General features: G+C 70.4%; 55 protein-coding genes, 4 tRNA genes and 2 pseudogenes (2 of these 61 running past the window's edge). 45 read left to right on the top strand and 16 right to left on the bottom strand.

The window, feature by feature from the left end:
• Positions 1-217 carry the end of an MDR family MFS transporter gene (locus tag ACGFIS_RS16385; protein ID WP_392905644.1) on the top strand. 1,532 nt of this gene lie to the left of the window's left edge, so the window shows 217 of its 1,749 coding nt (coding positions 1,533-1,749); its start codon lies off the left edge, out of view; its stop codon occupies positions 215-217.
• Between the two features lie 4 nt (positions 218-221).
• Here the strand turns inward: ACGFIS_RS16385 and ACGFIS_RS16380 are convergent, their stop codons facing one another.
• The 5 genes from ACGFIS_RS16380 to ACGFIS_RS16360 all read right to left on the bottom strand — a co-directional run bounded on the left by ACGFIS_RS16380 (position 222) and on the right by ACGFIS_RS16360 (position 7,764).
• Positions 222-1,202 (bottom strand): hypothetical protein, encoded by a 981-nt coding sequence (locus tag ACGFIS_RS16380; protein WP_392905642.1) that lies wholly within the window; start codon positions 1,200-1,202, stop codon positions 222-224.
• A 215-nt stretch (positions 1,203-1,417) separates the two neighbouring features.
• Positions 1,418-2,491: a 2-oxoacid:ferredoxin oxidoreductase subunit beta gene (locus tag ACGFIS_RS16375; protein WP_392905980.1), complete on the bottom strand. Its 1,074-nt coding sequence runs from the start codon at positions 2,489-2,491 to the stop codon at positions 1,418-1,420.
• 40 nt (positions 2,492-2,531) lie between these two features.
• Positions 2,532-4,373: a 2-oxoacid:acceptor oxidoreductase subunit alpha gene (locus ACGFIS_RS16370; RefSeq protein WP_392905640.1), complete on the bottom strand. Its 1,842-nt coding sequence runs from the start codon at positions 4,371-4,373 to the stop codon at positions 2,532-2,534.
• Positions 4,374-4,894: 521 nt separating this feature from the next.
• The gene (locus ACGFIS_RS16365; RefSeq protein ID WP_392971463.1) at positions 4,895-6,145 is read right to left on the bottom strand and encodes a hypothetical protein; all 1,251 of its coding nucleotides are present in this window, start codon (positions 6,143-6,145) and stop codon (positions 4,895-4,897) included.
• 560 nt (positions 6,146-6,705) lie between these two features.
• Positions 6,706-7,764: a hypothetical protein gene (locus ACGFIS_RS16360; RefSeq protein ID WP_392971460.1), complete on the bottom strand. Its 1,059-nt coding sequence runs from the start codon at positions 7,762-7,764 to the stop codon at positions 6,706-6,708.
• Between the two features lie 363 nt (positions 7,765-8,127).
• Between ACGFIS_RS16360 and ACGFIS_RS16355 the strand changes: the two genes are divergently transcribed.
• From ACGFIS_RS16355 to ACGFIS_RS16340, 4 genes and pseudogenes are all read left to right on the top strand, one after another.
• A complete protein-coding gene (locus tag ACGFIS_RS16355) occupies positions 8,128-8,499 on the top strand; it encodes an NADH-quinone oxidoreductase subunit A (RefSeq protein WP_392905632.1) in 372 nt (123 codons plus the stop codon).
• 123 nt (positions 8,500-8,622) lie between these two features.
• Positions 8,623-9,054 (top strand): annotated as a pseudogene (locus tag ACGFIS_RS16350) (NADH-quinone oxidoreductase subunit B); the annotation flags it as partial.
• 515 nt (positions 9,055-9,569) lie between these two features.
• Positions 9,570-10,229, top strand: a complete 660-nt coding sequence (locus ACGFIS_RS16345) for an NADH-quinone oxidoreductase subunit C (RefSeq protein ID WP_392905630.1) — start codon at positions 9,570-9,572, stop codon at positions 10,227-10,229.
• Positions 10,222-11,175, top strand: a complete 954-nt coding sequence (locus ACGFIS_RS16340) for an NADH-quinone oxidoreductase subunit H (protein WP_392905628.1) — start codon at positions 10,222-10,224, stop codon at positions 11,173-11,175. Before ACGFIS_RS16345 ends, ACGFIS_RS16340 begins: the two co-directional genes overlap by 8 nt.
• 7 nt (positions 11,176-11,182) lie before the next feature.
• On the opposite strand, the gene ACGFIS_RS16335 is transcribed toward ACGFIS_RS16340, so the two are convergent.
• Complete coding sequence (locus tag ACGFIS_RS16335) at positions 11,183-12,070, bottom strand: ComEA family DNA-binding protein (protein ID WP_392905626.1); 888 nt, start codon at positions 12,068-12,070, stop codon at positions 11,183-11,185.
• Positions 12,071-12,286: 216 nt separating this feature from the next.
• Between ACGFIS_RS16335 and ACGFIS_RS16330 the strand changes: the two genes are divergently transcribed.
• The 7 genes and pseudogenes from ACGFIS_RS16330 (at position 12,287) to htpX (ending at position 19,540) form a co-directional block, all read left to right on the top strand.
• The gene (locus tag ACGFIS_RS16330; protein WP_392905624.1) at positions 12,287-12,742 is read left to right on the top strand and encodes a 4Fe-4S binding protein; all 456 of its coding nucleotides are present in this window, start codon (positions 12,287-12,289) and stop codon (positions 12,740-12,742) included.
• Positions 12,739-13,308 carry an NADH-quinone oxidoreductase subunit J gene (locus tag ACGFIS_RS16325; protein WP_392905621.1) on the top strand — a complete coding sequence of 190 codons (570 nt, stop codon included), beginning with the start codon at positions 12,739-12,741 and terminating at the stop codon, positions 13,306-13,308. Before ACGFIS_RS16330 ends, ACGFIS_RS16325 begins: the two co-directional genes overlap by 4 nt.
• Positions 13,308-13,604 (top strand): annotated as a pseudogene (gene nuoK, locus ACGFIS_RS16320) (NADH-quinone oxidoreductase subunit NuoK); the annotation flags it as partial. The gene ACGFIS_RS16325 and the pseudogene nuoK, both read left to right, overlap by 1 nt.
• Positions 13,605-13,702: 98 nt before the next feature.
• Positions 13,703-15,625 (top strand): NADH-quinone oxidoreductase subunit L, encoded by a 1,923-nt coding sequence (locus tag ACGFIS_RS16315; RefSeq protein ID WP_392971457.1) that lies wholly within the window; start codon positions 13,703-13,705, stop codon positions 15,623-15,625.
• Positions 15,626-15,630: 5 nt separating this feature from the next.
• Positions 15,631-17,130 carry a NuoM family protein gene (locus ACGFIS_RS16310; RefSeq protein ID WP_392971583.1) on the top strand — a complete coding sequence of 500 codons (1,500 nt, stop codon included), beginning with the start codon at positions 15,631-15,633 and terminating at the stop codon, positions 17,128-17,130.
• Positions 17,130-18,620, top strand: coding sequence for an NADH-quinone oxidoreductase subunit N (locus ACGFIS_RS16305; RefSeq protein ID WP_392905616.1), 1,491 nt, complete (start codon positions 17,130-17,132; stop codon positions 18,618-18,620). The genes ACGFIS_RS16310 and ACGFIS_RS16305 overlap by 1 nt, the downstream gene beginning before the upstream one ends.
• A gap of 65 nt (positions 18,621-18,685) precedes the next feature.
• Positions 18,686-19,540, top strand: a complete 855-nt coding sequence (htpX, locus tag ACGFIS_RS16300; RefSeq protein WP_392905613.1) for a zinc metalloprotease HtpX — start codon at positions 18,686-18,688, stop codon at positions 19,538-19,540.
• A 131-nt stretch (positions 19,541-19,671) separates the two neighbouring features.
• On the opposite strand, the gene ACGFIS_RS16295 is transcribed toward htpX, so the two are convergent.
• Positions 19,672-20,160 carry a YajQ family cyclic di-GMP-binding protein gene (locus tag ACGFIS_RS16295; RefSeq protein WP_392905610.1) on the bottom strand — a complete coding sequence of 163 codons (489 nt, stop codon included), beginning with the start codon at positions 20,158-20,160 and terminating at the stop codon, positions 19,672-19,674.
• Between the two features lie 137 nt (positions 20,161-20,297).
• On the opposite strand from ACGFIS_RS16295, the gene ACGFIS_RS16290 reads away from it, so the two are divergent.
• Positions 20,298-20,379: transfer RNA gene (locus tag ACGFIS_RS16290), tRNA-Tyr, on the top strand.
• A 586-nt stretch (positions 20,380-20,965) separates the two neighbouring features.
• Here ACGFIS_RS16290 and ACGFIS_RS16285 read toward each other — a convergent pair.
• The gene (locus tag ACGFIS_RS16285) at positions 20,966-21,832 is read right to left on the bottom strand and encodes a hypothetical protein (protein ID WP_392971454.1); all 867 of its coding nucleotides are present in this window, start codon (positions 21,830-21,832) and stop codon (positions 20,966-20,968) included.
• A 477-nt stretch (positions 21,833-22,309) separates the two neighbouring features.
• On the opposite strand from ACGFIS_RS16285, the gene ACGFIS_RS16280 reads away from it, so the two are divergent.
• Together ACGFIS_RS16280 and ACGFIS_RS16275 are read left to right on the top strand one after the other, a co-directional pair.
• Entirely contained in the window at positions 22,310-22,780 is a 471-nt protein-coding gene (locus ACGFIS_RS16280; protein WP_392905602.1) for a hypothetical protein, read from the top strand.
• Positions 22,781-22,905: 125 nt separating this feature from the next.
• The gene (locus ACGFIS_RS16275) at positions 22,906-23,535 is read left to right on the top strand and encodes a hypothetical protein (RefSeq protein WP_392971451.1); all 630 of its coding nucleotides are present in this window, start codon (positions 22,906-22,908) and stop codon (positions 23,533-23,535) included.
• 486 nt (positions 23,536-24,021) lie between these two features.
• Here ACGFIS_RS16275 and ACGFIS_RS16270 read toward each other — a convergent pair whose 3' ends face one another.
• The 6 genes from ACGFIS_RS16270 to ACGFIS_RS16245 are packed head-to-tail and all read right to left on the bottom strand — an operon-like array spanning position 24,022 to position 29,719.
• Complete coding sequence (locus tag ACGFIS_RS16270; protein ID WP_392971448.1) at positions 24,022-25,599, bottom strand: SpoIIE family protein phosphatase; 1,578 nt, start codon at positions 25,597-25,599, stop codon at positions 24,022-24,024.
• Positions 25,596-27,059 carry a sensor histidine kinase gene (locus tag ACGFIS_RS16265; protein ID WP_392905595.1) on the bottom strand — a complete coding sequence of 488 codons (1,464 nt, stop codon included), beginning with the start codon at positions 27,057-27,059 and terminating at the stop codon, positions 25,596-25,598. The genes ACGFIS_RS16270 and ACGFIS_RS16265 overlap by 4 nt, the downstream gene beginning before the upstream one ends.
• A gap of 5 nt (positions 27,060-27,064) precedes the next feature.
• A complete protein-coding gene (locus ACGFIS_RS16260) occupies positions 27,065-28,126 on the bottom strand; it encodes an ATP-binding protein (RefSeq protein WP_392905593.1) in 1,062 nt (353 codons plus the stop codon).
• Positions 28,114-28,524, bottom strand: coding sequence for an ATP-binding protein (locus ACGFIS_RS16255; protein WP_392905591.1), 411 nt, complete (start codon positions 28,522-28,524; stop codon positions 28,114-28,116). The genes ACGFIS_RS16260 and ACGFIS_RS16255 overlap by 13 nt, the downstream gene beginning before the upstream one ends.
• Entirely contained in the window at positions 28,521-28,883 is a 363-nt protein-coding gene (locus ACGFIS_RS16250; RefSeq protein ID WP_392905588.1) for an STAS domain-containing protein, read from the bottom strand. Before ACGFIS_RS16250 ends, ACGFIS_RS16255 begins: the two co-directional genes overlap by 4 nt.
• A complete protein-coding gene (locus ACGFIS_RS16245; RefSeq protein WP_392905586.1) occupies positions 28,883-29,719 on the bottom strand; it encodes an STAS domain-containing protein in 837 nt (278 codons plus the stop codon). The genes ACGFIS_RS16250 and ACGFIS_RS16245 overlap by 1 nt, the downstream gene beginning before the upstream one ends.
• Positions 29,720-30,009: 290 nt before the next feature.
• Between ACGFIS_RS16245 and ACGFIS_RS16240 the strand changes: the two genes are divergently transcribed.
• The 10 genes from ACGFIS_RS16240 to ACGFIS_RS16195 all read left to right on the top strand — a co-directional run bounded on the left by ACGFIS_RS16240 (position 30,010) and on the right by ACGFIS_RS16195 (position 36,857).
• Positions 30,010-30,738, top strand: a complete 729-nt coding sequence (locus ACGFIS_RS16240; protein ID WP_392905584.1) for a hypothetical protein — start codon at positions 30,010-30,012, stop codon at positions 30,736-30,738.
• A 43-nt stretch (positions 30,739-30,781) separates the two neighbouring features.
• Positions 30,782-31,909, top strand: a complete 1,128-nt coding sequence (locus ACGFIS_RS16235) for an acyl-CoA dehydrogenase family protein (RefSeq protein WP_392971445.1) — start codon at positions 30,782-30,784, stop codon at positions 31,907-31,909.
• A gap of 135 nt (positions 31,910-32,044) precedes the next feature.
• Positions 32,045-32,117, top strand: a tRNA-Thr gene (locus tag ACGFIS_RS16230).
• Positions 32,118-32,442: 325 nt separating this feature from the next.
• Positions 32,443-32,519: transfer RNA gene (locus tag ACGFIS_RS16225), tRNA-Met, on the top strand.
• A gap of 116 nt (positions 32,520-32,635) precedes the next feature.
• Entirely contained in the window at positions 32,636-32,800 is a 165-nt protein-coding gene (gene rpmG / locus ACGFIS_RS16220) for a 50S ribosomal protein L33 (RefSeq protein ID WP_026404241.1), read from the top strand.
• Between the two features lie 278 nt (positions 32,801-33,078).
• A complete protein-coding gene (locus ACGFIS_RS16215) occupies positions 33,079-33,516 on the top strand; it encodes a MaoC family dehydratase N-terminal domain-containing protein (protein WP_392905580.1) in 438 nt (145 codons plus the stop codon).
• Positions 33,516-33,941 (top strand): MaoC/PaaZ C-terminal domain-containing protein, encoded by a 426-nt coding sequence (locus ACGFIS_RS16210; protein ID WP_392971442.1) that lies wholly within the window; start codon positions 33,516-33,518, stop codon positions 33,939-33,941. The genes ACGFIS_RS16215 and ACGFIS_RS16210 overlap by 1 nt, the downstream gene beginning before the upstream one ends.
• A 104-nt stretch (positions 33,942-34,045) precedes the next feature.
• A complete protein-coding gene (locus tag ACGFIS_RS16205; protein WP_392905576.1) occupies positions 34,046-35,113 on the top strand; it encodes a UDP-N-acetylmuramate dehydrogenase in 1,068 nt (355 codons plus the stop codon).
• Between the two features lie 319 nt (positions 35,114-35,432).
• Entirely contained in the window at positions 35,433-36,014 is a 582-nt protein-coding gene (locus ACGFIS_RS16200) for a TMEM165/GDT1 family protein (RefSeq protein ID WP_392905574.1), read from the top strand.
• Between the two features lie 102 nt (positions 36,015-36,116).
• Complete coding sequence (locus tag ACGFIS_RS16195) at positions 36,117-36,857, top strand: GntR family transcriptional regulator (RefSeq protein ID WP_392905571.1); 741 nt, start codon at positions 36,117-36,119, stop codon at positions 36,855-36,857.
• 6 nt (positions 36,858-36,863) lie between these two features.
• On the opposite strand, the gene ACGFIS_RS16190 is transcribed toward ACGFIS_RS16195, so the two are convergent.
• On the bottom strand, positions 36,864-37,949 hold the full coding sequence (locus ACGFIS_RS16190; protein WP_392905568.1) for an adenosine deaminase: 1,086 nt from the start codon (positions 37,947-37,949) through the stop codon (positions 36,864-36,866).
• Between the two features lie 238 nt (positions 37,950-38,187).
• On the opposite strand from ACGFIS_RS16190, the gene ACGFIS_RS16185 reads away from it, so the two are divergent.
• From ACGFIS_RS16185 to ACGFIS_RS16175, 3 genes are all read left to right on the top strand, one after another.
• Complete coding sequence (locus ACGFIS_RS16185; RefSeq protein WP_392905566.1) at positions 38,188-39,135, top strand: hypothetical protein; 948 nt, start codon at positions 38,188-38,190, stop codon at positions 39,133-39,135.
• A gap of 113 nt (positions 39,136-39,248) precedes the next feature.
• Positions 39,249-39,758, top strand: a complete 510-nt coding sequence (locus ACGFIS_RS16180; RefSeq protein WP_392905564.1) for a SigE family RNA polymerase sigma factor — start codon at positions 39,249-39,251, stop codon at positions 39,756-39,758.
• Positions 39,759-39,761: 3 nt separating this feature from the next.
• Positions 39,762-40,517, top strand: a complete 756-nt coding sequence (locus ACGFIS_RS16175; RefSeq protein WP_392971439.1) for a hypothetical protein — start codon at positions 39,762-39,764, stop codon at positions 40,515-40,517.
• A gap of 94 nt (positions 40,518-40,611) precedes the next feature.
• Here ACGFIS_RS16175 and ACGFIS_RS16170 read toward each other — a convergent pair whose 3' ends face one another.
• Positions 40,612-41,823 carry a pyridoxal phosphate-dependent aminotransferase gene (locus ACGFIS_RS16170; protein ID WP_392971436.1) on the bottom strand — a complete coding sequence of 404 codons (1,212 nt, stop codon included), beginning with the start codon at positions 41,821-41,823 and terminating at the stop codon, positions 40,612-40,614.
• Positions 41,824-42,034: 211 nt separating this feature from the next.
• Between ACGFIS_RS16170 and ACGFIS_RS16165 the strand changes: the two genes are divergently transcribed.
• From ACGFIS_RS16165 to ACGFIS_RS16085, 17 genes are all read left to right on the top strand, one after another.
• Positions 42,035-42,107: transfer RNA gene (locus ACGFIS_RS16165), tRNA-Trp, on the top strand.
• Between the two features lie 122 nt (positions 42,108-42,229).
• Positions 42,230-42,496, top strand: a complete 267-nt coding sequence (secE, locus tag ACGFIS_RS16160) for a preprotein translocase subunit SecE (RefSeq protein ID WP_392971433.1) — start codon at positions 42,230-42,232, stop codon at positions 42,494-42,496.
• Positions 42,497-42,575: 79 nt separating this feature from the next.
• On the top strand, positions 42,576-43,451 hold the full coding sequence (gene nusG / locus ACGFIS_RS16155; protein ID WP_392971430.1) for a transcription termination/antitermination protein NusG: 876 nt from the start codon (positions 42,576-42,578) through the stop codon (positions 43,449-43,451).
• A 125-nt stretch (positions 43,452-43,576) separates the two neighbouring features.
• Positions 43,577-44,005, top strand: coding sequence for a 50S ribosomal protein L11 (rplK, locus tag ACGFIS_RS16150; RefSeq protein WP_392905553.1), 429 nt, complete (start codon positions 43,577-43,579; stop codon positions 44,003-44,005).
• Between the two features lie 61 nt (positions 44,006-44,066).
• Positions 44,067-44,783: a 50S ribosomal protein L1 gene (gene rplA, locus ACGFIS_RS16145; RefSeq protein WP_392905551.1), complete on the top strand. Its 717-nt coding sequence runs from the start codon at positions 44,067-44,069 to the stop codon at positions 44,781-44,783.
• 177 nt (positions 44,784-44,960) lie between these two features.
• Positions 44,961-45,839 carry a hypothetical protein gene (locus ACGFIS_RS16140; protein WP_392971427.1) on the top strand — a complete coding sequence of 293 codons (879 nt, stop codon included), beginning with the start codon at positions 44,961-44,963 and terminating at the stop codon, positions 45,837-45,839.
• 259 nt (positions 45,840-46,098) lie between these two features.
• Entirely contained in the window at positions 46,099-46,854 is a 756-nt protein-coding gene (locus tag ACGFIS_RS16135; RefSeq protein ID WP_392971424.1) for a hypothetical protein, read from the top strand.
• A 143-nt stretch (positions 46,855-46,997) separates the two neighbouring features.
• Complete coding sequence (locus ACGFIS_RS16130; RefSeq protein WP_392971421.1) at positions 46,998-47,294, top strand: hypothetical protein; 297 nt, start codon at positions 46,998-47,000, stop codon at positions 47,292-47,294.
• Between the two features lie 327 nt (positions 47,295-47,621).
• Complete coding sequence (rplJ, locus tag ACGFIS_RS16125; RefSeq protein WP_392905540.1) at positions 47,622-48,194, top strand: 50S ribosomal protein L10; 573 nt, start codon at positions 47,622-47,624, stop codon at positions 48,192-48,194.
• Positions 48,195-48,247: 53 nt separating this feature from the next.
• A complete protein-coding gene (gene rplL / locus ACGFIS_RS16120) occupies positions 48,248-48,637 on the top strand; it encodes a 50S ribosomal protein L7/L12 (RefSeq protein WP_392905537.1) in 390 nt (129 codons plus the stop codon).
• 612 nt (positions 48,638-49,249) lie between these two features.
• Complete coding sequence (locus ACGFIS_RS16115; protein WP_392905535.1) at positions 49,250-50,350, top strand: ABC transporter ATP-binding protein; 1,101 nt, start codon at positions 49,250-49,252, stop codon at positions 50,348-50,350.
• 152 nt (positions 50,351-50,502) lie between these two features.
• A complete protein-coding gene (locus ACGFIS_RS16110; RefSeq protein ID WP_392905977.1) occupies positions 50,503-51,201 on the top strand; it encodes an MlaE family ABC transporter permease in 699 nt (232 codons plus the stop codon).
• Complete coding sequence (locus tag ACGFIS_RS16105; protein WP_392905534.1) at positions 51,201-52,049, top strand: MlaE family ABC transporter permease; 849 nt, start codon at positions 51,201-51,203, stop codon at positions 52,047-52,049. The genes ACGFIS_RS16110 and ACGFIS_RS16105 overlap by 1 nt, the downstream gene beginning before the upstream one ends.
• A 7-nt stretch (positions 52,050-52,056) precedes the next feature.
• The gene (locus ACGFIS_RS16100) at positions 52,057-53,361 is read left to right on the top strand and encodes an MCE family protein (protein WP_392971418.1); all 1,305 of its coding nucleotides are present in this window, start codon (positions 52,057-52,059) and stop codon (positions 53,359-53,361) included.
• Positions 53,358-54,389, top strand: a complete 1,032-nt coding sequence (locus ACGFIS_RS16095; protein WP_392905529.1) for an MCE family protein — start codon at positions 53,358-53,360, stop codon at positions 54,387-54,389. Before ACGFIS_RS16100 ends, ACGFIS_RS16095 begins: the two co-directional genes overlap by 4 nt.
• Positions 54,390-55,454 carry an MCE family protein gene (locus tag ACGFIS_RS16090; protein WP_392905527.1) on the top strand — a complete coding sequence of 355 codons (1,065 nt, stop codon included), beginning with the start codon at positions 54,390-54,392 and terminating at the stop codon, positions 55,452-55,454. It abuts the gene before it with no gap.
• A protein-coding gene (locus ACGFIS_RS16085) for an MCE family protein (protein ID WP_392971415.1) crosses the window boundary here: on the top strand, positions 55,451-56,663 show its 5' portion. It continues 95 nt past the right edge of the window; only the first 1,213 of its 1,308 coding nucleotides appear in the window; it begins with the start codon at positions 55,451-55,453; its stop codon lies off the right edge, out of view. The genes ACGFIS_RS16090 and ACGFIS_RS16085 overlap by 4 nt, the downstream gene beginning before the upstream one ends.

The following is a 56,663-nucleotide window of genomic DNA, read 5'->3' as shown; positions in this document are numbered from 1 at the left end:
CATCCCGGTGGCGCTGCTCGGATTCGCCGCGGTCCTCGCGCTGAAGGAACTGCCGCTGCGCGGATCGGCGAACCGCGGCAAGGCGGCACGCGCCGGCACCGGCGGCCACGGAAACGCCGGCGGCACCGACACCCGCGGCACCGACACCCGCGGTACCGGAAACACCGGCGGCCCGGGGGAGAACCCGGTGAAGGACGTCGCCGTCGGGCCGCTGTGAGCGGTCAGCGGCCCTTCAGTTCCCGGACGAGCCTGGTCGCCGAGGTGCGGTCGGGCGGGCCGGTCACGACGACCTTCCCATCCAGGATCGCCATGTCGACGCGGGGAAGCGTGACGATGCGGTTCTTCACGACGAAGGCCAGGTCGCGGCCGACCGTCGCCCGCGTCAGTTCGGCGAACGCGTCCCGGTCGACCGGCCGCAGTGTGACCGCCACGTCATAGCCGCCCGGCTTCACCCGCGACTTCTGGACGCGCAGGTCGGCGACCTTGTGGATGGCGATCCCCTGGGCCATCCGGTAGCAGGCCGGGCCCGACCCGGTCTGTCCCGTGATGCCCTGCGTTCCCGTCGGGCACTGCCCGGGCGTCGTCTGCGTGACGGGATAGATGTGCAGGGGCGAGGCGAGCGTCACCGGCTGCGTCCGCATGGACGACGCGATCATCGCGCCGGTCACCGCCACCGCGGCGATCAGCAGCCCCAGTGTGAGCACCATGACCAGCATCGACGAACGGTGCTGGTCGGCGGCCCTGCCCGCGGGACTCACGTCCCGGTACGGCACGCCCCGCCGCCGCGCGGCGCGGCTCCGCTTCACCTCCGCCGCCATGCGCTGCCGCTCGGCCGCCCGCGCCCGCCGGCGTTGCGCGGCCTCCGAGCCCGCGACCGCCGGCAGCACCGCCGTGGTCGCCTCGGGCCCGCGCGACGTCCCGTCCCGGAAGCCCTCCTGCCCGAGCGCCTTCGCCGGATCGGCGCCGCGTTCCCCGTCCGGGTCCGGCTCCCCCTCCTCGGCGGCCGGAGGCGGCTGTTCGGAGAGGGGCGGTTCGAGGGTGGGCGGGGGCCGTTTCAGCCCGGTATCGGGGGTGGACGGGGACGCCGGGGGCTCTGGGGTCTGCGGGGCCTCGGAGGCGCCGGACGGGTCGCGGGGTGAGTCGGTGCGCGCGGGGTCCTCATCCTGCCGACGACTCTTGCTGCGGCGCGAAATGACCCGCATCGTCACCCTCCCGGCTCCATGATCTACTCAGCAGTCTTTCAGCATGAGACGCGGTACCGCACCGTGTCCCGGCCGAATTCGGCCTAGGGATCTCCCCGGGTGCTCACCATGTGATGAACCGTGCCCCGTTCCCCGGGTTTCAAAGTTCGCCGGGTTTCGATGCGCGAAAAAGCCCGGCCCCGGACGAACCGGGACCGGGCCTGCGGGGACGTGCGTCAGTCGATGCGCCAGGTGTCGCCGCTGCCGAGCAGCGCCGCCAGATCCCCCTTGCCCTGGGATTCGACGGCCTCGTCGAGCTGGGCCCGCATCAGCTCGTCGTAGGACGGCCGGTCGACGTCGCGGAAGATGCCGATCGGGGTGTGCTCGAACGCCGGCTGGTCCAGCCGCGACAGCGCGAACGCCTGTGACGGGTCCGGGTGGTGCGCGTCGTGCACGGCGATCTCCGAAACGCCCACGTCCGCGACGTTCACGACCTCGAACGACCCGGCCGCGTTGCGGCGCAGACCCTTGGAGCGGTCCGCGCCGAACACGATCGGCTCTCCGTGCTCCAGCCGGACGGTGACGTCGTCGCGGACCGACGCGTCCTTCAGCGGCTCGAACGCGTTGTCGTTGAAGATGTTGCAGTTCTGGTAGATCTCGACGAGCGCGGTGCCGCGGTGCTGCGCCGCCGCCCGCAGCACCGACTGCAGGTGCTTGCGGTCGGAGTCGATCGTCCGGGCGACGAACGTCCCCTCCGCGCCGATCGCCAGCGACAGCGGGTTGAACGGCGCGTCCAGCGACCCCATCGGCGTCGACTTGGTGATCTTGCCGAGTTCGGACGTCGGCGAGTACTGGCCCTTGGTCAGCCCGTAGATCCGGTTGTTGAACAGCAGGATCTTCAGGTTGACGTTGCGGCGCAGCGCGTGGATCAGGTGGTTGCCGCCGATGGACAGCGCGTCGCCGTCCCCGGTCACCACCCACACCGACAGGTCCGGGCGGGACGTGGCGAGGCCCGTCGCGATCGCCGGCGCACGACCGTGGATCGAGTGGAACCCGTAGGTGTTCAAGTAGTACGGGAACCGCGACGAGCACCCGATGCCGGAGATGAACGTGATGTTCTCCCGGCGCAGCCCGAGCTCCGGCAGGAAGGACTGGACGGCCGCGAGGATCGCGTAGTCACCGCACCCGGGGCACCAGCGCACCTCCTGGTCGGTCTTGAAGTCCTTCATCGTCTGCTTCTCGTCCGTCTTCGGGACGAGGGAGAGCAGCGACCGGCCGTTCCCGTTGGACGCGCCGCCGTTGCCGTTCACGGCGCCGTTCCCGTTGGCGCCGTTCCCGACGGCTCCGTTGTCACTCACTGTCGATCACATCCTGGATGACGCCCTGGAGCTCCTCGGCCTTGAAGGGCAGACCGCGGACCTGGTTGTAGCCGATCACGTCGATGAGCAGCCGGCCGCGCAGCAGCAGCGCGAGCTGGCCGAGGTTGATCTCCGGGACGATGACCTTGTCGTAGGAGCGCAGGACCTCCGGCAGGTTCGCCGGGAACGGGTTGAGATGCCGCAGATGCGCCTGCGCGATCTGCTTGCCCTCCGCGCGGACGAGGCGGACGGCGGCGGAGATCGCGCCGTAGGTGCCGCCCCAGCCCAGCACGAGCACCCGGGCGCTGCCGGACGGGTCGTCCACCGCCAGCGGCTCGATGTCGTTCGCGATCCCGTCGACCTTGGCCTGCCGGAGCCGGGTCATCTTGTCGTGGTTGGCCGGGTCGTAGGAGATGTTGCCGGAGCCGTCGGCCTTCTCCAGACCGCCGATCCGGTGCTCCAGACCCGGCGTCCCCGGGACCGCCCACGGGCGGGCGAGGGTGTCCGCGTCACGTGCGAACGGCTGGAAGTCGTCCTGCGACGGGGCCGCGAAGTTCGGTTCGATCACCGGCAGCGCCGACACGTCCGGCAGCCGCCACGGTTCGGAGCCGTTGGCGAGGTAGCCGTCCGACAGCAGGATCACCGGCGTGCGGTACTTCACCGCGATCCGGGCCGCCTCGATCGCCGCGTCGAAGCAGTCCGACGGGGACTGCGGCGCGACGATCGGGACGGGCGCCTCGCCGTTGCGGCCGTGCATGGCCTGCAGCAGGTCGGCCTGCTCGGTCTTGGTCGGCAGGCCGGTCGAGGGACCGGCCCGCTGCACGTCGATGACCAGCAGCGGAAGCTCGGTCGCGACACCCAGCCCGATCGTCTCGCTCTTCAGCGCGATGCCCGGACCGGACGTCGTGGTGACGCCGAGGGATCCGCCGAACGAGGCGCCGAGCGCCGCGCCGACCGCGGCGATCTCGTCCTCGGCCTGGAACGTGCGGACGCCGAACTTCTTGTGCTTGGAGATCTCGTGCAGGATGTCGGACGCCGGGGTGATCGGGTACGAGCCGAGGAAGATCGGCAGCCCGCTCTGCACGCCCGCGGCGACCAGCCCGTAGGCCAGCGCGAGGTTCCCGGTGATGTTGCGGTAGAGGCCCGGCTCGTGCTCGGCCGGCTTGATCTCGTACTGCGTCGAGAACGCCTCGGTCGTCTCGCCGTAGCTCCAGCCCGCCTGGAACGCCGCGATGTTCGCCTTCATGATCTCGGGCTTGGAGGCGAACTTGCGTTCCAGGAAGGAGACCGTCCCCTCGGTGGGACGGTGGTACAGCCACGACAGGAGCCCGAGCGCGAACATGTTCTTCGCGCGTTCGGCGTCCTTCTTGGAGATGTCGAAGTCGGCGAGCGCCGTCACCGTCATCGAGGTGAGCTGCAGCGCGTGCACCCGGAACTCGGCGAGCGAGTCGTCCTCGACGGGGTTCGTCTCGTAGCCGACCTTGGCGAGGTTGCGCTTGGAGAACTCGTCGGTGTTGACGATGAGGTCCGCCCCGCGGGGGAGATCCCCGAGGTTGGCCTTGAGGGCGGCGGGATTCATCGCGACCAGGACGTTGGGCGCGTCGCCCGGGGTGAGGATGTCGTGGTCGGCGAAGTGCAACTGGAAACTGGACACGCCGGGGAGGGTCCCGGCGGGGGCGCGGATTTCGGCCGGGAAGTTCGGCAGCGTCGACAAGTCGTTGCCGAACGCCGCCGTCTCCTGGGTGAAGCGGTCGCCGGTCAACTGCATGCCGTCGCCGGAGTCGCCGGCGAAACGGATGATGACGCGGTCGAGCTGCTGGACCTGTTTGGTCACAGAGGAAGACCTCCTCGACGCGCAGCACCCGTCCTGGGGGAGGCACCCAGGATCGTGATGCTACTTAGGCTTACCTTCATGGTATGTCCGGGGTGGGATGGTGTTCTCGGGGACGGGTCGAGACCGACCGGAACGCGGACAGGGAACACCCGGCGCCGTCCGGTCTTCGGTGGCCGCAGGTCATGGGAGGCATGGACCGCGGCCGCCACTCCGCCCGTCATGTGACGTCCCGCTTCCAGGGAGGTCGCGAACCCCGTAACACAAGACGTATCACCTCGGTGCGGAGTTCACGCGGCTCTCCCAAATTCGGGCAGGTCCTATCCGGGGGTACGACCTGGACGGGTTCCCGAGTTCATCCCGAACACAGGCTGCTGCGCTGCCGGCACAGGTCGACGTGCAACCGCCTGACCAGCCGCGCGGGATTCGTCGAGGAGCCGCGGCTCCCCACCGGCGTGGAGTTCACAGCTCGAAGTGTAGACATCCCGAATAGCGTTCGGGGCCACCGCCCCTCGTCATGCGTGTCAGGGCCGCTCCGGCGACTGCGAAGTGGCGACCTCCGGCTGTCCCGACCGGTGAACCGACGGTTCCCCCGATTCGGACGGCCCCGGTGTGGACGGCCCCGGCGTCGACGGTGCTCGTTTCACCACGGCCTTGCGCTCCCGGTCGACCCGGGCGAGCAGCTTGCCGATGTCGTCGGCGTCCACCGCCTCCCCGACCACGTGCGCCGTCGCCTCGTACGGATAGGAGCCGGGGTTGTCGAGGGCGTTGCGCATCCAGCTGCGCCACCGCTTGCTCGTGACGGTGCAGCGCAGCACCAGCGCACGATCGGCCGGCACCGCATCCGACGCCGTGCACGAGCCGAGCGGCTCGCCCCGGGAGGTGATCGAGGCCCGCAGCGCCGCACGCGCGCCGTCCGGCACCCCGTCCGCCGGGGAGGTCAGCGTCGCGGGCACGCTCACGGTGCAGCCCGTGGTGTTCTTGTCGCAGTTGCTGAACGTCAGCGTCCCGGGCCGGAAACCCAGCCCCGGGTCGGCGGCGCCGCCGAGCTTGGCGACCCGGGGCCGCAGCTCCTTGAAGAGCGCAACCGGCGCCGCGACCGGCGTGGCCGTGAACCGCGGCGCGTTCTGCCCGGTGCCGCGCACCGACAGCAGCCGGTGCGGAGCCGCGGCCGCCACCAGATACACCGCCTTCGGCGTCTCGACCTTGAACGCGGGGACGCCGTTCACCTTCTCCTCGGGCGGTTCCGCCGGGGCCTCGGCGAGCATCCGTGCGATGGACTCCGGGCCGAGGACGTCCGGCACGTCGAAGCCGGGCATGGACGCGGGCGCCTTGGACCAGTGGCCCGCGTAGTACTCCAGGTGCGTGATCTCCCCGGCGTGGTCGCGCCAGAACTCCGGCCCCGCCTTGAGATAGGTGTCACCGCCGACCGCGATGACGTCCGCCTTCAGCAGGCCCGCCGTCAGCGTGCCGGTCGCCAGACCCGACGGGGTGACCCGCAGATGCGCCTGGACGGGCGTGCCGCCGACGGTCATGGTCCCGTCGTACCGCAGTCCCGTCCCGGACGTGAGCTGCCGCCCGGCCTCGATCGTCCACGCCGGCGGTGCGGCGGCCACGGTCGGCTTGGTCCGCTTCTCGGGCGTCCCGTTGTCACCGGTGAACGCGACGGCCGCCATGGCGCCCACGGCCACCACGACCGCCGCGGCCCCACCCGCGACCAGGACCAGCCGCCACTTACCCGGCGCTCCCTGCCGCCCGCCCCTCCCCGGAGCCACGACCCCGCCCGGAGCCGCAGGACCGCCTGACGGCACGGACCCGCCCACGGCCGGGCGACCACCCGGAGCCCCGGACCCGCCCGGTGCCGAGAAACCACCGGGAGCCGCGGGGCCGTTCGGGGGGAACGGGTCGGCGGGAGGGCGTGGGAGTGGCGAACCGGTGGGTGGAACGGTCTCGCCCGCGACCCGGACGTCCGGCCGGACCGGCCTGGCGGGGGCGGGCGTGCGGTCCGGAAGGGCAGGCGCCGCCGGGTCTTCCGGCGGGGGTTGGGAGGAGGCCGTCGGTGACGGCTCGTCCTGTTCAGCGCTCACTCGGGGCTCACTCTGCTCACTTCGGGGGCCGGGTTCGGCCCGACCGTCAGGGACAAAGCAAGGGAACTGTGATGCCCTCCAGGGGATGCCGACGGGGCTGCAGACCATGTGGGGGGTGGCCGCCGGGCCCTGAGGGGCGTCCCCACAGAGCATAAAGGTGCCCGGCGGCGCTTCCCCCATGATCGGGGGAGCGCCGCCGGGCACCCGGTGGCGGCCGGATCAGCGCGCGGGGCGCCTCACCTGCGGCCTCACTCGCTTTCGAGCCCGTTCTGCAGCGCCTGGACCTCTTCTTCCGTGGCGCCGATCACCTTGTAGTCGGCGTGCTTGTAGAACGTGCCGCCGGTGTCGTCGGCCCATCGCGTCCACGCGCTGCTGGTGACCCGGCAGCTCGCCCACTGCGGGGTCGAGCCGGTGATCGTGATGGTGGCCGTGCAGTTGCCGAGGTCCCTGCCGCTCAGCGAGCCGGCGGTGAGCCGGAACCGCACGTCGATCGTGACGGGCTTCTCCACGTCGTACGGCGGGCGGATCTTGGCCTCGACCGTGCAGCCGGAGTCGCTGTTGCAGCCGCCCTTCTTCCACTCGCTGACCCGCGGCTGGGCGGAGGCGTTGAAGGACTCCTTCAGCTCGCCCATGCTCGTGCGCATGTCCGAGATGATGGACGACGACGAGCTCTGCGGCTTGACGTTCACGCGGACGCGCGGGGTGGTCGACTCGTAGCGCAGCAGTTCCGCGTCGTCCTCGTCGGTGATGTAGATCGTGGAGGAGAAGGTGCTGAACTTCAGTGCCTTCTTGCCCTGCCAGGTGGTCTCGAGGGGCTTGACGCTCGACGTGCGCGCCGAGCGCACCTTGCTCGCCAGCGCCGACGGGGTCAGGTACCGCTTGAAGTCGATGTTGAGCTCGTCGTGGTCAAGCCGGCCCCACTGCTCGCCGCTCTTGAGGAAGAACGGGTCGTCGCCCGAGATCTCCCGCTCCCAGTAGGACTTGTCGGCCTTCACGAACAGCTTGCCGTCGGCCGAGAGCATGGTGACCCGGGAGCCGTTCCAGGTGACGGGCCCGGTCGCGCGCCCGCCCTTCGTGACGTTCAGCTCACCCTGCAGAGACCCGGCGCCGCCGAAGGTGCCGTCCAGCTCGACCGCGTCCGACGAGGAAAGGTCGGCGGCCGCGGCCGTCAGCTTCTCGTCCGGCGACTTGCCGCCGCCGACGGTCACCGCGAAGACGACCACGCCGATGATCAGCAGGACGACGAGGCCGCCGCCGAGAATCGCCGCGATCACCGCGCCGCCGCCGCCGCGCTTCGGCGGGGGCATGCCGGGACCCATGGGGGCGCCGGGCGGCGGCGGGAAGAAGGGGGGAGGCGTTCCGGGGCCGCCGAAACCGCCGGGCGGGGGCGGCCCGGGGGGCCCTGGCATGCCGGGGCCGGGCCCAGGCCCGCCCGGGCCTGCGGGCGGCGGCGGAGGCGGCCAGGACGCGCCGCCCGGGGATTCCCAGCCCGGAGGAGGCGGGGGGTTGCTCATCTGGTCACGTCCTTCCAGGTCAAACTGACCTCAATGCCAAGCCTAGTGTGCAGTAAAACCATGACATTGTGAGCCTCCGGGGTGGAGGTACAAGGTCACAGTTCTCCGGGTCCCTGGTGGGGGGATACTGGATGAGACGCGCGCGAGGAGGATTTGGTGCATAACTATTTCGACACATACGTCGTCGTGGTCGTACTGCTCCTCGTGGGTGCCGGGATCGTCGGCGGTGGGCTCGCCGCCAACCGGATGCTTCGTCCGAACCGCCCCACCGCAGAGAAACTGACCACCTACGAGTGCGGCGTCGACCCCGTCGGTGAGGGCTGGGCGCACTCGCACGTGCGCTACTACGTCTTCGCCTACCTCTATGTCGTGTTCGCCGTGGACGCCGTATTCCTGTTCCCCTGGGCAACGATCTTCTCCGCCCCCGGTTATGGTGCCACGACGCTCGGCGAGATGTTCGTCTTCCTGGCGTTCCTCGCGACCGGGCTCGCGTACGCGGGCAAGAAGGGCGTCCTGTCCTGGGTCTGACCGTCCCGGGTCCGGGGGCGGAACCGGGCCCGATCGCGCGGCCGGGCCCCTGGCCAGATCCCGCGGGGCTGTAACAATGCTCCCGTGGGCACTATCGATCTACCGCCGCCGAGCGTCGGGCCGCTGTCGCGGCTCGCTCCCAAGCCGATCAAGTTCGTGCTCAACTGGGGCCGCCGCTACTCGCTGTGGGTCTTCAACTTCGGCCTGGCCTGCTGCGCCATCGAGTTCATCGCGACGTCGATGGCCCGGCACGACTTCATGCGGCTCGGCGTCATCCCGTTCGCGCCCGGCCCCCGGCAGGCCGACCTCATGGTCGTCTCGGGCACGGTCAGCGACAAGATGGCGCCCGCGGTGCGCCGCCTGTACGAGCAGATGCCCGAGCCGAAGTACGTCATCTCGTTCGGTGCCTGCTCCAACTGCGGCGGGCCGTACTGGGACTCCTACTGCGTGACGAAGGGCGTCGACCAGATCATCCCGGTGGACGTCTACATCCCCGGCTGCCCGCCCCGTCCCGAGGCGCTGCTGCACGGCATCGTCCACCTGCAGGAGAAGATCGCCGCCGAGTCGCTCGGTGAGCGCTACAGCGGCGCGGAGCCGCTGACGCCGCCGCCCCCGCCGCGCCCGCTGACGGCGACGGTCCTGCGCCGCCCCCTCCAGCCGCCGCCCCCGCTGGACGAGGACGAGATGCTCGACGACTGGATGGACCCGGCGGACGAGGACGGCCGTCCCGAGGAGGACGCCGCGGCCGCCGGGACGGTTCACGAGGCGGGGCCGGAGGACGAGACGCGTCCCGTTCCGGTGGTCGGGGAGCCGCCCGTCGTCCATGCGGCCGACGATGTGACGCTGCCGGTCCCGGCCGTCGAGGACGAGGAGCCCACGCGCCCCGTCCCGACGGCCGGCGACGACGACGCCACGCGCCCCGCGCCGGCCGTCGGCGACGAGCTCGCACACGAGGACCCCGCGCCCGAGGACCCCGCACCGTCCCGCGGGCGTCGGCGAGGCGACCACGATCCGTCGATCATCCCGGGTCTGACCGACGACGGGCACGACGACGAGATCGGACGCGACCGGTGAGCGGTGAACCGGCGGGCGGCCGGGAACTGGCGGACGCCTGGACGGCCCGCTACGGCGACGAGATCAGCACCGAGGAGACGTTCGGCGGCCTCGCCGTCGGAGTGCCGCCGGAGCACTGGGTGGACGCGCTGACGTTCGCGCGCGACGAGCTGTCCTGCGGGTACTTCGACTGGCTGACCGGCGTGGACGAACTGGACGAGGGCTTCGCCGTCGTCGTCCACGTGTACTCCCTGGAACGCCGCCACCACCTGCTGGTCCGCACCCGCGTCCCGAGGCGGGCCCCCGTCCTGGCGACGGCCACGGGCGTGTACCGGGGAGCCGAGTGGCACGAGCGGGAAACGTCGGAGATGTTCGGCATCCTCTTCGAGGGCCACCCGAACCTGGTTCCGCTGCTGCTGCCGGACGGGTTCGAGGGGCATCCGCTCCGCAAGGACTTCGTGCTCGCCTCCCGCGTCGCGAAGCCCTGGCCGGGCGCCAAGGAACCGGGCGAGTCGGGCCACGGCGCGCCCAGCCGCCGCCGCGTCCGCCCGCCCGGGGTACCGGACGAGGGCGCTTGGGCGGCCGCGGCGGAGCGCCGGGGGAGCGAGGAGCGCCCAAGCGGCCCCTCACGGGGGCCTGGGCGGCGCCCCCCGGAAGGGCGGGGCCCCGATGCTTGAGATCGTCGTCAAGCTGGCGCTGGTCGCCGCCGCGTTCGCGCTGCTCCCGCTGCTGGTGGGCCAGGCCGAGCACAAGGTGATGGCGCACATGCAGGGCCGTCTCGGACCCATGTACGCGGGCGCCTTCCACGGTTGGGCGCAGCTCGTCGCGGACGGCGTGAAGTTCGCGCAGAAGGAGGACGTGGTCCCGCGCGACGCCGACCGGTGGGTGTTCAAGCTCGCCCCCGGCGTGGCGCTCGTCCCGTACCTGCTGGTCCTGCTGGTGATCCCGGTCGGGCCGGACGGGCAGGTCGCGCTCGACCTCGGGCCCGGGATCTTCTTCGCGCTCGCGGTGATGGGCGTCGGAGTGATCGGCGCGATCATGGCGGGCTGGGCGAGCGCGAACAAGTACTCGCTGCTCGGCGGGATGCGGGTCGCCGCGCAGCTGATGTCCTACGAGCTGCCGATGGTGTTCGCGGCGTCGTCGGTGGCGATGGCGGCGGGAACGCTGTCGCTGACGGGCATCGCGGAGGAGTGGCGCTGGTGGTGGCTGCCCTGGCAGGCGGTCGGCGGCGTGGTGTTCTTCGTCGCGGGACTCGCCGAACTGCGCCGTCCGCCCTTCGACATGCCGGTCGCCGACTCCGAGATCATCTTCGGCCCGTACACGGAGTACGGCGGGCTGCGGTTCGCGCTGTTCCTCCTGGCCGAGTACGCCGGGATCGTGGTGCTGTGCGCGCTGACGACCGTGCTGTTCCTGGGCGGCTGGAAGGGCCCGTTCCTCGACACGGAGCTGGGCTGGCTCTGGACGCTGCTCAAGGTGGGCGCACTGGCGTTCTGCGTCATCTGGCTGCGGGTCAGCTACCCGCGGATGCGCGAGGACCAGCTGCAGAAGCTCGCCTGGGCCTGGCTCGTCCCGCTGTCGCTGGCGCAGCTCGCGCTGACGGGCGTCCTCAAGGTCGCGCTGTAGGACGGCGTCAGGTCAGGAAGATCGTGTATTCGGCCATCTGCGGGAGGGCGTCCGGCGGGATGTCGGCGTCCACCGCCATCTCCTCGGCGGACATGAAGCCGCCCTGCTCGCCGCGGCGGCTGACGACGCGCTCCACCATCGCGGGCGTCATGCCGGGCAGTGCGGCGAGGATCTCCGGCGACGCGTGGTTGACGTCCACGAGACCGCCGTCGTCATAGGTGCGGGGCACGTCGGGACGGCCGATGCGCAACTCGCGGGCGAGCGCCGGGTCCTCGGCGGCGAGCGTGCGGGCCTCCTCGCGCAGCGTCCGCCGGTACTTGGCGACCTCGATGGCGTACTGGTTGCGGCGGTTGCGCGGGACCTCGCGGGGGAACACGGACGACCGGACGGCGAACGCGTGCCCGGTGCCCGCGATCCACAGCAAGATCGCCATGAACGTGCCGAGAACGGCGAAGACCGGGTTGCCGACCTGCAGCATGGACACGACGGCGGCGGTGCCAGCGCCGTATCCGGCGGCGGTGGCGCCGAGGCCCCATGACCCGCGCCGGATGGCCGCGTAGAGGAACGAGAACGGCGTCCCGTAGCCGAGGGTGACGAACGGCACGACCGCCCACAGGACGCCGCGTGTTGTCTCCGCCACAGGGAGGGGCGGCGGCGGGACGGGCGGCGGCGGGGCGGGGACGGGCGGAACCGGGGGACCGGGGTACGCGGGGCGCCAGCCGGGCGGCCCGTACGTCCGCGGTGAGGGCGTGTGGGGGCCGGGCGCCTGGACACCGGGCGGGTAGGCGCCGGGCCCGTTCCCGCCGGACGTGCCGCCGCCCGCCGGGTGGCCGGTCTGGGGGCCCTGATGGCGGCCGGGCTCGGAACCGTAAGGGCGATCACCGTGATGATTCACATGCCCTCCTTGCCGGCGAACGTGCCGTCGACCATGCCGCCGACCTCGCGGTCCACACCCTGTAGGACGGATACGGAGCCCGCTGCGTTCCCCCGGCGGCGTTCGTACGCAATCATGGGGCGCGTGGGACGGCTACCAGGAGGCGGGCTGGCCAAGGGGCTGGCGGTCACGTTGCGAACGATGACGCGGCGTTCCATAACGCGTCAATACCCCGAAGTGCAACCTGACCTGCCCCCGCGCAGCAGGGGCGTCATCGCGCTCTTCGAGGAGAACTGCACGGTCTGCATGCTGTGCGCCCGTGAATGCCCCGACTGGTGCATCTACATCGACTCGCACAAGGAGACCCTCCCCGCCGAGGGCGGCGGACGCCCCCGGACCCGCAACGTCCTCGACCGGTTCGCCATCGATTTCGCGCTGTGCATGTACTGCGGCATCTGCATCGAGGTCTGCCCGTTCGACGCGCTGTTCTGGACGCCCGAGTTCGAGTACGCCGAGTACGACATCGCGGAACTGACGCACGAAAAGGAGCGGCTCCGGGAGTGGATGTGGACGGTTCCGCCGCCGCAGGCCCACGACCCGTCCGCGGAGCCGCCGAAGGAAGTGGGCGCGGCGGAGAAGGCGGCGGAGCGGGCGGCCCGCACCTCGCGCACACCGCCGGGGCCGGGCGCATGAGCGGCCAGGAGATCGTGTTCACGCTGCTCGGCGTCGTCGCCGTCGGGTCCGCGGTCCTGGTGGTGACGACGCGGCGGCTCGTCCACGCGGCGCTGTGGCTGGTGGTGTCGTTCGGTGCGCTCGCCGGCGGCTACCTGGTCCTCACCGCGGAGTTCGTCGCCTGGGTGCAGGTGCTGATCTACGTCGGCGCGATCGTCGTGCTGCTGCTGTTCGGGATCATGCTGACCCGGGCGCCGATCGGGGAGTCCGCCGACCTGGACTCCGGCAACCGGTGGGCCGCGGCGGCCGTCGCCGTCGCCACCGCGGCCGTCCTCGTGACGGTGATGGTCATGGGGTTCGGCGACGAGCGCATGCCGCTGCGCGAGGGCGGCGGATCGGCGGAGGCGCTCGGCGCGAGCGTGTTCCAGACGTGGGTGCTGCCGTTCGAGATCCTGTCGGTGCTGCTGCTGGCGTCCCTGGTCGGCGCGATCGTCCTGTCGCGTTCGGACATCCGCGTACGTCCTGAGCCCGGGGCGCGGGACCGGGACGGGGCGGACCAGGCGGACGCCAAGGAGGACGGGATCTGATGCATCTCGCCTACCCGACGATCGTCGCCGCGCTGCTGTTCTCCGTCGGCGTGTACGGGGTGCTGGCCCGCCGCAACGCGATCCTCGTCCTGATGTCGGTCGAGCTGATGCTGAACGCGGTGAACCTGAACCTCGTCACGTTCGACGTCTGGTACCGGGACCGCCTGCACGGCGGGCAGGTCCTCACGCTGTTCACCATCGTGATCGCGGCGGCGGAGATCGGGCTGGGCCTGGCGATCGTCCTGCTGGTGTTCCGGAACCGGCAGAGCGTCGACGTCGACCGGCTCCGCGCCCTGTCGGAGCGCGAAACGAGCCCGGCCGAACCTGGCGCCGCGCCTGAGGAAGCCGCGCCCGGCAAGGCGGAGCGGGCCGGGGCGGTCGAGGAGGCCGCCCCGTGATCTGGCTCGCCTCGCTGGTGGCGCTGCCACCGTTCCTCGCCGCGTTCGCCGGGATGCTGTTCGGCCCGTCCCTGACGCGCCTGCTCGGCGCACGCCCCGGCTCCCGGCCGGCGCCGCTCCGCAACGGGCCCGCGCTCATCGCGTGCGCGCCGATCGCGGTGTCGTTCGTCCTCTCGGCGATCGTCGCGTTCGCCGTGTGGCGCGACCCCGGCGAGCGGACGGGCATGCGCACGCTGATCGACACCGGTTCGGTGCCGATCCGGGTCGGGCTGCAGGTGGACGGGCTGTCCGCCGTCATCGCGCTCATGGTCTGCTGCGTGGCGCTCGCCGTCCAGGTGTACTCGATCGCCTACATGGACGGCGCCCATGGCGACGGGGACCGCCGGTACTCCTCCTACGCCGCGTTCATCTCCCTCTTCACGGCCGCGATGCTGCTGGTCGTCTACGCCGGCGACCTTCTCGTCCTGTACGCGGGCTGGGAGGTCATGGGCATCTGCTCGTACTTCCTGATCGGCCACCACTGGGAGGACCGGGCGAACTCGCGGGCGGCGGTCAAGGCGTTCCTCGTCACGCGGCTCGGCGACGTCGGCTTCCTGATCGGCGTGATCGTCCTCGGCGCCGGCGCCGGGACGTTCGACATCTCCGCGATCGTCGCGTCCGCGCCGGATCTGCCCGGCGCGACCGTCACGGCGGCGGCGCTGCTGCTGCTCGCCGGCGTCGCCGGCAAGAGCGCGCAGTTCCCGCTGCACACCTGGCTGCCGGACGCGATGGCGGGCCCCACGCCGATCAGCGCGCTGATCCACGCGGCCACGATGGTCGCGGCGGGCGTGTACGTCGTCGCCCGCCTGTACGGGGTGTTCGTCGCGGCCCCGAGCGCGCTCGCCGTCCTCGGCGTCATCGCGGTCGTCTCCATGATCGGCTCCGCGTGCGCGGCGCTCGCCCAGGACGACCTGAAACGCGTGCTCGCATACTCGACGATCAGCCAGCTCGCCGTGATGGCCGCCGGGCTCGCGGTCGGCGCGAAGTCCGCGGCGGTCTTCCACCTGCTCACGCACGGCGCGTTCAAGGCGCTGCTGTTCCTCGCCGCCGGATGCGTCATCGTGACGGCGGGGTCGACCATGCTGGCGCACTACGGCGGGCTCCGGCGCGGCATGCCGATCACGTTCCTGTCGATGACGGCCGGTCTGGCGGCGCTCGCGGGCGTCCCGCCGTTCAGCGGCTGGTTCAGCAAGGACTCCATCATCGAAGCCGCCCAGCATTCGGCGCTGCACGGCGGCGAGTCGGCCCCCTTCCCCGCGCCGAGCGCCGCCCACACCGTCGACGTGCCCATCGGCATCGCGTGGCTGGTCTATCTCGGGCTGCTGGTCACGGTCGCGCTGACGGCGGCCTATGCGATGCGCACGTGGTTGATGACCTTCTTCGGCGAGCCGCGCGGCACCTACGAGATCCGGGACCCGTCGCGTCTCATGTCGTGGACGGTCGCGTCCCTGGCCGTGCCAGCCGCGATCCTCGGCTTCTTCGGGCTCGGCGCCTCCGAACTGCGTCCGCACCCGGGCGCGTCGCTGCTGGGCGTCTTGCTGCTGGTGGTCGGGGCGGGGGCGGCCTTCCTGGTGTGGAACCGTGACCCGGCACTGGATCCTGCGCGCGCGCTCGGCCCGGCACGTCGCGTGTTCGCGCGCGCCTTCTTCGTGGACGAGCTGTACGCGATCGCCGTCGTCCGGCCCGTCAAGGCGCTGGCGCGTCACGTCGTCGCGTTCGACAAGGCGGGCGTGGACGCCGCCGTCATCGGGGCCGGACGCGGTGCGCGGCGCCTCGCCGGGATCCTCCGCGTCCCGCAGAACGGCAACGCGCAGTCGTACCTGACCGGCCTCCTCGCCGGCGTCGTCGTCATCGTGGCCGGGGTGGTGATCTTCCTTTGATCTTCGTGCTGATGATGGCGATCCCGCTGCTCGGGGCGCTGACGATGCTCGTCCCGGCGAACCGGTTCCTGCGCACCGACCTCGCAGTCCGCGCCTTCGGGACCGCGGTGTCCGGCGCGACGCTGCTCGTGGCGATCTCCGCGATGACCGCCTTCGACTTCGGCGCCACGTCCCGGATGCAGCTCGAAACCGACCGGGAATGGGCGTCCGCGATCGGGCTGCGGTTCCACCTCGGCGTCGACGGGATCTCGCTGCCGCTGGTCGTGCTGACCGCGCTGCTGACGTTCCTGTGCTTCCTCTACACGCTGCGGCACCCGCCGGAAGGCGGCCGGATCCGGCTGCTCACCGCGCTCCTGCTCGTCCTCGAAGTCGGGATGCTCGGCACGTTCACCGCCCTCGACCTCGTGCTGTTCTTCGTGTTCTTCGAGACCGTCCTGATCCCCATGTACGTGGTGATCATGCTGTGGGGCGGGACGGGACGCCGCGCCGCCGCCTACAAGTTCATCCTCTACACGCTGCTCGGCTCCGGGCTCCTCCTCGCCGGGATGCTCCTCGTCGGCGCCACCGCGGGCACCCTCGACATGACCGAACTGGCCGCCCGGCACGGGTCCGGCCTGACGCGCGGCATCCAGATCACGGCGTTCGCCCTGATGGGCATCGGTTTCGCGGTGAAGGCACCGATGTGGCCGCTGCACACCTGGCTGCCCGACGCGCACACCGAGGCCCCGACCGTCGGGTCCGTCCTGCTCGCCGGGGTGCTGCTGAAGATGGGCACCTACGGCCTCATCCGCGTGGCATTGCCGCTTGCCCCCGAAGGCGCGGAGTTCTGGGCGCCGTGGCTCGGCCTTCTCGCCGTCATCGGCATCATCTACGGCGCGCTCGCCTGCCTCGCCCAGCGCGACCTCAAACGGATGATCGCGTACTCGTCCGTCGGGCACATGGGCTTCGTGCTGCTCGGCATCGCGACCCTCACCCCCGTCGGCGTCAACGCCGCGCTGTTCGGCAACATCGCCCACGGCCTGATCACCAGCCTGCTGTTCTTCCTCGCCGGGGCGGTCAAGGAACGCTGGGGGACCACCGACATGGACGCCCTCGGCGGCGGGATGCTCGGCACGTCCCCCCGCCTCGCGTCGATCCTCACGTTCGCGTCCGTCGCCTCGCTCGGGCTGCCGGGGCTCGCCGGCTTCTGGGGCGAGATGCTCGCGCTGCTCGGCGCGTACCGGCCGCACGCCGGCCTGCCGCGCGAGACGTTCGTCACGTTCATGGCCGTCGCGGCGCTCGGCGCGGCGCTCACCGCCGCCTACTTCCTGCGCATGCTCTCGAAGATCACCCACGGCCCGGCCGACGGCGCCGCCGTGGCGCGCCGCCCTGCCGCGGCGGTCTCCCTGCAGGAGTACGCCGCGTGGGCGCCGCTGATCGCGCTCACGCTCCTGGTCGGCCTGTGGCCGAAGACCCTGCTGGACGTGACCACCGGACCCGTCCGCGCCCTGTTCGGAGGCGGCTGATGATCCAGAGCATCGACTACGCGGCGGTCGCACCGCCGCTGATCCTCGCCATCGCCGCGATCGGGCTGCTGCTCGCCGACGCCTTCGACGCGCCCCGCCGCCTCCTGGGGCTGCTCAGCGGCGGCTCCCTCGCCGCCGCGCTCATCGCCGTCATCGCGCTCGCCGCCGGCGACCGCCGCACCACGTTCTGCCTCCCGGACCGCCTGCGCGGCGACGGCCCCGCCTCCTGCTCCTACGTCGCCGACGACTTCACGCTCCTGTTCCAGGGGATCGTCCTCGGCGCCGCCGTGGTCGTCGTCCTGCTCTCCCTCCAGGAGATCACCGACTCCGAGATGCCCGCCGGCGAGTACCACTTCCTGCTGCTCGCCGCCGTCATCGGCGCCCTGACCCTCGTCGCCGCCCGCGACCTCGTCCTCCTCGTCGTCGCGCTGGAGACCCTCTCCCTGCCGGTGTTCGCGCTCACCGCCCTGCGCCGCTACGACGGGACGGCGTCCGAGGCAGCGCTGAAACTGTTCCTCGTCTCCGTCGTCTCCACCGCGCTCATGCTGTTCGGGGTCAGCCTCCTGTACGGCGCGACCGGCGCCATGCACCTCGACCGCATCGCCCCCGCCCTGTCGGACCTCCCCGCGGACCTCGACCCGGTCGCCGCCGCCGGGTCCGTCCTCGTCCTCGCCGGGTTCGCGTTCAAGGTCGCCGCCGTCCCGTTCCACTTCTGGGCACCGGACGTCTACCAGGGCTCCCCGCTGCCCGTCGCGGCGTTCCTGTCCGTCGTCTCCAAGGCCGCCGGGTTCGCCGGGCTGGTCATCGTCCTCGCCGTCGGGCTCCCCGCGTACGGGCACGTGTGGGGCCCGGTCATCGCCGTCCTGGCCGCGATCACGATGACGCTCGGCAACCTCGTCGCCCTCCGGCAGCGGACCGCGATCCGGTTGCTGGCCTGGTCGTCGGTCGCCCAGTCCGGGTACATGCTCGCGCCCCTCGCCGTCGGCGCGAACCGGCTCCCCGAAGCCGCCGCCGCGACCACCGCGTACGTCGCCCTCTACGCCGTCATGAACCTCGGCGCGTTCGCCGTCGTGATCGGCTTCCGCCGCCGCGCCCCCGGCCGGCTCAGCCCGTCCTGGGACACTCTCGACGACTACCGCGGCCTCGCCCGCCGCAGCCCGGCCGTCGCCACCGCCCTCGCCTTCTTCCTCATCTGCCTCGCCGGCCTGCCCCCGGGCGTCATGGGCCTGTTCGCCAAGGTCGTCGTGTTCCGCGCCACCGTCGCGGGCGGCGTCACCTGGCTCGCCGTCGTCATGGCGATCAACACGGTGATCGGCCTGTACTACTACCTCATGTGGGCGGCGCGGCTGTTCACGCCCGCACCCGGGCCGTCCTACGACGCCGCGCCCGGCCTGCCCGTCCGCGCCGCCATCACCGCCACCGCCGCCGGCGCCCTGGTGCTGTCGGCCGCCCCGCAGATCGTCCTGCAGACGGTGACTCAGGCCACCTGAGCGGGAACGTTCACCCAGGTCAAACCGTTGATGTTCATGCCGGAGTCGACGGGGAGGCAACGGAAGTGCAGTTCAACGGCGTCAAGACCGCAGCGCTGATCGCCACGCTGTCGGCATTGATGCTCGCCGCCGGTTACGTCATCGGCGGCGGCACCGGGCTGACGATCGCGCTTGTCATCGCGCTCGGCACCAACGGAGTCGCCTACGTGTTCAGCGACCGGATCGCGCTGCGCTCCATGCGCGCCCACCCGGTCAGCGAGGTCGAGGCACCCCGGCTCTACCGGCTCGTCCGCGAACTCGCGACCTCGGCGCACCAGCCCATGCCGCGCCTGTACGTCTCCGAAACGCGCCAGCCCAACGCGTTCGCCACCGGACGCAGCCCCCGCAACGCCGCCGTCTGCTGCACCCGCGGCATCCTGCAGATGCTGGACGAACGGGAACTACGCGCCGTCCTCGGCCACGAACTGTCCCACGTCTACAACCGCGACATTCTCATCTCGTCCGTCGCCGCCGCCATCGCCACCGTCATCACGTACCTGTCCTACCTGGCGATCTTCATCCCGGGCGGCCGCTCCGAGGACGACGACGGCCCCGGCCTCCTCGGCGCCCTCATGCTGCTCGTCCTCGGCCCCGTCGCCGCCGCCGTCGTGCAGATGGCGATCAGCCGCACCCGCGAGTACTCCGCCGACGCCGCCGGCGCCCTCCTCACCGGCGACCCGCTCGCCCTCGCCTCCGCCCTCCGCAAGATCGATGTCGGCACCCGCACGATGCCGCTGCCCCAGGACCCCGAACTCGCCACCACCAGCTCCCTGATGATCGCCAACCCGTTCGCCGGCGCCGGAATCGGCAGGCTGTTCTCCACCCACCCCCCGGTCGCCGACCGGATCGCCCGCCTGGAACGCATGGCCGGCCGCCGCTAGAGCACCGACCTGTCCACCCTCGCTCGCACCTTGGACGAATCCGACTGAACCATTCCGGAAGCCGCCGCGTCATAACACCGAACGCGCCGGCCCCTTCTGCGGGGGATGGGGCCGGCGCGCTCCCAACGTGACTACCGGTAGTTGACGAACTGCAGCGCCACATCAAGGTCCTTGCCCTTGAGCAGCGTGATCACGTCCTGGAGATCGTCCTTCTTCTTCGAGCTGACCCGCAGCTCGTCCCCCTGGATCTGGGCCTTGACACCCTTTGGCCCCTCATCCCGGATGATCTTTCCGATCTTCTTCGCGTCGTCTTGGGCGATGCCCTCCTTGAGGCCCACGCCCAGCTTGTGCACCTTCCCCGACAGCTTCGGCTCACCCGCGTCGATCGCCTTCAGCGAGATCCCCCGCTTCACGAGCTTGTCCTTCAGCACATCGAGTACCGCGTTCGCCCGCTCCTCCGTGTTCGCCTGGATCTCGATCGACTCACCCGACCACTTGATCCCCGCGTCCACGTTCCGGAAGTCGAACCGGTTGGCCACCTCCTTGGCGGCCTGGTTCAGCGCGTTGTCGACCTCTTGCCGGTCGAGCTTGCTGACGATGTCGAACGAGGAATCAGCCATGCCACACACATCCCCTCAGCAGCAGCTTCTTGATCAGAGAGCGTAGCGACTCCCCCGATCACGACCGTCCACCTCGATGTCACACCCACTCCCACGGTCCGCTATTCTTTCCAGTGCCGTCGCGCAAGCGACGCCACGGCGGGTTGCCCGAGTGGCCAATGGGAGCGGACTGTAAATCCGTCGGCTTAGCCTACCCAGGTTCGAATCCTGGACCCGCCACACCAGCTATAACAGCCCCTGACCAGGCATGACCCGGCCGGGGGCTGTTCTCGTTGTGTCCGGCTGTCTCTGATCGTTAACGGCGTCCTACGGGTGGCTGTGCCGAATACGTGCCGAAGTTCTAAGGCGTCTTCGGCCTGGTCGCTTCACTGATCCGGCGCTTAGCATCCTCCTCCTGACCGGCAACGCACTTGGCGTAGACGTGGAGGAGGGACGGCCACGCTGTGCCCCGCCCACTCGGCCACCTGGGCGGAGGTACGCCGGCGCCGAAGCAGGTCGACACGGCCGCGTGCCGGAGGTCGTACGGCGTCTTGCCGGCGGCGAGGCCGCTTCCCACTCGCTCAGCGCCTTCTCGCGGGCCTTGCCAGGCGCCGAGGTATGTCCGGTCGGTCATGATCCCGCCGCGCGGCCCGACGAACAGCCGGCCCCCGGCCGGAATGCCGAACTCCTTGATGGTGGCGCAGCAGCGTGACGAGTTCCGGATGGATCGGCACGGGCTGGGTCTCGCCGGGCGCCCGATGCTTGGGAGGCTGCCTGTCGCGCGCTTTGCCGCCGTCCGTCCACCGGGAGCCGCTAACCGAAGTCTTCAGCGTGGGAGACGTTGATACATCGGGAGCATCGTTTCGAGTCGAGCCGCGAGTTGCGGGCGGCCGAGGTCTCGGTAGGCGCGGGCCCAGAGGGGGTGCAGGTAGGCGAACCGGTCGTGGTCGTCATGGAACGCGTCGGTGAGCTCTAGCAGGGCGGTTGCCGGGAATCCCGCGTCCAGCAGTCGGTCGGCGTGGGCGAGGATCTCTTCCAGCCCCCCGCCGGAGTACACGTAGCTGCGGTCGGTGAACGCGTCGGCGGGGGCCAGCACGCCGACTCCGGACCCGTTCACGTCGGGCTCGTGTTTCCACCCGGCCGGGACCTCGAATTCAAGGGGCACGACCGCGTCGGAACCGTCTGGGTTGATGCCGTGTTCCGGGGCGGGTTGGATGTCGAGTTCGACGGCGAGGCGGGCGATGAGGGAGCGGTCGTCGTCTCGGAGGTTCTGTTTGCGGAGGCCGAGCGAGAGCATCCACTCCAGACCGGCGCGGGTGTCCCTGCCGATGATGCGCGCGCCGGGCTCCTGGCCGAAGAGGGCGGTGGGATGATCGGTCCCGTGCAGTTCCGGGGCGGGCACGACCCATCCGACGCAGGTGCCGGTGCCCAGGTGGCCGAACTGCATCAACTCGGGTGTGGCCCACAAGGGCACATGCGGCACGTGGTCCTGTCGCACTTCCGCGGTTTTCCAGCCGTCGGGTGCGCCGGGAGCGGCTTCCAGGTCGAACATGAAGTCGTAGTGGGTTATCAGGAGGCCCTCGTCGTACATGTCTTCGTCGATGAAGGCGTGCTCCCAGGCGATGTCGACCAGCTTGGCGAGCGCGGGCGGCGTGGGAAACGGGAACAGGTCGTCAACCCAGGGCGGGGGCACAGTCACAACCATGGAGTTTCCCGCGACCCGGTTACCGCCGCAAGCGGTTCGGGCAACGCCCACCATGCAGCCCCTGCCCAGCTCAGCAGTCCGTGCTGTACAGCAGAGAAGTACAGCAACAGCAGCGCACAGAGGCTTGCGCGATCTGCCAGCGCCACACGTCACGACCTCGGCAGGGCGTCAAAAGTCCATGATCGCCGATGGTTCGCATCGAGGTGGTACGGCGTTCTGGCGAAGTCGGCTGGGCGAGCGCGAAGCGGGAACCTCCCCGCATGCGCACGGAACCGTTGGGCGGTTCGGCAGGCCCAGGAGCGGCGTCCCGGACGTCGACCGGCGGGCTCACGAAGTTGTGCCGTAAGGGGCCGACCGAGCGAATCAGGCATGGGGGAGCGTCACGGCCTTCCGCCCGCGTGCAAAAATCTGTCGATCTTGAATCCAGCCCCCGGAGTTCTCGTGCGTCCACATTCTGTCGCAGCCTTGACCGTGCTGGCTCTCACTCTGGCCGCGTGCCAGGGCGAGGCGAAGCCCCAGGCCGTCCCCTCGTCCTCGGCTCCGCCCGCTTCGTCCGCCCCGACGGCTCCCGCCACCGCGTCCTCTGCTCCGCCCGCCCCGACGGCCACCGCGCCGTCCGTCTCCGCCGATTCACCGAAGCCTGCACGGACCAGGCCGAAGACGGTCGGACCGCGAACGCATTGCGGAGAGGTCAAGGCGGCCAACGGTGAGCTTCTCGCGGCCGGTGTTCTCAGCGGCCGGACGACGTGCGCGACGGTGCTGACCGTCTTCCGCGCCTACTTCGCGCCGGGCACGGCCAAGCAGGGCTCCGCGGGTGTGGCCACCGTCAGCGGCTGGCGCTGTGCCAGCAACAGCGCCGCACAGTCCAGCGCCAGCGGCCGTGCCTCCACCTGCCGCAAGGGCTCCACAACGATCACGGCCGACGTGATCCCCTGATCTGACGTCTCACCAGGGGAGAGGCAGAAATGGCATGTGGCCGGTGCAATACGCAACTTTCGCATCGTCGAACCGGCCTTCGGAATACATGAGCCGGACCCGTGGACTACGCGAATATCACGATCATGACGGATGACGACGTGCCCGACCACCAGGTTCTCTACGTCGACCCGGACTGGCTGGATGATCCCGATGCCTACGAGGGTCCTGAGGTCGACACCGATGACCAGCCCGACTTCCCCTCGGGCATTCACGCGGTCGCCGCCTCGACCGACATGAGGGTGATCGTCTGGCGGACCGACGACATGGCCGAGGTTTGGTCCGCCGGATCCGACGCCGCCTGGGGGAACCCACCGGAACCGCACCGATCGGAGGATGGCCGCCCCAGCGGCCTGTTCACCTCGGTCACGTTCAGCGGCGACGGCCGCCGGGTCGCCGCGGTGGGCGGTAGCCCCTGGGTACCCGAGCCCGTGGAAGCCCCCGCCGAACGTCTTGTCGTGGCCGAGGCCGCAACGGGTGAGATCGTGTTCGCGGCGACCATCCCGATCAGGGGCGCTGCCCTGCTGGATCACGCCGGGACGACCGTGACCCACCTCGGCGCGAATGACGACATCCTCGTCCGCGACCTCCCCTCGGGCATGGAGAGTGCGGAACTGCTCGCGGCGGCATTCACACCCGACGGTCGCGCGCTGGTCACCGCGGATTCCGAGACGAGGGTCGTCGCCTGGGTCCTCGACGGCCGCGCTGAGCGGTGACCCGCACCCCTTCCGCTCTTGAAACGGCCCCTGAAGGAGTTTGAATCCGTCAGGGGCCGGTTCAGGAGGGGTGTCAGCCCCTGCGGGCGGGGAGGATGCGCTTCACGGCCAGGCCGGCGGAGACCAGGGTGAACAGGGCCAGGCCGATCCAGACGGCCTGGAGCACGAGCCACGGCGAGGCCGCGGCCGCACCGCCGAAGCCCGCGGCGACGCCGCCGATGGGAGGGGTGTTGTAGACGACCTACCATTTCCTTTCTTTGCGCCAGGCCGCCTGCCAGAAGGCGCGGGCGAGAGCAGTTGCCGTCCCCAGTAGGGGCGGGTGATCGGCGTCCAGCCGTAGTCCAGGAGGTTCTCCAGAGCGCCGCGCTTCCAGCGCAGCCGCTGCTGGGACAGCTCTCAGCCTGTCCGAACCTGGACGCGCAGGCGTCATGCGCACCCATAGAGACGCGTCCCGTCATGCGACGGGGAAGGCCGGGATCGACGTGCTCAGGGGGAGCGGCGCAGGACGATGAGGGCGACGTCGTCCTCGCGGTGGCCGAACTCGGAGATGAGGCGGTCGCTGAACGTCTCCAGGTCGTCGTCGACGGGGACGGCGATGGCGCGCAGCCGTTCCAGATTGTCGGACAGGGGGATGCCGCGGTCCTCGATCAGCCCATCGGTGATCAGCACCACCGTGCCGCCCGGCGGAACCTCGGTCTCCTCGATCGCCACCCGGTCGGCGGGGAAGCCGAGCAGCACCCCGCCGCCCGCGCCGTAGTGGGCCCGACCGTCGTTGATGAACAGCGGCGCGAGGTGACCCGAGCTGGCGACCTGCACGGCCCCGGTGCGCGGGTCCAGGGTCATCAGGCACATCGTGGCGGTCTGGTCGTCGTGGTAGCGCAGCATGACGCCGTTCAGGAGCCGGAGGATCGTGATGGCGTCGTGGCCTTCGCCGGCGAAGGCGCGCAGCGCGTGCCGGATCTCCGCCATCACCGTGGCCGCGTACAGCGAATGTCCCTGCACGTCGCCGATGGCGACCAGTACGTGGTCGCCGCGGTCGAGGACCTCGTAGAAGTCGCCGCCCACCTCGGCCTGCTCGCTGGCGGGCTCGTAGCGGACCGAGAACGTCCAGCCGGGAATGGACGGGTGCACCGACGGGAGCAGGCTGCGCTGCAGCGTCAGCGAGATCAGGCGCTGCTCGGTGATGGATCGCAGCGCACCCATCGCCAGCGCGAGCGCCTGCCCGAGCTGGCGCAGCACGATGAGGTCCACGTCGTCCGGCTCGCCGCGGGCCTCGATGCCGATGCAGACCGGCGGGGCGGCGCGTTTGGAACGCGACATCACGACGGCGACGTCACCGTGGGCGACCGCGTCGGGCAGCACGGACTTCCACCGCCCCGCCGTCACGAGGGCGAGGCCGGTTCCGGACTCGTCGCCGAGTTGCACCAGGTCGGGCAGCTGGTCGAACACCCCGGCCGGGGTCGGGCGCTGCTCGGTACGGCCGTCCAGGTTGACCGCCCGCCGGGGACGGCCGTCCGGGGGCAGAACGAGAACGGACGCGGGCTCCCCGAAGATCTCGAAGGCGCCGCGCGCGGCGACCATCGTGAGCTCCTCGAAGGTGTCGGCGGCGTTGATGGCGAGGGACGTGCGAGTGAACGCGGCCATCCGCTCGGCCATCCGCTCGGCCCGTATCCGCGCCCGGGAGTAGCGCAGGACCGACTCGACCGTCGCGAGGAACTCCTCCGGGTCGATCGGGTCGGTCAGGTAGGCGTCGGCGCCGTGCCGCAGCCCGCGCGTGCGGTCGATGGACTTCACGGCCCAGGCCGAGATCTGGATGACGGGCAGGGACGAGGTCTCCGGGTCCGCCTTGAGCTGCGCGCTCACCTCGATGCCGCTCACGTCCGGCAGCTTGACGTCCAGAACGATCAGGTTCACGTCGTGTTCGGCGAGCCGCTCCCAGGCCTCCGCGGCGGTGGTGGCGTCCACGACGGTGTGCCCCGCACGCCGCAGCCAGCTGCCGATGATGTACCGCTTGGTGTCGTTGTCGTCGACGACCAGCGTGGTGCAAGGCTCCACGTCCGTCATCGGTCCTCCCCTGCCTGCGGTTCCCTTTCCTGCTCGGCGCCGCGGCCGCCCGGCCCGGGCCCGGAGGGCGGGGCATCGCCGCGTCCGCCATCGGCCTCGCCGTCGTGGCCGGGTTCCGCCGGGAGGCGTTCCAGCGGCAGCCGCAGCGTGGCCGTCGTGCCTTCGCCGACGATGCTGTCCAGGGTGAGCTCACCGCCGAGCAGCCGCGCGAGGCGCCGGGAGTAGGGGAGGCCGAGCCCCGTCCCCTCTGTCCTGTACCCGGGCACCTGGTAGAACTCCTCGAAGACCCGTTCCAGTTCGGCGGTCGGGATGCCCCTGCCGGTGTCGGTCACGACGAACTCCACATGGTGCGGCGTGGACCGGACGGTCAGCCGCACCTCGCCCGCCTCGGTGAACTTCAACCCGTTCCCCACCAGGTTGCGCAGCAGCCGTGTCAGCAACACCTCGTCGGTGACCAGGACGGGCGGGGCGCCGGCCGTGTCCACGGTCAGCGTCGGGCCGGCCCGTTCCGCCATGGGCGCCATGAGCGCGGACAGCTGGTCCACCAGTGCGCGCGTGTTCACCGTGGACGGCTGCGGCTCCAGGTGGCCCCGCTCGGCCTTGGCCATGTCCAGCAGCTCGTTCACCATGTCGAGCAGGGTCTTGGCGGTGTCGTCGATCAGTGAGATCTGGCGCCGCTGCTCTTCGCTGAGGGGCTCCGCGGCCGGATCGAGCAGCAGCCGGGCGAGGCCGATGATCGAGTTGACGGGGGTGCGCAGCTCGTGGCTGATGGACGCCCAGAACCGGTTCTTGGTCTCGCCGGCCTCGCGGAGCTGGTCGCTCTTCTCATCCAGATCCGCGTACAGCGCCACGACTCCGCGGTTGGTCTTGTCCAGCTCCTCGGAAAGCTCCGCGTAGAGCGCCATCACACCGTGGTTGGTCTCCTCCAGCTCGGCGTTGAGGTACCGGAGCTCCTCGCGTTGCCGCCGGGCTTCCTCAAGCGCCTCGATCAGCCCGGCGTTCTGCGTGTGCAGCTCCTCCAGCGCCGTGACGGGTTGCAGCCGCCAGAGCCGGGTCCGCAGCTCCTCCAGTTCGGCGCCGGTGATGTCGGCGAAGGTCGCCGGCAGGCTCTTGCGGGCCCGGACGTGGAAGAGGTCTCCTCCGCCGTCCTCCTCGACCAGATCCATGAGACGGGCGGCGGCGGAGACGCCTTCCCCGCCGATGTCCGTGCCGGGGGGCGGCGGCGCGAAGCCGAACTCGATCACAAGGTCGGGGTTCCCGTCCCGGTCCAGCAGGAACGCGGCCGAGACCGTGCCGAAACGGGTGAACAGCTCCCGGGCGAGTTCGCTGAGCGCGGTGGCGACCCTGACCTGGTCGTGGGCGGCGAGGTGCAGCGCCGCCGCGACCTGGCGGCCGGCCTGCCGGACGGCGAAGACGCCCGCCACGTCGGCGATCTCGATGTGCACCAGGGCGTCGCGCACGGGGCTCACCCCGCCTCGGACGTGGTCACCGCGAGCACGCAGCGGTCGTCATGGCGCACCCCGGCGTCGCGGAGCACGGTCGCCGCGGTCAGGATCGGGTCGCGGCCGGCCAGGGTGGACAGGCCGGCGGCGTCCCACCGGCTGGTCAGGCCGTCGGAGTGCATCACCACGGCCGCCCCCGGCGGCAGTTCGTAGACCTGCTCCCGGAAGCGGGTGTGCGTGCCGGCGATGCCGGGCACCGAGATCATTCCGGTCCGGCGGTCCGGCTGGAGGATCCACCCGGCGATGTTGCCGAGGCCGGCGAAACGCACCCGGCCGGCGTCCGGTTCGATCACCGCGACGGCGACGGCGGCGCCCCGGGTCGGACGCAGCCGGTGGTGGACGTGCCCGAGTATCTCGGCGGGGCGCGCGGGCAGCGCGGTGTCGCGCAGCGCGCGCACGGCCTCCTGCGCGGCGCGTGCCGCCAGCGGGCCGTGCCCGAGGCCGTCGCAGAGCATCGCGTACACGGTGCCGTCCGCCGCGGTCGCCGCGTAGGCATCGCCGCACTCCCGCTCGCCGTCCATCGGACGGGTCAGCCCGGCGAACGCCGGCTCGGGCTCGGGCCGCCGGGCCGCCCCGCGGACCGCGTCCGGCTGCCGGAACCGGGCGAACAGCGTGGTCCCGACCCCGGGCAGCGAAGACAGGCCGCTGCTGTCGGCGAGCCGCTCGATCGAACCGAGCCCGAGGCCCAGCGTCCCGGTGGTCGAGTACCCGCCGAGGCGCGAGCGGGTCAGGTCGGCGATGCCGGGGCCGTGGTCGATGCTGACGATCTCCAGGGCGGCGGACGTCCCGCTCCGGACGATCCGCACCAGCATCTCGCCCCGCTCGGCGTGCTTGACGAGGTTCGTGGCGGCCTCCGTGGCCGCGAGCTGGACCTGGCCGAGCCGTTCCCCGGCGAACCCGAGCCGCCTGGCGAGCGCGGTGATCTCCCGCCGCGCGCCGGCGGCGGCGCTGTCCTCCTCCGCCCGGAACCACCGCGACTCGTCCGCGGTGGGGCTGGCCGTCCAGGCGGCGGTCAGCGGATCCATTTGATCAACACCACCGTCGTGCCCTCACCGGGCCGGGACTCCAGTTCGAACTCGTCCGCGAGCCGGCGGGCGCCGGGCAGGCCGAGCCCCAGGCCGTCCCCGGTGCTCCAGCCCTCGGTCATGGCCCGTTCCATGTCGGCGATGCCGGGCCCTTCGTCGGTGAAGACGATGCGGAGACCGGTCTGGCCGCGGGGGCCGACGGCCTGCTCGATGCGTGCCGAGCCGCCCGCGCCGTGCACCAGCGTGTTGCGGGCCAGCTCACTGGCCGCGGTGACGATCTTGGTCTGGTCGACCAGGGACAACCCGGCCGCGGAGGCCGCCGTGCGGACCATCCGCCGTACGCGGACCACGTCGTCGTTGGAGGCGATGGGGATCTCGCCGGCGGGCGGGGTGGTCACCGGCCGTCCAGCGACGCCTCGAGCAGCCGCATCCCCTGGTCCAGGTCCAGGGCGGTGCGGACGCCGTTCAGGGACAGCCCCAGCTCCACCAGCGTGATCGCGACGGCGGGACGCATCCCGACCACTACCGTCGCGGCGTCCATCAGCCGCGACATCGAGGCGATGGTGGAGAACGTCCGGCCTATGTACGAGTCGACGATGTCGACCGCGGAGATATCGATGATCACACCGCGGGCTCCGGTCCGGACGATCTCCTCGGCGAGCTCCTCCTGCAGCCTGAGGACGGTCTGATCCTCCAGGTCGATCTGGATCGACACCAGCAGGAACCGCCCGAGCTTGAGGATCGGCACCTGATCCATCACGCGTCCGTCCCGCTGAGGACGCGCAGGCCGCTGCCCCGCAGCGCGTGGCCGAGCGCGTCGGCCAGGGTCGCCTTGGTGACGATGTCACCGAACTCGATGCCGAGCGCCGCGATCGTGTGCGCGATCTGTGGCCGGATGCCCGAGATGATGCACTCGGCGCCCATCAGCCGTGCCGCCATCACCGTCTTCAGCAGGTGCTGGGCGACCTCGGTGTCGACCGCCGCCACCCCGGTGATGTCGATCACGGCGTACCGCGAGCTCGTGTCGGCGAGCATCTGCAGCAACGTCTCCATGACGACCTGGGTACGGGCCGAGTCCAGGGTGCCGACCAGCGGTACCCCGAGGATCCCGTCCCACAGCTTCACCACCGGCGTGGACAGCTCCAGCAGCTGCTCGGCCTGGTCGGTGATGACCTGCTCGCGTGCGTTGGCGTACGCCTCGAAGGTCGCCAGCCCCAGGTCGTCGATGTAGCCGGAGAACTCGATGAACTCGGCGTAGGCTCCGTCCCCGCCCGACGCTTCGAGCTGCTCGTGGACGGCCCGCTTGAGCGAGAACACGCCGACCGCGGTCTCGGTGGGGTTGAAGCCCTGGCGGGCCCGGCTGCGGGAGATCTCCGCGAGGGCCGCGCGCAGTTCGCCGCCCGCGGTGTCGTCGTCCTCGCTGAAGGTGCGCTCGACCAGGCCGTACAGCTCGGTCAGCTCCGTTCGGACCTCGCGCTCGGTGACGCGGCCGCGTATCCCCTCGATGACCAGCTGCACCCAGCGGTCGAGCACGGTGTCGCGCCGTGAGCGCAGCAGGTCCGGGAGGAGCATCTCGCCTGTCTCGCCGCTCATCGTGAATGCTCCCATCTGGTGCCGGGTTCGCCGGTGTGTGTGGTCGTACGGGCGTTTTTTCCGTGATGTCGAGAATGTCGTGATGCAACGTTAACCGGCGATCTCGAGCTGAGACGTCCGATCCCACACTCGAGTCGATCACGTCCACCGGCGCCGTGGTCCCTCGCCGGCGGCCTGCCCCTGTTCCTTCCCAGGTCGCGCGCTCCGATGTGGACCGGGGTGAGGTTTTGGTCTATCGCTCACCGGCTGGGCGATTCAGGGGTAAACCTGCATCTGTGCAGGTGAGTTATGTGAGTGAGGCCACCCCGGGGCGGGAGAACGAGGACTTCGTGGCGGCGGGACCCGGATGGGTCGTGCTGCTGGACGGGGCGACCGCGCCGGCGGGGGTGGACAGCGGGTGCCGGCACGACCCGGCATGGCTGGTGCGCAGGCTCGGCGGAGGGATCGCGGCACTGCTGGCGCTGGAGAACGGCAAGCCGCTGCCCGACCTCGTGGCGGAGGCGATCAAGGTGACGGGGGAGGCCCACGCCGGGGCGTGCGATCTGGAGAACCCCGACAGCCCGTCCGCGACGGTGTCCCTCCTGCGGCGCCGCGGCGAGGCGGTGGAGTGGTTCGTCCTGGCCGATTCGCCGATCGTGATGGACGTGGGCGAGGTGCGGGTCTTCCGGGACGACCGCGTCGATCACCTTCCCAGCTACACGCTGGAGGGCGTCCGGAAGTCGCGCAACAGCCCCGGCGGGTTCTGGGTGGCGAGCACGAAACCGGAGGCGGCCTACGAGGGGCTGACCGGTGAGGTGCCGGTCAGGGGACTCACACGGGCGGCGGTGCTGAGCGACGGCGCGTCCAGGCTGGTCGAGCGGTTCGGGCGGATGGGGTGGGGCGACCTCCTCCGGCTGCTCGACGAGGAGGGTCCGCGGGAACTGGTGAGAAGGACCAGGGAGGCGGAGGCGTCGGCGTCGGCGACCGGGGCGCGTGGCAAGCGCCACGACGACGCCACCGCGGTACTGGTCCGCTTCTGACTTGACGCAGCGCCATCCTGGAATCTGATTCTAGAATGAGGGCATGGAGTCTCAGGATTTCGCCGACGTGCTCAAGGCCGTCCGCAGCTTCGTCCGCGACCAGGTGATCCCCCGCGAGGAGGAGATCGAGGAGACCGACGAGATACCGGAGGCGCTGCGGCGCACGTCCCGGGACATGGGCCTGTTCGGGTACGCGCTGCCCGAGCAGTACGGCGGCCTCGGGCTCTCGGTGAGCGAGGAGGTGCGGCTGGTCTTCGAGATCGGCTACGCCAGCCCCGCGTTCCGCTCCATGTTCGGCACCAGCAACGGCATCGCCGGGCAGGTCCTCGTCAACGCCGGGACGGACGCGCAGCGCGACACCTGGCTGCCGAAGCTCGCGTCCGGCGAGGTCGTCGGCGCCTTCGCGCTCACCGAGGCCGAGGCCGGCTCCGATCCCAGCACCCTCACCACGACCGCGGCCCGCGACGGCGACGACTACGTGATCAACGGCGCGAAGCGGTTCATCACCAACGCCCCCGAGGCCGACGTCTTCATGGTCTTCGCCAGGACGGGCGGCGCCGGCTCCCGGGGAATCTCCACGTTCCTCGTCGAGAAGGGCGCCGGCGGCCTCAAGATCGGACCGTCCGACCACAAGATGGGCGAGCGCGGCGCCCACACCGCCGAGGTCTTCTTCGACGGCGTGCGCGTCCCCGCCGGCAACATGGTCGGGACGGAGGGAACCGGCTTCCGCACCGCCATGGCGTCCCTCGCCCACGGGCGCGTCAGCATCGCCGCCGTCTGCGTGGGTCTCGCCCAGAGAATCCTGGACGAGACCGTCGCGTACGCGAAGGAACGCAGCCAGGGCGGCAAGACCATCGGCGAACACCAGCTCATCCAAGGGCTCATCGCCGACTCGCAGGCGGAGTTGTACGCGGGACGCTCGATGGTCCTGGAGGCGGCCCGCGCCTACGACGCGGGCGAGGACACCAAGCTCGGACCGTCCTGCGCCAAGTACTTCTGCTCCGAAATGGTCGGACGCGTCGCCGACCGTGCCGTGCAGGTCTACGGCGGCATGGGCTACATGCGCGGCGTCGCCGTCGAACGCTTCTACCGGGACGTCAGGCTGTTCCGCATCTACGAGGGCACGAGCCAGATCCAGCAACTCGTCATCGCCCGCAACCTACTGCGCTGACCAGCGACGAAACCGTCCGCCCGGCGTGGGTCGCACCACACCGGGCGGGCGCGCTCCAAGCCCACAACGCAGCGCCTTAACGAGTTCGCAAGTGCCCCCGACTCCGTGTATGGTTTCACTGCGCGAACGACGCAGGCCCCTTTAGCTCAGTCGGCAGAGCGTCTCCATGGTAAGGAGAAGGTCTACGGTTCGATTCCGTAAAGGGGCTCAGCAGTTTCAGAGGCCGTCCCGGCAGGACCGGGGCGGCCTTCGTCGTCGCCGGGCCCGCCCACCACGGGCTGGCCCACCACGGGTAAGCCCACCACGGGCCGGGCGCCGGCGGCGGATATCTGATTCGCTCCATTCAGGGCGCTGTGGTAGCGTCCCATCGGTCCCAGTAGGACGTTTCGCAGGTCATCGGCGCACCCGTCGACCTGGGGGACGGTCCGGCGGGGCCTTCGGAGCCGATTCCCCGATCATGATCCGGGTTATCGTGTTTCCAGGGCTCGGTGAGCATCCGGTATCCTTGCATTCCGGTCCACACCGACCATCGCGGCGGGGTAGCTCAGTCAGGCAGAGCAAGCGGCTCATAATCGCTGTGTCGCCGGTTCAAGTCCGGCCCTCGCTACCACCCATGTCTCTCACCTCCGCACCGGGGGTGAGCAGGCTGGGTCGAATCGCCGGTCGTCCTCCCCGGGCGGCCGAGGTCCGAAGTCCAATGTCCCCAGCTCAGAAAGGCACTCCATCGTGGCTGCCACCGACGTCCGGCCGAAGATCACGCTGGCCTGCCAGGAGTGCAAGCACCGCAACTACATCACGCGGAAGAACCGGCGCAACGACCCGGACCGCCTGGAGATCAAGAAGTACTGCCCCAACTGCCGGACCCACCGTCCGCACCGGGAAACCCGCTAGCAACGCCCGGACGGAGAAGTACTGCCCGCTGCGCTTCCGCACGGGGCCAGGACCCACCGTCCGCACCGGGAAACCCGCAGTTGAGCGCGCCGCCGAGGCCCGTGAAACGGCTGCTTCTCCGCACGCTTGCCCTAACGTGATCAGCCCGTCCTCGCCAGTGAGACCCGCGAGGGCGGGCTGAACGTCGTTCTGTTAGCGTCCGTCCGAGACGGAACCGGCGGGTGCCCAGGCGGCACCCGGGCACCGACACCCTGTTCGACCTGGAGGGACGGGATTGCATGGCACTCAACCGTGATTTCATCGGGCGGAGCTTCCCGCCCACCGAGCCGTACGAGGTCAGCCGGGTGAAGATCCGCGAGTTCGCGGACGCGATCGGCGACCGCAACCCGGTCTACCGCGACCAGGAGGCGGCGAAGGCGGCCGGGCACCCCGACATCATCGCGCCGCCGACCTTCCCGATCGTCGTCTCCCTCGGCAACCCCGCGCTCGCCGACCCCGACCTCGGGCTGAACTACGCGATGGTCGTGCACGGCGAGCAGCGGTTCGAGTACACCCGCCCGATCCGCGCCGGCGACGTCGTGGCCTGCACCTCGACGGTCACCGAGATCAAGTCGATCGGCAACAACGAGAAGATGGTCATCGAGACGGACGTCAAGACCATCGAGGGCGAACTGATCTGCAAGACCTACAACACGATCGTGGAGCGGGGGGCCTGATGACCGCGAAGGTGAACTACGCCGACGTCGAGGTCGGCACCGAGATCCCCGTGCAGACGTACGCGGTCGACCGCGCGAACCTCGTCATGTACGCGGGCGCGTCCGGCGACTTCAACCCCATCCACTGGCGCGAGTCCACCGCGAAGGCCGTCGGCCTGCCGGACGTCATCGCGCACGGCATGTACACGATGGCGCAGGGCGGCCGGTTCGTCACCGACTGGGCCGGCGACCCGGGCGCCGTGGTGGACTACGGGGTACGGTTCTCCTCACCGGTCGTCGTCCCCGACGTGGGCGGCGCGACCCTGGAGATCAGCGGCAAGGTGGAGGAGAAGCTCGACGACAACAAGGTCGTCGTCGCGCTCACCGCCAAGTCCGCCGACCAGAAGGTGCTCACGCGCGCCAAGGCGGTCGTCAAGCTCGCCTGAACCGCGCCGAGGCGACGCACCGGCCGGGACGCCCCGGCCGGTGCGCACGGACGCCGGGCACCGGCCGACAGGTGTGACCGGGCACGTACGGGAGGGGACACGACGTGGCGGTGTTCGCTGAAGAGGTGAACCTGGCGGGATACACCACGCTGCGGCTGGGCGGCCCCGCCCGCCGCTTCGTCGAGGCGACGACCGAGGCGGAGCTGGTCACCGCGATCCGCAAGGCCGACGGCGAGGGCGAACCCGTCCTCGTTCTCGGCGGCGGCAGCAACCTGGTGGTCTCCGACGACGGGTTCCCCGGCACCGTCGTGCACGTCGGCACCCGCGGCACCGAACGCACCGCCGTCGAGGGCGACAAGGTCCTCGTCCGGGTCCAGGCCGGTGAGGACTGGGACCCGTTCGTCGCCCGCTGCGTCGCCGACGGACTCGCCGGTGTGGAGTGCCTGTCCGGCATCCCGGGGCGCGTCGGCGCGACCCCGATCCAGAACGTCGGCGCCTACGGCCAGGACGTCAGCGAGACGATCGTCGAGGTCCGCGCCTATGACCGGGACGCCCGCGCCGTCGTCACGCTCGACCGCGACGCCTGCCGGTTCACCTACCGGCACAGCGTGTTCAAAGGCAACGACCGGTACGTCGTCCTGGACGTGACGTACGCGCTGCACGAGGCCGAGGAGTCGCAGCCGGTCGACTACGCCGAGCTGGCGAAGAAGCTCGGCGTCCGGCCGGGCGACCGGGTGACGCTGAAAGAGGCGCGCGACGCCGTCCTCGAACTGCGGCGCGGCAAGGGCATGGTCCTGGACGCCGCCGACCCCGACACCCGCAGCGCCGGGTCGTTCTTCACCAACCCGATCCTCGAACCCGGCCAGCTCACCGAGCTGGAACGCCGCGTCGCCGACCGGCTCGGCCCGGACGCCGCGTTCCCGCGCTATCCGGAGACCGGCGACCGGGTCAAGACGTCCGCCGCCTGGCTGATCGACCGCGCCGGCTTCACCAAAGGGCACGCCGTCGGCCCCGCGCGGATCTCCACCAAGCACACGCTGGCGCTCACGAACCCGGGCGGCGCCCGCACCGCCGACCTGCTCGCGCTGGCCCGCGAGGTCCGCGGCGGCGTCCGCGACGCGTTCGGCGTCGAGCTGGTCAACGAGCCGGTCCTCATCGGCGTGACCCTCTGAGCCGGTGTGCCCTCTGAGCCGGTGTGGCCCTCTGAAAGGGCGCCTTGACCGGGCTTGCTAGTGTCGATGGCGTCGAGGGGGAGTAGTCCCAATCGCGTGATCGACATACTGGCGCCGCCGGCGGCGCCCGGTCACGCGGGCCTCAACCCGATGAGGCGGACGAGACCTTCGGCCTGGCAACCGAGCATTCTCATCCTCGGTCTCCGCACCCGAGCAGGCGGCGGCGACCGGCCGGATGAGAACGCTCATCATCGCCGGGCCGAGGTCGAGCGCCGCAAAGCCCCCGCCCTTCGCCCGGCATCCGAGCGAGAGGGAACCGGTGTCCGCCTTCCTCATCAGCCTGGTCGTGATCTTCGTCGCCGAACTGGGCGACAAGAGCCAGCTCATGGCCATGACCTTCGCCACCCGGTTCCGGGCGCTGCACGTGCTGATCGGCATCACGGCCGCGACCGCGATCGTCCACCTGGCGAGCGTGGCCCTCGGCGCGGCTCTCGGCGCGGCGCTCCCGACCGGCCCGATCTCGATCCTCGCCGGTGTGGCGTTCCTCGGCTTCGCGCTGTGGACGCTGCGCGGCGACGAACTCGACGACGACGAACGCGACCGGGCACGGCGCGCCACGGGCTCGGCGATCCTCGCCGTCGGCGGGGCCTTCTTCCTGGCCGAACTGGGCGACAAGACGATGCTCGCCACCGTCACCCTCGCCGCCGACCAGGGCGGTCTCCTGGCGCTGACGGGCGTGTGGGCCGGTTCGACGATCGGCATGGTCGCCGCCGACGCGCTCGCCATCGTCGTCGGCCAGATCCTCGGACGCAGGCTTCCCGAGCGGGTCATCAAGTACGGCGCCGCCGCCGGGTTCGCGATCTTCGGCGTCCTGCTGCTGGCGGAGGGCATCACCGGCTGAGCGCCCGAACGGCTGAAACGGCCGCCGGGCGGGAACCATGAGGTTAAGGCCCTTGATGCCCGCGGGGCTCGGCCGCGGAAGGGCCCGGACGGGAGTACGACCGTGGCCCTACCCGCACCCGCGCCCCCACCCCCACCCCGGCACGCGCTCGGCATGCGCCTCCAGTTGAGCGACGAGGCCGCCGCCCGCATCCGCGAGCTGATCATGGACGGCCGGGTCCGCCCCGGCGACTATCTGCGGCTCGAACGGCTGGCCATGGACTTCGGCATCAGCGTCACCCCCGTCCGGGAGGCGCTGAAGTCGCTGCGCAGCGAGGGGTTCGTCGTCCTGGAACCGAGACGCGGGTTCGTCGTCGCGCCGCTGTCGAAACGCGACGTCCAGGACCTGTTCTGGGTGCAGGCGGGCATCGCCGCCGAACTGGCCACGCGGGCCACCCCGCGGATCGGCCCCGAGATCCTCCGCGAACTGGACGGGCTACAGCACGCTTTGGAACGTGCCGACGCGGCCCGGAGACCCGACCTGATGGAGGAGCACAACCACCGCTTCCACCGGGAGATCAACCTGGCCGCCGACTCGGCGAAGCTGGCCTGGTCGCTCGGGACGGCCGCGCGGTACGTCCCGCGCGGCCTGTACGGGAGGCTCGCCGACTGGCCCCGCCTCGCGGTCCACGACCACGAGCGCATCCTGGCCGCGCTGCGCGACGGCGACGCGCGGACGGCGGGCGCGGAGATGCGCGACCACATCGTGCGGGCCGGTGAACTCCTGGTGGCCCACCTGGAACGCCGCGGGATGTGGCGCACAGGCGACCACGGCCCCGACCACGGCCCCGGTCTTGTCCGGTGACGGGACTCAGCCCGCCGACCAGGCGTCGATGCCCGCCAGCAGCCGGCCCCGCACATCGTCCGGGGCCGCCGAAGCCCTGATCGACTGCCGCGCCAGCTCCGCCAGCTCCGCGTCGGAGAAACCGTGGTCGTCCCGGACGATGTCGTACTGGACGGCCAGCCGCGACCCGAACAGCAGCGGGTCGTCCGCGCCCAGCGCGATGGACGCGCCCGCCTCGTACAGCCGCCGCACCGGGACGTCCGACGCAGTCGCCGCCACCCCGAGGCCTACGTTCGACGCCGGGCAGACCTCCAGCGTCACGCCCCGGTCGATGATCTGCGACAGGAGCCGCGCGTCCTCCACGGCGCGCACCCCGTGCCCGATCCGGTCGGCGCTCAGCGTGTCGAGGCACTCCCGGACGCTGGCCGGGCCGAGCAGCTCACCGCCGTGCGGGGTCGACAGCAGCCCGCCGCGCTTGGCGATCCGGAACGCGCCCTCGAAGTCGTAGGCGCGGCCCCGCCGCTCGTCGTTGGACAGCCCGAACCCGACGACGCCCTCGCCCGCGTACCGGACGGCCAGCCGCGCGAGGGTCTTGGCGTCCAGCGGGTGCCGCGTCCGGTTCGCCGCGATGACCAGGCCGATGCCGACGCCGGTGGCCTGCGACGCGTCGCGCGCCGCGTCCAGCACCAGTTCGACCGTCGGGGTCAGCCCGCCGAACCTCGACGCGTAGCCGCTCGGGTCGACCTGGATCTCCAGCCAGCCCGACCCCTCCGCCGCCTCGTCCTCGGCCGTCTCACGCAGCAGGCGGCGCAGGTCGTCGGGCGTCTGCAGCACCGAACGGGCGATGTCGTAGAGGCGCTGGAACCGGAACCATCCCCGTTCGTCGGTCGCCTGCAGGCGGGGCGGCCAGTCCTCGACGAGGGCGTCCGGCAGGTGCACGCCGTGCCTGCCCGCGAGCTCGACGAGCGTGGAATGCCGCATCGACCCGGTGAAGTGCAGATGCAGATGCGCCTTGGGGAGCAGGGCCACGTCCGGACGGGCGGAGCCGCGGGCGATGCCGGCGTGCTCCCGGTGGTCCGGCGGGGAACGGTCGTGGGCCGGACGAGCTGACACGGTACGGGCCTCCATACGCCAATGCTGCCGGATCATCGTCGCCGCCGAACCCCCGGCGGGCCAGGATCACCACACCGGACTACCTCGTATGACACGCCACGGCCATCCCCGCCCATGGGCATCCGAAAAAACTTTGGAATCGCGTGCAACCCCTTCCCGGCACCGTGCGTATACGAGGGGCGCCAGAGAGAAACCGGCACCCCCCGCAAGAGACGAAGCTGGGCAGAAGGGATACACGATGATCACGCTGAAGGCCGCTCTGATCGCGGCGTCCACCATCGGCACCGTGGCCGTGGGCGGCGGCGCGACGTGGGCTATGACCGGCTCCCACCAGGAGGCGGGCCTCCAGTCCAACGGCGCCAAGGCCCCCGCGGTGGAGCGCAAGATCCAGGACGCCGTGCCCAGCGCCGCCCCGACCTGCCTGCCGAAGGCCGGGCTCCCGGAGACCGGAGCGAAGAAGCAGGTCCAGAAGCAGCTGGAGCAGAACCCGGTCACCAAGGACGTGCCGAAGGTGGACGTCCCGGCCAAGGACCTGCCGAAGACCGACGTGCCCAAGACGGACCTGCCCAAGCCGGAGCTGCCGAAGACCGGCCTGCCCGACGCCGAAGTCCCCGGCGTCAAGACCCCGGACGTCGAGGTCCCGGACGCCAAGTCGAAGATGCCGGCGGACCTGCCGACCTGCGCGCCGTCCACCAAGGACCTGCCGGCGGACGCCCCGGCGACCAAGCCGACCGCCCGCGTTCCCGGCGCGCCCGGCCTGCCCGCCGCCCCCAAGCTCGACTGCAGCAAGCTGGCGCCCGCGGTGAAGGTCGGCGGCCCTGTCGAGAAGGCCGTCATGCTGACCAAGGGCCTGCGCCACGTCTCGACCGTCCCCAGTTCCGCCGACCTGCGCGAGAAGAACGTCTGCGCCGTCACGCAGAAGTGGGCGAACAAGGCCGGCCGGTGGATCACCGTCGAAACGCTGAAGACACCCGCCGGCATGACCCAGAATCAGCTCCGGCAGGCGTTGAACCTGCCCGAGGGCGGCACGCCGATCACCCTGTACGGGGCGGCCGGCTGGATGGGCCCCGGCGGTGACGGGGTGCTGCTGTTCGACCCGAACGGCTACTCGCTGTTCGTCAACGGCAACCCGGTCGCCGCGGGCGGCCTGAAGGACGTGACCGCCGCGCTGCGCCAGGCCCAGTAGGCCCGGCCCGGTAAAGCGGTCCTGACAGGGGACACGGGTGGGCGGCTCGGCGCGGAGCCGCCCACCCCCAAGAAAAGACGAGCCGGATTTGCTCTAGCCCGGGATGGAGCACAGTGGGGCGTCGAGACGACGAGTCGTTCGTGGAGTTCGTGGCGGCACGCGGCGATGCCCTGCTGCGCACCGCGGCGCTGATGTGCGGGGCCCGGCAGGACGCCGAGGACATCCTGCAGACCGCGCTGGAGAAGGCCTATCGGCACTGGGGGCGGCTGGAGACCGACAGCGATCCCGAGCCCTACGTCCGCCGCATCCTGGTCAATCTCGTGATCAGCCGGTCCCGGCGCTGGAAGGTGCTGCGGGAGATCCATATGGCGCGGCTCCCGGAGACGCCGGCCGTCTCGCCGAACCACGCCGTCGAGCTGAGGGGGACGCTCATGGACGAGCTGCGCAAGCTCGGCCCGCGACAGCGGGCGGTACTGGTCCTGCGCTTCTGGGAGGACCTGTCGGAGGCGGAGACGGCTCAGGCGCTCGGCTGTTCGGTCGGAACGGTCAAGAGCCAGGCGTCCCGGGGACTCGCCAGACTCCGGGAACGCCTCGACACGAACCTGGCTCCACTGGGGAGATGAGCGATGGACCTGGAGAGTGAACTGCGGCAGGCCATGGCCGAGCAGGTGGCCGAGGCGACCGCGTCGCCGTCGCTCGTCACGGACGTCAAACGCCGCCACCGGCGCAGGAAGGCCCGGATCCACGCCGCCGCCGGGGTCGCGGCGGCCTCGGTCGCCGCGCTCGCCCTGGTGCCCACCTATCAGTCGTTCCGGGCCACACCCGCCGGCAACCCCGAGACCACCCGCCCCACCGGCGGCGTTTCGGAGCACCGGCAGTCGGAACGGCCTCCCGCCCCAGGCCCCTCCCAGTCCCCGTCAGCCAAGGAGGGGCCCGGGGCGGGAACCTCGGGGAAACCGGAGGCGCACCCGTCATCGGGCGGGTCGCCGGTGAACCCGGAGAAGCCCGGCACAGGCGGGGCCCTGGACGACCTGCCGCGCTGGATCACCTACGTCCCGGACGGCCTCACCGCCACCGGCCCGTGCGCCGTGACGGCCGACGCCGAGCGCGAGACGACGACGTGCAAGTGGCGGGGGAGCACCGGCTGGCTGGAGATCGCCCTGGTGAAGGAACGCGGCCTCGCCGGCCCGCAGGACCTGATGAAGACCCCCGGCATTCCCGGCCGCACGACCGTGCGCGGGCTTCCCGCGCTCACCGGCGACCGACCCGGCTCCGGACGTCAGATCTCGTGGCTGGCCAGACCCGGCGTCGGGGTGACCGTGTCGGGCGGCGGATCGGTCGAGAAACAGCTCATGCGCATCGCGGAGGGTGTGCGCCCGTGAGAGGAACGGGACGGCGGAGGCGGTAGCCCGTTCCGCACGGAACCGGCCCCGGACCAGTGCGCGCCCGGGGCCGGTTCCGTGTCAGCGGAGCGGATCAGACCGCCTCGGCGAGCAGCTTCGCGACACGCGAGACGCCCTCGACGAGGTCGTCGTCGCCCAGGGCGTACGAGAGACGGAAGTAGCCCGGCGTGCCGAACGCCTCACCCGGCACCAGCGCGACCTCCGCCTCCTCCAGGATCAGCGACGCCAGCTCCACCGACGTCTCCGGACGCTTCCCGCGGATCTCCTTGCCCAGCAGCGCCTTCACCGACGGGTAGGCGTAAAACGCGCCCTCCGGCTCGGGGCACACCACGCCCGGGATCTCGTTCAGCATCCGCACGATCGTCTTGCGGCGCCGGTCGAAGGACGTGCGCATCTCCGCGACGGCCGACAGGTCACCGGTCACGGCGGCGAGCGCCGCCGCCTGCGACACGTTCGCCACGTTGGACGTCGCGTGCGACTGCATGTTGGCGGCGGCCTTCACCACGTCCGCCGGGCCGACCATCCAGCCCACCCGCCAGCCCGTCATCGCGTACGTCTTCGCGACGCCGTTCAGGACGAGCGTGCGGTCGGCCAGCTCCGGCACCACCACGGGCATCGAGTGGAACTCGGCGTCCCCGTACACCAGGTGCTCGTAGATCTCGTCCGTGATGACCCACAGGCCGTGCCCGTCCGCCCAGCGGCCGATCGCCTCGATCTCGGCGCGGGAGTACACGGCGCCGGTCGGGTTGGACGGCGACACGAACAGCAGGACCTTCGTCCGGCCGGTGCGGGCCGCCTCCAGCTGCTCGACGCTCACCTTGTAGCCGGTGGTCTCGTCGGCGACCACGTCCACCGGCACTCCGCCGGCCAGCTTGATCGACTCGGGGTAGGTGGTCCAGTACGGCGTCGGCACGATCACCTCGTCGCCCGGGTCGAGCAGCGCGGCGAATGCCTCGTACACCGCCTGCTTGCCGCCGTTGGTCACCAGGACCTGGGCCGCCTCCACCGTGTAACCGGAGTCGCGCTCGGTCTTCTCGGCGATGGCGGTGCGCAGCTCGGGCAGCCCGCCCGCCGGCGTGTACTTGTGGAACCGCGGCACCCTGCACGCGGTCACCGCCGCTTCGACGATGTAGTCGGGCGTGGGGAAGTCGGGCTCGCCCGCGCCGAACCCGATGACCGGGCGGCCCGCCGCCTTCAGCGCCTTGGCCTTGGCGTCGACGGCCAGCGTGGCGGATTCGGATATCGCGGCGATGCGCTTGGAGATGCGAGGACGGTCGATGCTCATGTCCCCATCGTTACAGATGCAGGTCCACGGCCCGAGCCATATCTCCGGCCATCCGGTTCGACGCGGGGGCCTCGGCCACGTAGACTCACCGTCCTAGTGGCGTGTCACCGGTATTACGAGCCTGTCCGCACACGGACGCAAGAGGCCGTAAGCTGAGACACGTCATCATCCCGGTCCTGCGGCCGGGTGTTCCCCGTGGACCGGGGAATGAAGGGCAGTGGCTCAATTGGTAGAGCTCCGGTCTCCAAAACCGGCGGTTGGGGGTTCGAGTCCCTCCTGCCCTGCGAGGTGCGGTGCGCGCACCCGTGCCGGCCGCGTCACGGCGGTGCTGTGGCACTCCGCGGCACGGGACCGTGCGGCAACCACATGGTGGTTGGATCACGACCTATGAGGTGAACGGCGGCAAATGGCGACCGAGACCGACGAGCGCGACGAGCCCGAGGCCAAGGGCGAAGGCAAGGGTAAGCGCAAGAAGGAGAAGTCCCCGAAGCGGACGACTCCGGCGCTTTTCGTGCGCCAGATCATCGCTGAGCTCCGCAAGGTCATCTGGCCCACGCGGCGGGAGCTCATCACCTACACGGTCGCCGCCCTGGTCTTTGTGTTGATCATGGTAGGGATCGTGTCCGGCGTCGACTACGGCCTGCAGCAGGGCGTCTACGCCGTCTTCGGCTGAGGCCGCGTACCCGGCACCTGGGCGAGTCACCGCCGCACCATCGCAAGTCCATCACCGCAGACCGACAGAAAGAGTCACCGTGTCCGAGCCCTCACAGCCCTACGACGAGGCCGTTGAAGAGGCCCAGTCCGCTGCGGCTGCTGCGGCAGACCAGGCGGCCGAGCCCGCCGACGAGACGGCCGAGGCGGCCGTCGCCGCCGGTGAAGGCGAGCCTGCGGACACCAAGCTCGAGGGCGAGGGCCCCGAGCCGGACGCCGCCGCCGACGCCGGCGATCTCGCCGAGGCCGTCGCCGGGGAGCAGGCCGAGGAGGGGGAGGAGGCCGAGCAGGACGAGGAGGCCGATGAGGCCCCCGCCGGGCCGCCGGCCGACCCGTACGCCGAGTTCAAGATGCAGCTCCGGCTCCAGCCGGGCGACTGGTACGTCGTGCACTCCTACGCGGGGTACGAGAACCGGGTCAAGACCAACATCGAGACCCGGACCCAGACCCTCAACATGGAGGACTTCATCTTCCAGATCGAGGTCCCTCAGCACGAGGTGACCGAGATCAAGCAGGGCAAGCGGCAGAAGGTCAACGAGAAGGTCCTGCCGGGCTACATCCTGGTCCGGATGGAGCTCACCGACGAGTCGTGGGCCGCGGTCCGCAACACGCCGGGCGTGACCGGGTTCGTCGGCCTGCTGAACAAGCCGTCTCCGCTGAGCCTCGACGAGGTCGCCAACCTGCTGGCCCCCGAGCCGGAGGAAGGCGCCGTCAAGACCAAGGAGCAGGCCAAGGCGCCCGCCACCGTCGACTTCGAGGTCGGCGAGTCGGTCACCGTCATGGACGGCCCGTTCGCCACCCTCCCCGCAACCGTCAACGAGATCAACGGCGAGCAGCAGAAGCTCAAGGTCCTGGTCTCGATCTTCGGTCGCGAGACCCCGGTGGAGCTCTCCTTCAACCAGGTCTCCAAGATCTGACCCGTCCCCGCGCACGCGGGGTTACGGGTTCTACAGGGTCCCAACACGGCGGTCATGTTCCGCCACCGTGTTGCCCGGTATCCGGGAGTCGGGACCACAGCAGAACGGAACAACGAGGGAGAGGCATGCCTCCCAAGAAGAAGATCGCCGCGTTGGTGAAGGTCCAGTTGCAGGCTGGGGCCGCGACGCCGGCGCCGCCGGTCGGTACCGCGCTCGGTCCGCACGGCGTCAACATCATGGACTTCTGCAAGCAGTACAACGCCGCCACGGAGTCCCAGCGCGGCAACGTCATCCCCGTAGAGATCACCATCTACGAGGACCGGTCGTTCACCTTCGTCACCAAGACGCCGCCGGCCGCGCAGCTCATCCTGAAGGCCGCGGGCGTCGAGAAGGGCAGCGGCGAGCCGCACAAGACCAAGGTCGGCTCGATCACCGCCGACCAGGTCCGCGAGATCGCCACGACCAAGATGCCCGACCTCAACGCCAAGGACGTCGAGGCCGCCTCGAAGATCGTCGCCGGTACCGCGCGGTCGATGGGCATCGACGTCAAGTAGGTCTCACCCGGTGGAAGGGCCGGCGCTGGCCCGTACCACGAGTTCCATTGGAGGAACGAGAATGAAGCGCAGCAAGAGCTACCGCGCCGCAGCGGAGAAGATCGACCGGGAGCGGCTGTACAGCCCGGTCGAGGCCGTCAAGCTCGTCAAGGAGACCACGGTCGTCAAGTTCGACCCGACCGTGGAGGTCGCCATGCGGCTGGGTGTCGACCCCCGCAAGGCCGACCAGATGGTGCGCGGCACGGTCAACCTGCCGCACGGCACGGGCAAGACCGCCCGCGTGCTGGTCTTCGCCGTCGGCGCCAAGGCGCAGGAGGCCGAGGCGGCGGGCGCCGACCTGGTCGGCTCCGACGACATGATCGAGCGGATCCAGGGCGGTTTCCTGGACTTCGACGCGGTCGTGGCGACGCCGGACCAGATGGGCAAGGTCGGGCGGCTGGGCCGGGTGCTCGGCCCGCGCGGCCTGATGCCGAACCCGAAGACCGGCACCGTCACGATGGACGTGGCCAAGGCCGTGACCGACATCAAGGGCGGCAAGATCGAGTTTCGTGTCGACCGGCACGCGAACCTGCACTTCATCATCGGCAAGGCGTCCTTCGACCAGCGCCAGCTGGTGGAGAACTACGCCGCGGCCGTCGAGGAGATCCAGCGGCTGAAGCCGTCCGCCGCGAAGGGCCGCTACGTCAAGAAGGCGTCGCTGACGACGTCGATGGGCCCGAGCATCCCGGTGGACCCGAACGCGGTCCGCAACCTGGCTTCGGAGCTCGAAGAGGCCTGATCGAGCACCACGACCGTCACCGCGCAGGGCGTCCCCGCTGAACCGGGGGCGCCCTGCCGCCGTTTCCCCGGCCCCATAGCACCGAACGCGATGGATACATAGATCGCCGTCCGGATCCGGACAAATCGAGGCCCGGGATCTTTGTTACCGGTGGGAAATGTGGTGTTGAATCGTCCCGTGAAGCGTAGAACCGACCGGGCCATCGCCATCTCCGTCGTCACCGCCGTCGCCGTCGTGCCCACGGCGATCATGATGGTGGTCAAGGTCGGCGGCGGGACCGCCGAGGACGGCGGTTCCGTCCCGGCGTCCGCGGCGATGGGCCAGCAGGACCCGGCGAACCCGAACGGCACGGCGACCGGCCTGGTGACCCCCGGTGCCACCGCGGCGCCGGGCACGGGGTCCGGCGCGGGTGCCGGCAACGGTTCGGCCGCTCCGGGCACGCCCGCGAGAGGCGGCGTGAGCGGGCTCCCCACGGCGCCGCCCCAGCCCGGTCCCAACCTGCACGCCTTCACCCGCAAGACGAACATGAAGGTGACGGCCGGGTCGAGCGGCGACTATCAGCGCGCCACCGAGACCGCGTCGTTCACGCTGTGGCCGACGTTCGCGATGACCGCGACCGGCGTCACGCAGACCGTGCAGGGCGGCGAGGTCACCAAGGTCACGCAGAAGGTGATCGTGAGCGGACGGACGCTCAAGGGCTACGACGGTGAGAAGTGGACCCAGTCCACCCTGACGTCGGCGCAGTTGGGCGCGCTGCAGTCGCAGTCCGACCCCCGGCAGTTCACCTTCATGATCGGGACGCTGCCCGGCACGACCGCGAGTGAGCCGGACGAGAACGGCAGGACGCATTTCGCCGCACAGGCGCTGATGGGCAGCGTGTTCTCGCTGCTGCCGCAGGACGCCGCCGCCGTGATCCGCAAGTGGGTACCGGACGACGTCACCTGCGGGCTCGACCTGTGGGCCGACAGCAAGGCCCGCCCGACGTCGATCGGCTTGAACGCCCAGGCCTCGGGCGCCACACTCACCGGCACTATGGCCTTCACCTCTTATCGTTGACCACGGGACGCGTTAACCAGGCCGTCGCACTGCAATGAACACGGCTACCCCTATGGTCGTATGGGGTGGGGGCTTGTTCGTACCACCGGGGGATGTAGCGCCGTTAGTGTCCCGAGACACTGGGAAGCACCAGCAGGGCGATTAGGGAGGCTCAACCCTCATGAACCGACGACTCGTGGTGGCGGCCGGCGGCACCGCCGTGAGCGCTGCGCTCCTTCTGTCCGGATGTGGCGGAGGAGGTACGGCAAGCACGGAGAACATGCAGCTGAGCGCCGCTGAGGCGCTGGTGAAGACATCCCAGAAGACCGGTGAGGCCGACACCTTCAAGGCCGATCTGACGGTGACGACCACCGAAGCGGACGGCAGCGGCAAGATTCACGCCGACGGCCAGTTCCAGGTGCGCCCGACGCTGAAGTTCAGCGCGAAGCTGGACGAGGTCAGCCGCGGCGGGCAGAGCGTCCCGGGCATCAAGGGCCAGGCGGTGTTCACCGACAACGTGCTGTACGCGAAGGTCCCGCAGCTCGCCCAGTTCGTCAGCGGCGGCAAGCCGTGGGTGAAGATCGATGTGAACGAGGCGTCCCAGCGCACCGGATTCGACATCAAGGGCCTGGTCGACCAGGTGCAGAAGGTGGCTCCGGCCGAGCAGACGAAGATGTTCACCGGCTCCAAGGACGCCCGCCGGGTCGGCACCGAGACGATCGACGGTGTGCAGACGACGCACTACACCGGCACGGTGACCATCGAGGACGCGCTGAGCCGTCTCGACGCGCAGGCCCGGGAGAAGGTGAGCACGTGGCTCCCGAAGGACCAGGCCAACGGCAAGATCAACTTCGATCTGTGGACGGACGGGGAGAACCTGCCGCGCAAGCTCGTGTCGAAGGCGTCCGGCTCGCAGGGTGAGAGCGGCACGGTGACCGTCATCTACAGCGACTACGGCGAGTCGTTCACCGTGAACCCGCCGCCGTCCGACCAGGTCGGGCAGCTGTCGCTCGGTTCGTTCCTCGGCGGGACCTGACCTTCCGGACACGACCGCCGCGGGAGGACACCGCCGGACACGGCTTAAGGGTCTCCTGAGCGTCTGATCTGGTGATCGGCCCCACTGCCCGGAAGCACCCAATGCCGGGGCCGGCACTAGCAGACCAAGGAGACCCCCCCACGATGATCCGTCGTTTCGCCACGGGCGTCGCGCTGGCCACCGGCCTCGCCCTCTCGTTGACCGGCTGCCTCAGGGAGGCCGGGACCAAGGTGGACGAGGCCGGCAAGAACCTGAAGCTGTCGGCCGCGCAGGTGCTGGACAAGACCGCGGAGAAGACCGGCCGGGTCGACTCCTTGAACACGGACATGACGATCACGTACCACGACTTCCGTAAGCCGGTGGACATCACGGCGCCGCCGGCGGGCCAGGTCACCGACTTCAGCGAGATGCTGAACGCGCTCGGCGGCGGCGGGAGCTGACGGGCGACAACGGGACGAGAACCTGACGAGGGACCGCGCCGCGACCGGCGGCGCGGTCCCTCGTGCGTTCCGCCGATTTGTTAAGTCGAACCGCATGCACGTACTCTGTTCTGTGCCGAAGACCGCCGGTCGTCACCTCATGCCGAGGTGACCGAAGGACCCGATTCACTCGGGCGGCCTGCGCAGGTGATACGAGAGCTTCAGCATGGCCTCCGTGCCTTGCCTGGACGCCCCGTGCGCCTGCGCCGGGGCGTTTTTTGGTCGATCGGGACCCGTCCCACGGACGGGCGAGGGTCGTATCCACCCAGGTGATCGGAAGGAGGCCGGATGGCCAGGGCCGATAAGGACGCGGCGATCGCCGAGCTCAAGGACGAGTTCCAGAGCTCCAACGGCGCCGTGCTGACCGAGTACCGCGGGCTGACCGTCGCGCAGGTCAGTGAACTGCGCGGCACCCTTGGCGAGACCGCACGGTTTCGCGTCGTGAAGAACACGCTGACCAAGCGCGCCGCGAACGAGGCCGGTGTCGACGAGCAGTTCCATGATCTGCTCGAAGGCCCGTCGGCCATCGCGTTCGTCCGGGGCGACGTGGTCGAGGCCGCCAAGGGCCTGCGTGACTTCGCCAAGAACAACCCGCCTCTGGTGATCAAGGGCGGGTTCATCGACGGCCGGGCGATGAGCGCCGCGGAGGTCACCAAGCTCGCCGACCTCGAGTCGCGCGAGGTGCTCCTCGCGAAGCTCGCCGGCGCGATGAAGGGCTCGCTGTCCAACGCGGCCGCGCTCTTCAACGCTCTGCCGACGCAGGCGGCTCAGCTCGCCGAGGCGCTGCGCGCCAAGCGCGAGGCCGGTGGCGAGACCGCCGAGACCGCCGAGGCGCCGGCTGCCGAGGCATCCGCCGAGTAGGCACCCGCGGTTCCGTAAATCCCCAGTTTTCAAGCCATAGCGGAGGAATGATCATGGCGAAGCTCAGCACCGACGACCTGCTCGACGCCTTCAAGGAGATGACCCTTCTTGAGCTCTCGGACTTCGTGAAGCAGTTCGAGGAGGTCTTCGACGTCAAGGCCGCCGCCCCCGTCGCGGTCGCCGCCCCGGGCGCGGCCCCGGGTGCCCCGGCCGCCGAGGAGGCCGCCGCGCAGGAAGAGTTCGACGTCGTCCTGGAGGGCGCCGGCGACAAGAAGATCCAGGTCATCAAGGAGGTTCGCGCGCTGACGAGCCTCGGCCTCAAGGAGGCCAAGGACCTGGTCGACGGCGCGCCGAAGGCGCTGCTGGAGAAGGTCAACAAGGAGACGGCCGACAAGGCCAAGGAGGCCCTGGAGAAGGCCGGCGCGACGGTCACCGTCAAGTAGGTCGCTTCAGAGCCGGGGAGCCCGCGCGGCTCCACCGCTCTCGGGAGGCGGTCGTTCCACCCTTCGGTGGGGCGGCCGCCTCTTCGCGTTCCGGGGTTCGCGCGGGTTCCTCCGGGCGTCTCCACCGTGGTCGCCGGGCCCTCGAAAGGGCTCTTGTCGCCCGGGATGAATGGGCGGGTCGCAGGCCGCCGGTTTCCTGTGCAGGAGTGATAAACGCCTGTGGGAAACCGTGTGCCCGTGCGGGTTGTGTGGTTCTCGGAGCGCGGCGTAGCGTCCCGTCCTGACGCTGTGGCCCCACAGGGCCGCCTTGTCCCGGTGGTCGCGACGGAGACGTCCGGTCACCGGCGAACAGCATGCCCCGCTTGAGGCTCTGGTTCTTGGACCACTAGTCTCATAGGCGTTGTAAGTAACGATTGTCTTACGACGTCGCATTTAGCCGCTGATCTGGGGCGGAACCCCTTCCATTTGGACGGGGTGCCGCTACGGTAGTGGCACCCGTCACGGCTACCCGGCGGTAGTAAGAGGGCGGACACACGGTGTGACGAGAGAAAGAGCCTGAGTGCTACTCGCTCATTGGTTCGGGATTCCCCCGGCCTGGACGAAAGGTGACGAGTGGGCGTCGAGATCAGAGTCGAGGGCCTGACCAAGTCCTTCGGCCGTCAGACCATCTGGCAGGACGTATCCCTGACACTGCCCGCAGGAGAGATCTCCGTTCTCCTGGGCCCCTCCGGCACCGGTAAGTCGGTCTTCCTGAAGTCGCTGGTCGGCCTGCTCAAGCCGGACCGCGGCCACATCTGGGTCGGCGACCGGGACCTGCCCTACCTTCCTGAAGCGCAGCTCTACGACACCCGCAAGCTGTTCGGTGTGCTGTTCCAGGACGGCGCCCTCTTCGGGTCGATGAACATCTACGACAACGTCGCCTTCCCGCTGCGCGAGCACACCAAGAAGTCCGAGTCCGAGATCAAGCGGATCGTGATGGAGAAGCTCGACCTGGTCGGGCTGCTCGGCGCGGAGAAGAAGCTGCCCGGGGAGATCTCCGGCGGGATGAAGAAGCGCGCCGGCCTGGCCCGCGCACTCGTCCTCGACCCCGAGATCCTCCTGGTGGACGAGCCGGACTCCGGCCTGGACCCGGTCCGCACGTCCTACCTGAACCAGACGATCGTCGACCTGAACGCCGAGATCGGCGCGACGTTCCTGATCGTCACCCACGACATCAACACCGCCCGGACCGTTCCGGACAACATCGGCCTGCTGTTCCGCCGCGAGCTGGTGATGTTCGGTCCGCGCGAGATGCTGCTGTCCAGCGAGGAGCCGGTCGTCCGGCAGTTCCTCAACGCGCGCAAGATCGGCCCGATCGGGATGTCGGAGGAGAAGGACGTCTCCGAGCTGGAGGCCGAGGCCAAACAGGGCCACGACCCCGGCAAGCTGCCGCCGATCCCGCCGCAGCTGATGACCAGCGACGGCCGGGTCCGCGTGGGGCAGCACGCCCCCGGCGCCTGGTGCGCCGCGCACGGCGTCACCCCGCCGCCCGGCTCGTTCATCGACGACCTGGGCCGCAACTGGGTGCAGGAGTGGCCGCGGTACGTGGCGTCGATGGCGCCCGCGGGCGGCCCCCCGCCCGGGCCGCAGGGCGGCATGCCCCCCGGTGGCCCCGGCGGTCACTTCCCGGGCAACCCGCCGCCTGGACAGCATGGGGCGGGTGCAGGGTACTGATGTCCACTCCTGGTATCGGCGCGGACCAGGGAGGGGAGGGGAAGGGCGGAGGCTCTTCCGTGACGCTCCGGAAGATCGGGGACGGCGCCGCCAACATCGCGATCAAGGAACCGGGCCGGTTCTTCGCCCTGTGCCTGGACACGTTCCGCGCGATGTTCAAGTGGCCCTTCCAGTGGCGCGAGTTCGTCCAGCAGGCCTGGTTCATCGTCAGCGTCACCGTTGTTCCCACCATGCTGGTCGCCATCCCGTTCGGCGGAATCCTGTCGCTGCAGGTCGGCGGGCTCATCCGGCAGCTCGGCGCGCAGTCCTACACCGGTGCGACCGCGGTCGTCGCGATCGTCCGGGAGGCCAGCCCGCTGGTCACCTCGCTGCTGGTCGCGGGCGCCGCCGGGTCGGCGATGTGCGCCGACATCGGCTCCCGCAAGATCCGCGAGGAGATCGACGCGATGGAGGTCCTGGGCATCAACCCCCTGCACCGCCTCGTCGTGCCGCGGATGCTCGCCTGCGCCTTCGTCGCGCTGTTCCTGAACGGGCTGGTCTCGGTGGTCGGCCTGATGGGCGGCTACTTCTTCAACGTCATGCTGCAGGACGGCACCCCCGGCGCCTACCTGGCGTCCTTCAACGCGATCGCGCAGCTGCCCGACCTGCTGCAGGCCGAGTTCAAGGCGTTCGTGTTCGGCATCACCGCCGGCCTGGTCGCCGCCTACAAGGGGTTGAACGCCAAGGGCGGCCCGAAGGGCGTGGGTGATGCGGTCAACCAGACCGTCGTCATCACCTTCATGCTGCTCTTCCTGGAGAACTTCCTGATCTCCGCGCTGTACTTCCAGTTCGTCCCGTCGAAGGGCATGTGATGGCGGCCCCAGGAAAGACGGGAAAGACCGTCACCCGGGTGGTGAACGCCCCCCTGCAGCGGCTGGACGACTTCGGGCACCAGATGTCCTTCTACGCCCGCGCGTTCGCGTGGACGTTCCGGGTGCTGCGCCGGTACCGCACCGAGGTGCTGCGGCTGCTGGCCGAGGTGAGCCTCGGCACCGGCGGCCTCGCCGTGATCGGCGGCTCGGTGGTGATCGTCGGCTTCATGACGTTCTTCACCGGCAGCCAGGTCGGCCTGCAGGGCTACGAGTCGCTGAACCAGATCGGCACGGCCGCGTTCACCGGGTTCGTCGCGTCCTACTTCAACACCCGCGAGATCGCGCCGCTGGTGTCGGCGCTGGCGCTGTCGGCGACGGTCGGCTGCGGGTTCACCGCCCAGCTCGGCGCGATGCGGATCTCCGACGAGATCGACGCGCTGGAGGTCATGGCCGTCCCGTCGATGCCGTTCCTGGTGACGACCCGGATGCTGGCCGGGATGATCGCGGTCATCCCGCTGTACATCGTGGGCCTGCTCGCCTCGTACGGCGCGACGCGGGTGATCGTGACCGTGTTCTACGGGCAGTCGACCGGCACCTACGACCACTATTTCCATCTGTTCCTACCACCGAACGACATCTTGTGGTCGTTCGGCAAAGTGATCATATTCTCGGTGCTGGTGATGCTGATCCACTGCTACTACGGCTACCACGCGAGCGGCGGCCCCGCGGGCGTCGGCGTCGCGGTGGGCCGCGCCGTGCGCACCAGCATCGTCGTGATCAACGTGGCGGACCTGATGCTCGGCATGGCGATCTGGGGCACCGATACGACCGTCCGGATCGCGGGGTGACGGCGCCATGAGCGAACGTATTCGGTTCCGGGTGCTCGGGATGACGATGCTCCTGGTGATCGTCCTGCTGCTGGCTCTCACCGTGGCGCTGTTCAACAAGTCGTTCACCCCGGTGACCGAGGTGACGGTGAAGACCGAGCGCGCGGGGCTGCAGCTGCTGTCGCACTCGGACGTGAAGGTGCGCGGCCTGATCGTCGGGGAGGTGCGCGGCGCCGACTCCACGGCGGAGGGCGCGACGCTGCACCTCGCGCTCGACCCGGACAAGGCGGAGCTGATCCCGCGGAACGTGCAGGCGCGGCTGCTGCCGAAGACGCTGTTCGGCGAGAAGTACGTGGACCTGCACATCCCGGCGCAGGCGGGCCCGCTGGGGCTGGCCGAGGGAGCCGTCATCCCGCAGGACCGCTCGCGGGCGGCCGTCGAGATCGACAAGCTGCTGAACGACCTGCTGCCGCTGCTGCAGGCGGTGAAGCCGGCGGAGCTGAACGCGACGCTGAACGCCCTCGCCACGGCGCTGCAGGGCCGCGGCGACCAGATCGGGCAGAACCTGGAGCAGGCGGATGAGCTGCTGCGGAAGATCAACCCGCAGCTCGGCACGCTGGTGCACGACCTGCACGGCCTCGCGGACGTGTCCGACATCTACAACGCCGCGGCGCCGGACCTGCTGCAGACACTGCGGAACCTCAACGTGACCAGCCGGACGATCACCGACAAGACGGCGACGATCGAGCGGCTGATCCCGGCGACGACCGCGCTGGCGCAGGACGGCGACGTGTTCATGCGGCACAACGGGCCGAAGATCATCGGTTTCAACATCGCGAACCGCGACGTGCTGAGCGTGGTCGCCCGGTACTCGCCGACGATGCCGTGCGTGCTGGCCGGCCTGATGAAGCTCGCGCCGGAGGCTGAGCGGGTGGCCGGCGGCAACGGGTCCAAGACCTTCAACCTGACGGTCGAGATCGTCAAGCCGCGTCCGGGCTTCAAGCATCCGCTGGACCTCCCCGAGGTGAAGGACCAGCGCAACCCGCGCTGCTACAACCTGCCGAACCCGAAGGTTCCGTTCCCGGACTACCTGGCGCTCGACGGCACGCAGGACGACCTGTGGTGGAAGGACCCCGACCCCGCGAACGCCGGCGGCGGCCGCGGCCGGGCCCTGTCGAACGTCTTCGTCGACCCGGGTTCGATGAGCGAGAAGGAAAAGATCAAGAATGTCGTCGGGCCGATGACGCGGACCCCCGCCGACCAGGTCTCCGATGTGTCGTCGCTGATGTTCGGACCGCTGCTCGGCAACGGATCGGTGGTGACGATCAAGTGAAGACGACGAGCGCGGCGATCAAGCTGCTGACCTTCGTGGTCATCACCTCGGTGGCGACCGGTGTGCTGGCGATGACGATCGCGAACGTGCGCTTCAAGAACACCGACAGCTACAAGGCGATCTTCTCGGACGTGACCGGGCTGCTGGAGAACGACGACGTCCGCGTCGCCGGTGTCCGCGTCGGCCAGATCGAGGACATCAAGCTGTACAAGGGGCACCAGGCCGAGGTGACGTTCAGCGTCGAGGAGGGCGGCGCCTTCAAGGCGGGGCTGCCGTCCTCCACGCAGGCGCACATCCGCTACCGCAACCTGATGGGCCAGCGGTACCTCGCGCTGGCCGACGGCGCCGGCCAGGCCAACAACTACCTGGACCCCGGCGACACGATCCCGATCGCGCAGACCAAACCCGCACTCGACCTGACGACCCTGTTCAACGGCTTCCGGCCGCTGTTCAGCGCGCTGGAGCCCAAGGACGTCAACACGCTCGCGCTGCAGATCATCAAGGTGCTGCAGGGCGAGGGCGGCACGATCAACAGCCTGCTGGCGCACGTCGCGTCGCTGACCAACACTCTCGCCGACCGCGACAAGGTCATCGGCCGGGTGATCGACAATCTGAACGCCGTCCTCGGCACCATCGACGAGCGGCACACCGAGGTGAACCAGCTGATCCTGGACCTGCGCGGGTTCGTCAGCGGGGTGTCCGCCGACCGCGCGGCGATCTTCGACTCGGTCGCGGCGATCAACGATCTGACCGGCACCACACAGGACCTGCTCGCCGACGCCCGTCCCGGCATCCGCAACGACATCGCCGGCCTGCGCAAGCTCGCCGGGACGCTCAACGCGAACAAGGGCCACATCGACAAGGGCCTGAAGCGGAGCCCGGAGCGGCTGGAGGGGCTGGTGAACATCTCCTCCTACGGGTCCTGGTTCAACATGTACATCTGCGGTCTCGACGCGCGGGTGCGGCTGCCGGGCGGACCGGTCTACCAGACCCCGGCGATCGTGAACGAGAACGCGAGGTGCAAGTAGATGAGGGTCTCGTTCCGCGAACGCAACCCGGTTCCGATCGGCCTCGCCGGCTTCGCGATCATCATCGTGCTGGTGCTGGTGGCGATGAACCTTCAGAACATCCCGTTCGTCTCCGGCGGCACCACCCGCACCGCCTCGTTCAAGGAGGCGGCGGGGCTGAGGGCCGACGAGGAGGTCCGCATCGCGGGCGTCAAGGTCGGCAAGGTCACCGGACTGGAACTGGACGGCGACCGCGTCAAGGTCACGTTCCGGACCGACGACGGGGTGGAGCTCGGCGACCGCACCGAGGCCAGCATCAAGATCAAGACGGTGCTGGGCTCGCACTACCTGGAGCTCATCCCGCGCGGCAAGGGCGAGCTCGGCCGCACCATCCCGGTCGAGCGGACCCACGTCCCGTTCGAGGTCGTGCCGGCGATCAGCGAGCTGAGCCGGCGGGTCGGCGCGATCGACGTGCAGCAGGTCGCCAAGTCGTTCGACGTGCTGTCGCAGACGTTCGAGAACTCCCCCGAGGAGATCCGGGCGTCGCTGCAGGGCCTGCGGCGGCTGTCGGACACGATCGCGTCCCGTGACGAGGAGCTGCACGAGCTGTCCGGCAAGGCCAAGAACGTGTCGGAGCTGCTCGCGGACCGCAACCAGGACTTCGCCAAGCTCGTCCAGGACGGTGACAAGGTGCTGCAGGCCGTGCAGGCGCGGCGCCAGGTCATCCACCAGCTGCTGATCCGGACCGTGACCCTGTCCCAGCAGGTGAACGCCCTCATCAAGGAGAACGAGAAGCAGCTCCGGCCGATGCTGGACAACCTGGAGAAGGTCAGCAGGGTCCTGCTGAAGAACCAGAAGAACCTGGACCGGACCCTCCAGCTGCTCGCGCCGTTCGCCCGGCAGTTCGCCAACGTCGCCGGCACCGGACGCTGGTTCGACTCCTGGATCCAGAACCTCATTCCGATCCCCGCCTCGATCGAGGACGCCCCGGCCGGCGGCGGGACCACGACCAACAAGCAGGGCGGCCGGTCCGGCGGCGGCCAGACCGGTGTCACCGGCGACAACCCGTTGCCGTTCCTCCCGTGAGCAGGCAGGTTTCCGTGCGCACGAGTAACTCCCACCCCCGCGGCGGAGCAGCCGTCCTTCGGCTCGGCGGCGTGATCCTCGCCGTCGCCGTGCTGGCCGCGGCGCTCCTGCTGGTGTTCCAGGGGGAGAAGCAGCGTCACATGACGGCGTATTTCACCAAGACCGTCGGCCTGTACCCGGGCGCCGACGTCCGCATCCTCGGCATCCCGGTCGGCGAGGTCACCAGCGTCGAGCCGGTCGGCGACTCGGTGAAGGTCGAGCTGAAGTACGACGCCAAGTACAAGGTGCCCGCCAACGCGCAGGCGGTCATCATCAACCAGACGCTCGTCGCCGACCGCTACATCCAGCTCACTCCCGTCTACAAGAGCGGCGCGGTCCTGGCCGACGGCGCGACGCTGACCACGAGCCGCACCGCGGTGCCCGTCGAGGTCGACGAGATCGGCGGCAGCCTGAACGACCTCAGCAAGGCCCTCGGCCCGGAGGGCGCCAACGCGCCGGGCGCGGACGGCACCGGGTCGCTGTCGCGGCTGCTGAAGGTCGGCGCCGACAACCTGGAGGGGCAGGGCGACGACATCAGGGCGACGATCGAGGACACGTCCAAGGCGCTCAGCACGCTGAGCACCGACCGGGGCGACATCGCCGCGACGATCAAGAACCTGCGGATCATCACCGAGGCGATGAAGGCGAACGACCAGCAGATCAAGTCGTTCGGCGGGCACCTCAACCAGGTGTCGGCGCAGCTCGCGGGGGAGAAGGAGGAGCTGAGCGCGGCCCTCAACACCCTCGGCCCGACGCTGCGGAACGTGCAGCGGTTCGTCAAGGACAACCGCAGCGAGCTGGCCGTGAACGTCCGGCAGCTCGCCCAGATCACGGGTGTGCTGGTGAAGGAGAAGGACGCGCTGGCCGAGGTGCTCACGGCCGGCCCGCTGGCCGTCAACAACGTGGCCCGCGCGTACGACCCGATCAGCGGCACCATCCACACCCGCGCCAACTTCCGCCAGTTCCACGACCTGGCCGACTGGATCTGCTCGCTGGCCTACTCCGTCGGCACGCCCGCCAAGGAGTGCCTCGACTTCGTCGAGCCGTACAACGGCATCGGCAAGGCGCTGACGGGCCTGCACCTGGACTTGTCCTGGATCACGGCGCTGACCACGCACTACGACCCGGTGCCGATCCCGCCGGACGCCTACGGCCCGCAGGGCCCGCCCA

The organism is Spirillospora sp. NPDC048824, assembly GCF_043198455.1.
In the GTDB taxonomy this organism is placed as follows: Bacteria; Actinomycetota; Actinomycetes; order Streptosporangiales; family Streptosporangiaceae; genus Spirillospora.
Note: the sequence above shows the minus strand (reverse complement) of the source record. Positions and strands in the feature narration are given on the sequence as shown.

Bases quoted from the DNA above. Each gene is read 5' to 3' on its own strand.
- rplA (WP_392905551.1), top strand. From the start codon at position 44,067: ATGAAGCGCAGCAAGAGCTACCGCGCCGCAGCGGAGAAGATCGACCGG.
- ACGFIS_RS16360 (WP_392971460.1), bottom strand. From the start codon at position 7,764: ATGCCCCCGCCGAAGCGCGGCGGCGGCGGCGCGGTGATCGCGGCGATT.
- ACGFIS_RS16325 (WP_392905621.1), top strand. From the start codon at position 12,739: ATGAGCGGCCAGGAGATCGTGTTCACGCTGCTCGGCGTCGTCGCCGTC.
- ACGFIS_RS16305 (WP_392905616.1), top strand. From the start codon at position 17,130: ATGATCCAGAGCATCGACTACGCGGCGGTCGCACCGCCGCTGATCCTC.
- rplL (WP_392905537.1), top strand. From the start codon at position 48,248: ATGGCGAAGCTCAGCACCGACGACCTGCTCGACGCCTTCAAGGAGATG.
- ACGFIS_RS16100 (WP_392971418.1), top strand. From the start codon at position 52,057: ATGAGCGAACGTATTCGGTTCCGGGTGCTCGGGATGACGATGCTCCTG.
- ACGFIS_RS16250 (WP_392905588.1), bottom strand. From the start codon at position 28,883: ATGGATCAGGTGCCGATCCTCAAGCTCGGGCGGTTCCTGCTGGTGTCG.
- ACGFIS_RS16340 (WP_392905628.1), top strand. From the start codon at position 10,222: ATGCTTGAGATCGTCGTCAAGCTGGCGCTGGTCGCCGCCGCGTTCGCG.
- ACGFIS_RS16170 (WP_392971436.1), bottom strand. From the start codon at position 41,823: ATGAGCATCGACCGTCCTCGCATCTCCAAGCGCATCGCCGCGATATCC.
- ACGFIS_RS16215 (WP_392905580.1), top strand. From the start codon at position 33,079: ATGGCACTCAACCGTGATTTCATCGGGCGGAGCTTCCCGCCCACCGAG.
- ACGFIS_RS16175 (WP_392971439.1), top strand. From the start codon at position 39,762: ATGGACCTGGAGAGTGAACTGCGGCAGGCCATGGCCGAGCAGGTGGCC.
- ACGFIS_RS16245 (WP_392905586.1), bottom strand. From the start codon at position 29,719: ATGAGCGGCGAGACAGGCGAGATGCTCCTCCCGGACCTGCTGCGCTCA.
- ACGFIS_RS16135 (WP_392971424.1), top strand. From the start codon at position 46,099: ATGCAGCTGAGCGCCGCTGAGGCGCTGGTGAAGACATCCCAGAAGACC.
- ACGFIS_RS16210 (WP_392971442.1), top strand. From the start codon at position 33,516: ATGACCGCGAAGGTGAACTACGCCGACGTCGAGGTCGGCACCGAGATC.
- ACGFIS_RS16260 (WP_392905593.1), bottom strand. From the start codon at position 28,126: ATGGATCCGCTGACCGCCGCCTGGACGGCCAGCCCCACCGCGGACGAG.
- rplJ (WP_392905540.1), top strand. From the start codon at position 47,622: ATGGCCAGGGCCGATAAGGACGCGGCGATCGCCGAGCTCAAGGACGAG.
- ACGFIS_RS16090 (WP_392905527.1), top strand. From the start codon at position 54,390: ATGAGGGTCTCGTTCCGCGAACGCAACCCGGTTCCGATCGGCCTCGCC.
- ACGFIS_RS16110 (WP_392905977.1), top strand. From the start codon at position 50,503: ATGTTCAAGTGGCCCTTCCAGTGGCGCGAGTTCGTCCAGCAGGCCTGG.
- ACGFIS_RS16270 (WP_392971448.1), bottom strand. From the start codon at position 25,599: ATGACGGACGTGGAGCCTTGCACCACGCTGGTCGTCGACGACAACGAC.
- secE (WP_392971433.1), top strand. From the start codon at position 42,230: ATGGCGACCGAGACCGACGAGCGCGACGAGCCCGAGGCCAAGGGCGAA.
- ACGFIS_RS16185 (WP_392905566.1), top strand. From the start codon at position 38,188: ATGATCACGCTGAAGGCCGCTCTGATCGCGGCGTCCACCATCGGCACC.
- ACGFIS_RS16275 (WP_392971451.1), top strand. From the start codon at position 22,906: ATGACGGATGACGACGTGCCCGACCACCAGGTTCTCTACGTCGACCCG.
- ACGFIS_RS16105 (WP_392905534.1), top strand. From the start codon at position 51,201: ATGGCGGCCCCAGGAAAGACGGGAAAGACCGTCACCCGGGTGGTGAAC.
- rplK (WP_392905553.1), top strand. From the start codon at position 43,577: ATGCCTCCCAAGAAGAAGATCGCCGCGTTGGTGAAGGTCCAGTTGCAG.
- ACGFIS_RS16235 (WP_392971445.1), top strand. From the start codon at position 30,782: ATGGAGTCTCAGGATTTCGCCGACGTGCTCAAGGCCGTCCGCAGCTTC.
- ACGFIS_RS16295 (WP_392905610.1), bottom strand. From the start codon at position 20,160: ATGGCTGATTCCTCGTTCGACATCGTCAGCAAGCTCGACCGGCAAGAG.
- ACGFIS_RS16380 (WP_392905642.1), bottom strand. From the start codon at position 1,202: ATGCGGGTCATTTCGCGCCGCAGCAAGAGTCGTCGGCAGGATGAGGAC.
- ACGFIS_RS16130 (WP_392971421.1), top strand. From the start codon at position 46,998: ATGATCCGTCGTTTCGCCACGGGCGTCGCGCTGGCCACCGGCCTCGCC.